The organism is Bradyrhizobium sp. WSM1743 (assembly GCF_000473065.1).
Taxonomy (GTDB): Bacteria; Pseudomonadota; Alphaproteobacteria; order Rhizobiales; family Xanthobacteraceae; genus Bradyrhizobium.
On sequence record NZ_AXAZ01000060.1, the window covers coordinates 1 to 53,660 of the forward strand.

Annotated in this window: 55 protein-coding genes; 25 read left to right on the forward strand and 30 right to left on the reverse strand. The window is 64.3% G+C overall.

The genetic code is table 11. The annotated features are described in order from the left end of the window. Nucleotides 1-198, reverse strand: a 198-nt coding sequence (locus YU9_RS42745) for a helix-turn-helix domain-containing protein (protein ID WP_036018387.1), incomplete at its 3' end; no start/stop codon positions are given. A 317-nt stretch (nt 199-515) separates the two neighbouring features. Between YU9_RS42745 and YU9_RS0128585 the strand changes: the two genes are divergently transcribed. Both YU9_RS0128585 and YU9_RS0128590 read left to right on the forward strand, forming a co-directional pair. Next, nucleotides 516-1,124, forward strand: coding sequence for a hypothetical protein (locus YU9_RS0128585; protein ID WP_027575879.1), 609 nt, complete (start codon nt 516-518; stop codon nt 1,122-1,124). 64 nt (nt 1,125-1,188) lie between these two features. Beyond that, on the forward strand, nt 1,189-1,527 hold the full coding sequence (locus tag YU9_RS0128590) for a hypothetical protein (RefSeq protein ID WP_156952180.1): 339 nt from the start codon (nt 1,189-1,191) through the stop codon (nt 1,525-1,527). Between the two features lie 433 nt (nt 1,528-1,960). Here the strand turns inward: YU9_RS0128590 and YU9_RS0128595 are convergent, their stop codons facing one another. Genes YU9_RS0128595 through YU9_RS0128605 form a run of 3 tightly spaced genes read right to left on the reverse strand, consistent with a single transcriptional unit; the run spans nt 1,961 to nt 3,818 of the window. After that, on the reverse strand, nt 1,961-2,260 hold the full coding sequence (locus tag YU9_RS0128595) for a transcriptional regulator (protein WP_027575881.1): 300 nt from the start codon (nt 2,258-2,260) through the stop codon (nt 1,961-1,963). Beyond that, complete coding sequence (locus YU9_RS0128600) at nt 2,260-2,811, reverse strand: hypothetical protein (protein ID WP_027575882.1); 552 nt, start codon at nt 2,809-2,811, stop codon at nt 2,260-2,262. The genes YU9_RS0128595 and YU9_RS0128600 overlap by 1 nt, the downstream gene beginning before the upstream one ends. Then, nucleotides 2,808-3,818 (reverse strand): alpha/beta hydrolase, encoded by a 1,011-nt coding sequence (locus YU9_RS0128605; RefSeq protein ID WP_027575883.1) that lies wholly within the window; start codon nt 3,816-3,818, stop codon nt 2,808-2,810. The genes YU9_RS0128600 and YU9_RS0128605 overlap by 4 nt, the downstream gene beginning before the upstream one ends. Nucleotides 3,819-3,955: 137 nt before the next feature. Between YU9_RS0128605 and xseA the strand changes: the two genes are divergently transcribed. Further along, nucleotides 3,956-5,575, forward strand: a complete 1,620-nt coding sequence (gene xseA, locus YU9_RS0128610) for an exodeoxyribonuclease VII large subunit (RefSeq protein WP_027575884.1) — start codon at nt 3,956-3,958, stop codon at nt 5,573-5,575. Nucleotides 5,576-5,883: 308 nt separating this feature from the next. Here xseA and YU9_RS48225 read toward each other — a convergent pair whose 3' ends face one another. Beyond that, entirely contained in the window at nt 5,884-6,033 is a 150-nt protein-coding gene (locus YU9_RS48225; RefSeq protein WP_156952181.1) for a hypothetical protein, read from the reverse strand. Nucleotides 6,034-6,296: 263 nt separating this feature from the next. Next, nucleotides 6,297-7,118, reverse strand: a complete 822-nt coding sequence (locus tag YU9_RS0128620; RefSeq protein WP_027575885.1) for a dienelactone hydrolase family protein — start codon at nt 7,116-7,118, stop codon at nt 6,297-6,299. Between the two features lie 194 nt (nt 7,119-7,312). Between YU9_RS0128620 and YU9_RS0128625 the strand changes: the two genes are divergently transcribed. Further along, nucleotides 7,313-7,540: a DUF2093 domain-containing protein gene (locus YU9_RS0128625; protein ID WP_014491939.1), complete on the forward strand. Its 228-nt coding sequence runs from the start codon at nt 7,313-7,315 to the stop codon at nt 7,538-7,540. Nucleotides 7,541-7,556: 16 nt separating this feature from the next. Here YU9_RS0128625 and YU9_RS51185 read toward each other — a convergent pair whose 3' ends face one another. Further along, entirely contained in the window at nt 7,557-8,108 is a 552-nt protein-coding gene (locus tag YU9_RS51185; RefSeq protein WP_371259211.1) for a hypothetical protein, read from the reverse strand. 276 nt (nt 8,109-8,384) lie between these two features. On the opposite strand from YU9_RS51185, the gene YU9_RS46290 reads away from it, so the two are divergent. After that, nucleotides 8,385-8,570, forward strand: coding sequence for a hypothetical protein (locus YU9_RS46290; protein WP_027575887.1), 186 nt, complete (start codon nt 8,385-8,387; stop codon nt 8,568-8,570). Between the two features lie 310 nt (nt 8,571-8,880). On the opposite strand, the gene lpxK is transcribed toward YU9_RS46290, so the two are convergent. From lpxK to YU9_RS0128670, 6 genes are all read right to left on the reverse strand, one after another. Further along, entirely contained in the window at nt 8,881-9,897 is a 1,017-nt protein-coding gene (gene lpxK, locus YU9_RS0128645) for a tetraacyldisaccharide 4'-kinase (protein WP_027575888.1), read from the reverse strand. Then, on the reverse strand, nt 9,890-11,236 hold the full coding sequence (locus YU9_RS0128650) for a 3-deoxy-D-manno-octulosonic acid transferase (RefSeq protein WP_027575889.1): 1,347 nt from the start codon (nt 11,234-11,236) through the stop codon (nt 9,890-9,892). Before YU9_RS0128650 ends, lpxK begins: the two co-directional genes overlap by 8 nt. Then, complete coding sequence (locus YU9_RS0128655; RefSeq protein WP_027575890.1) at nt 11,199-11,912, reverse strand: lysophospholipid acyltransferase family protein; 714 nt, start codon at nt 11,910-11,912, stop codon at nt 11,199-11,201. Before YU9_RS0128655 ends, YU9_RS0128650 begins: the two co-directional genes overlap by 38 nt. Next, the gene (locus YU9_RS0128660) at nt 11,909-12,151 is read right to left on the reverse strand and encodes a DUF4170 domain-containing protein (RefSeq protein WP_027575891.1); all 243 of its coding nucleotides are present in this window, start codon (nt 12,149-12,151) and stop codon (nt 11,909-11,911) included. The genes YU9_RS0128655 and YU9_RS0128660 overlap by 4 nt, the downstream gene beginning before the upstream one ends. 61 nt (nt 12,152-12,212) lie before the next feature. Beyond that, the gene (locus YU9_RS0128665; RefSeq protein ID WP_027575892.1) at nt 12,213-13,031 is read right to left on the reverse strand and encodes a 3'(2'),5'-bisphosphate nucleotidase CysQ; all 819 of its coding nucleotides are present in this window, start codon (nt 13,029-13,031) and stop codon (nt 12,213-12,215) included. Then, a complete protein-coding gene (locus YU9_RS0128670) occupies nt 13,018-14,409 on the reverse strand; it encodes a TldD/PmbA family protein (RefSeq protein ID WP_027575893.1) in 1,392 nt (463 codons plus the stop codon). Before YU9_RS0128670 ends, YU9_RS0128665 begins: the two co-directional genes overlap by 14 nt. 264 nt (nt 14,410-14,673) lie before the next feature. On the opposite strand from YU9_RS0128670, the gene YU9_RS0128675 reads away from it, so the two are divergent. Beyond that, entirely contained in the window at nt 14,674-15,192 is a 519-nt protein-coding gene (locus YU9_RS0128675) for a DUF6101 family protein (RefSeq protein WP_027575894.1), read from the forward strand. Nucleotides 15,193-15,254: 62 nt separating this feature from the next. Here YU9_RS0128675 and YU9_RS0128680 read toward each other — a convergent pair whose 3' ends face one another. Continuing rightward, nucleotides 15,255-17,798 carry an autotransporter domain-containing protein gene (locus tag YU9_RS0128680; protein WP_027575895.1) on the reverse strand — a complete coding sequence of 848 codons (2,544 nt, stop codon included), beginning with the start codon at nt 17,796-17,798 and terminating at the stop codon, nt 15,255-15,257. A 371-nt stretch (nt 17,799-18,169) separates the two neighbouring features. On the opposite strand from YU9_RS0128680, the gene YU9_RS44745 reads away from it, so the two are divergent. Continuing rightward, on the forward strand, nt 18,170-19,135 hold the full coding sequence (locus YU9_RS44745; protein ID WP_051380556.1) for a helix-turn-helix transcriptional regulator: 966 nt from the start codon (nt 18,170-18,172) through the stop codon (nt 19,133-19,135). A 56-nt stretch (nt 19,136-19,191) separates the two neighbouring features. Here YU9_RS44745 and ubiA read toward each other — a convergent pair whose 3' ends face one another. Together ubiA and YU9_RS0128695 are read right to left on the reverse strand one after the other, a co-directional pair. Then, the gene (ubiA, locus tag YU9_RS0128690) at nt 19,192-20,124 is read right to left on the reverse strand and encodes a 4-hydroxybenzoate octaprenyltransferase (protein ID WP_027575896.1); all 933 of its coding nucleotides are present in this window, start codon (nt 20,122-20,124) and stop codon (nt 19,192-19,194) included. Further along, nucleotides 20,121-20,780 (reverse strand): hypothetical protein, encoded by a 660-nt coding sequence (locus YU9_RS0128695; RefSeq protein ID WP_027575897.1) that lies wholly within the window; start codon nt 20,778-20,780, stop codon nt 20,121-20,123. The genes ubiA and YU9_RS0128695 overlap by 4 nt, the downstream gene beginning before the upstream one ends. A gap of 211 nt (nt 20,781-20,991) precedes the next feature. Between YU9_RS0128695 and YU9_RS0128700 the strand changes: the two genes are divergently transcribed. From YU9_RS0128700 to YU9_RS0128725, 6 genes are all read left to right on the forward strand, one after another. After that, nucleotides 20,992-21,747 (forward strand): 16S rRNA (uracil(1498)-N(3))-methyltransferase, encoded by a 756-nt coding sequence (locus YU9_RS0128700; RefSeq protein WP_027575898.1) that lies wholly within the window; start codon nt 20,992-20,994, stop codon nt 21,745-21,747. A gap of 250 nt (nt 21,748-21,997) precedes the next feature. After that, nucleotides 21,998-23,149: an ATP phosphoribosyltransferase regulatory subunit gene (locus tag YU9_RS0128705; RefSeq protein ID WP_027575899.1), complete on the forward strand. Its 1,152-nt coding sequence runs from the start codon at nt 21,998-22,000 to the stop codon at nt 23,147-23,149. Between the two features lie 3 nt (nt 23,150-23,152). Next, a complete protein-coding gene (hisG, locus tag YU9_RS0128710; protein ID WP_027575900.1) occupies nt 23,153-24,130 on the forward strand; it encodes an ATP phosphoribosyltransferase in 978 nt (325 codons plus the stop codon). An 86-nt stretch (nt 24,131-24,216) separates the two neighbouring features. Next, nucleotides 24,217-25,263 carry a glycosyltransferase family 2 protein gene (locus YU9_RS0128715; RefSeq protein WP_027575901.1) on the forward strand — a complete coding sequence of 349 codons (1,047 nt, stop codon included), beginning with the start codon at nt 24,217-24,219 and terminating at the stop codon, nt 25,261-25,263. Further along, nucleotides 25,260-26,105: a ChbG/HpnK family deacetylase gene (locus YU9_RS0128720; protein ID WP_027575902.1), complete on the forward strand. Its 846-nt coding sequence runs from the start codon at nt 25,260-25,262 to the stop codon at nt 26,103-26,105. Before YU9_RS0128715 ends, YU9_RS0128720 begins: the two co-directional genes overlap by 4 nt. 126 nt (nt 26,106-26,231) lie before the next feature. After that, nucleotides 26,232-27,044 (forward strand): DUF2076 domain-containing protein, encoded by an 813-nt coding sequence (locus YU9_RS0128725; protein ID WP_027575903.1) that lies wholly within the window; start codon nt 26,232-26,234, stop codon nt 27,042-27,044. A 634-nt stretch (nt 27,045-27,678) separates the two neighbouring features. Here the strand turns inward: YU9_RS0128725 and YU9_RS0128730 are convergent. Continuing rightward, the gene (locus tag YU9_RS0128730) at nt 27,679-28,494 is read right to left on the reverse strand and encodes a L,D-transpeptidase (protein WP_027575904.1); all 816 of its coding nucleotides are present in this window, start codon (nt 28,492-28,494) and stop codon (nt 27,679-27,681) included. Nucleotides 28,495-28,810: 316 nt separating this feature from the next. Here YU9_RS0128730 and YU9_RS0128735 point away from each other — a divergent pair, with 316 nt between their 5' ends. Then, a complete protein-coding gene (locus tag YU9_RS0128735) occupies nt 28,811-29,596 on the forward strand; it encodes a protein phosphatase CheZ (RefSeq protein WP_027575905.1) in 786 nt (261 codons plus the stop codon). A gap of 155 nt (nt 29,597-29,751) precedes the next feature. Here the strand turns inward: YU9_RS0128735 and YU9_RS0128740 are convergent, their stop codons facing one another. After that, nucleotides 29,752-30,273: a hypothetical protein gene (locus YU9_RS0128740; RefSeq protein WP_027575906.1), complete on the reverse strand. Its 522-nt coding sequence runs from the start codon at nt 30,271-30,273 to the stop codon at nt 29,752-29,754. A 315-nt stretch (nt 30,274-30,588) separates the two neighbouring features. On the opposite strand from YU9_RS0128740, the gene groES reads away from it, so the two are divergent. The 3 genes from groES to YU9_RS0128755 all read left to right on the forward strand — a co-directional run bounded on the left by groES (nt 30,589) and on the right by YU9_RS0128755 (nt 34,047). Further along, on the forward strand, nt 30,589-30,885 hold the full coding sequence (gene groES / locus YU9_RS0128745) for a co-chaperone GroES (protein ID WP_008544107.1): 297 nt from the start codon (nt 30,589-30,591) through the stop codon (nt 30,883-30,885). Between the two features lie 118 nt (nt 30,886-31,003). Continuing rightward, the gene (gene groL, locus YU9_RS0128750; protein WP_027575907.1) at nt 31,004-32,635 is read left to right on the forward strand and encodes a chaperonin GroEL; all 1,632 of its coding nucleotides are present in this window, start codon (nt 31,004-31,006) and stop codon (nt 32,633-32,635) included. 200 nt (nt 32,636-32,835) lie between these two features. Continuing rightward, complete coding sequence (locus tag YU9_RS0128755) at nt 32,836-34,047, forward strand: hypothetical protein (protein WP_027575908.1); 1,212 nt, start codon at nt 32,836-32,838, stop codon at nt 34,045-34,047. Between the two features lie 161 nt (nt 34,048-34,208). Here YU9_RS0128755 and YU9_RS0128760 read toward each other — a convergent pair whose 3' ends face one another. Together YU9_RS0128760 and YU9_RS0128765 are read right to left on the reverse strand one after the other, a co-directional pair. Beyond that, complete coding sequence (locus YU9_RS0128760; protein WP_027575909.1) at nt 34,209-34,607, reverse strand: META domain-containing protein; 399 nt, start codon at nt 34,605-34,607, stop codon at nt 34,209-34,211. A gap of 132 nt (nt 34,608-34,739) precedes the next feature. Beyond that, complete coding sequence (locus tag YU9_RS0128765; protein ID WP_027575910.1) at nt 34,740-36,404, reverse strand: L-lactate permease; 1,665 nt, start codon at nt 36,402-36,404, stop codon at nt 34,740-34,742. Between the two features lie 314 nt (nt 36,405-36,718). Here YU9_RS0128765 and YU9_RS0128770 point away from each other — a divergent pair, with 314 nt between their 5' ends. Further along, nucleotides 36,719-38,482 carry an ABC transporter ATP-binding protein/permease gene (locus tag YU9_RS0128770; protein ID WP_027575911.1) on the forward strand — a complete coding sequence of 588 codons (1,764 nt, stop codon included), beginning with the start codon at nt 36,719-36,721 and terminating at the stop codon, nt 38,480-38,482. 382 nt (nt 38,483-38,864) lie between these two features. Here YU9_RS0128770 and YU9_RS0128775 read toward each other — a convergent pair whose 3' ends face one another. The 4 genes from YU9_RS0128775 to YU9_RS0128790 all read right to left on the reverse strand — a co-directional run bounded on the left by YU9_RS0128775 (nt 38,865) and on the right by YU9_RS0128790 (nt 43,295). Beyond that, nucleotides 38,865-39,875, reverse strand: a complete 1,011-nt coding sequence (locus tag YU9_RS0128775; protein WP_027575912.1) for a TorF family putative porin — start codon at nt 39,873-39,875, stop codon at nt 38,865-38,867. Nucleotides 39,876-40,277: 402 nt separating this feature from the next. Then, a complete protein-coding gene (locus tag YU9_RS42755) occupies nt 40,278-40,652 on the reverse strand; it encodes a hypothetical protein (protein WP_036018384.1) in 375 nt (124 codons plus the stop codon). A gap of 84 nt (nt 40,653-40,736) precedes the next feature. Next, nucleotides 40,737-42,059, reverse strand: a complete 1,323-nt coding sequence (glcF, locus tag YU9_RS42760; protein ID WP_036018385.1) for a glycolate oxidase subunit GlcF — start codon at nt 42,057-42,059, stop codon at nt 40,737-40,739. Beyond that, on the reverse strand, nt 42,060-43,295 hold the full coding sequence (locus YU9_RS0128790) for an FAD-binding protein (protein ID WP_027575913.1): 1,236 nt from the start codon (nt 43,293-43,295) through the stop codon (nt 42,060-42,062). A gap of 322 nt (nt 43,296-43,617) precedes the next feature. On the opposite strand from YU9_RS0128790, the gene YU9_RS0128795 reads away from it, so the two are divergent. Beyond that, nucleotides 43,618-44,523, forward strand: a complete 906-nt coding sequence (locus YU9_RS0128795) for a ferritin-like domain-containing protein (protein WP_027575914.1) — start codon at nt 43,618-43,620, stop codon at nt 44,521-44,523. 358 nt (nt 44,524-44,881) lie between these two features. Next, nucleotides 44,882-45,142: a hypothetical protein gene (locus YU9_RS0128800; RefSeq protein WP_051380557.1), complete on the forward strand. Its 261-nt coding sequence runs from the start codon at nt 44,882-44,884 to the stop codon at nt 45,140-45,142. Between the two features lie 194 nt (nt 45,143-45,336). Here YU9_RS0128800 and YU9_RS0128805 read toward each other — a convergent pair whose 3' ends face one another. Next, the gene (locus tag YU9_RS0128805; RefSeq protein ID WP_027575916.1) at nt 45,337-46,830 is read right to left on the reverse strand and encodes an FAD-linked oxidase C-terminal domain-containing protein; all 1,494 of its coding nucleotides are present in this window, start codon (nt 46,828-46,830) and stop codon (nt 45,337-45,339) included. 275 nt (nt 46,831-47,105) lie between these two features. Between YU9_RS0128805 and cycA the strand changes: the two genes are divergently transcribed. After that, entirely contained in the window at nt 47,106-47,501 is a 396-nt protein-coding gene (gene cycA, locus YU9_RS0128810) for a cytochrome c-550 CycA (RefSeq protein ID WP_027575917.1), read from the forward strand. A 117-nt stretch (nt 47,502-47,618) separates the two neighbouring features. Here the strand turns inward: cycA and YU9_RS0128815 are convergent, their stop codons facing one another. Further along, nucleotides 47,619-48,575 (reverse strand): alpha/beta fold hydrolase, encoded by a 957-nt coding sequence (locus YU9_RS0128815; protein ID WP_027575918.1) that lies wholly within the window; start codon nt 48,573-48,575, stop codon nt 47,619-47,621. Between the two features lie 329 nt (nt 48,576-48,904). Between YU9_RS0128815 and YU9_RS0128820 the strand changes: the two genes are divergently transcribed. Continuing rightward, entirely contained in the window at nt 48,905-49,087 is a 183-nt protein-coding gene (locus YU9_RS0128820) for a hypothetical protein (RefSeq protein WP_027575919.1), read from the forward strand. 7 nt (nt 49,088-49,094) lie between these two features. Here YU9_RS0128820 and YU9_RS0128825 read toward each other — a convergent pair whose 3' ends face one another. The 3 genes from YU9_RS0128825 to ykgO form a co-directional block, all read right to left on the reverse strand. Continuing rightward, nucleotides 49,095-49,355 (reverse strand): hypothetical protein, encoded by a 261-nt coding sequence (locus YU9_RS0128825; RefSeq protein ID WP_027575920.1) that lies wholly within the window; start codon nt 49,353-49,355, stop codon nt 49,095-49,097. A 124-nt stretch (nt 49,356-49,479) separates the two neighbouring features. Continuing rightward, on the reverse strand, nt 49,480-50,112 hold the full coding sequence (locus YU9_RS0128830; RefSeq protein ID WP_027575921.1) for a tetratricopeptide repeat protein: 633 nt from the start codon (nt 50,110-50,112) through the stop codon (nt 49,480-49,482). A 104-nt stretch (nt 50,113-50,216) separates the two neighbouring features. Beyond that, complete coding sequence (gene ykgO, locus YU9_RS0128835; protein ID WP_006611362.1) at nt 50,217-50,342, reverse strand: type B 50S ribosomal protein L36; 126 nt, start codon at nt 50,340-50,342, stop codon at nt 50,217-50,219. Nucleotides 50,343-50,653: 311 nt separating this feature from the next. Between ykgO and YU9_RS0128840 the strand changes: the two genes are divergently transcribed. Further along, nucleotides 50,654-51,538, forward strand: a complete 885-nt coding sequence (locus tag YU9_RS0128840) for an amidohydrolase family protein (protein ID WP_027575922.1) — start codon at nt 50,654-50,656, stop codon at nt 51,536-51,538. Nucleotides 51,539-51,601: 63 nt separating this feature from the next. Here YU9_RS0128840 and YU9_RS0128845 read toward each other — a convergent pair whose 3' ends face one another. After that, nucleotides 51,602-52,336 carry an SDR family NAD(P)-dependent oxidoreductase gene (locus YU9_RS0128845; RefSeq protein ID WP_027575923.1) on the reverse strand — a complete coding sequence of 245 codons (735 nt, stop codon included), beginning with the start codon at nt 52,334-52,336 and terminating at the stop codon, nt 51,602-51,604. Between the two features lie 160 nt (nt 52,337-52,496). Between YU9_RS0128845 and YU9_RS0128850 the strand changes: the two genes are divergently transcribed. Both YU9_RS0128850 and YU9_RS0128860 read left to right on the forward strand, forming a co-directional pair. Next, nucleotides 52,497-52,868: a helix-turn-helix domain-containing protein gene (locus YU9_RS0128850; protein ID WP_027575924.1), complete on the forward strand. Its 372-nt coding sequence runs from the start codon at nt 52,497-52,499 to the stop codon at nt 52,866-52,868. A 371-nt stretch (nt 52,869-53,239) separates the two neighbouring features. Further along, nucleotides 53,240-53,660: transposase (locus tag YU9_RS0128860; RefSeq protein WP_036018393.1), on the forward strand; the 421-nt coding region annotated here is incomplete at its 3' end.

Here is a 53,660-nt window from a genome sequence, read left to right on the forward strand (position 1 = left end):
GCCAGGTTTGGGTCCGGGCTTCCGGTTCAAACCGTCCGGCCCATCGGCGTTCCAGGCTTTGATCCAGTCATGAAGAATCTTGCGGGATATCCCAAGCTCGCGGGCCACAGGAAGGACGCCTTCGCCCCGCTCAACCCGCTTGATCGCCTTCAATTTGTAAGCCGTCGGAAACTGACGCTTCTTTCCTGGTCCTGCCACAGGTCATCCTCGAAATGCCTGTCACTGTAATTATCGTGTCTCACTTCAGGGGTGCAGTCCAGTGCACAAATTCCAAAGCCTAAGCATTAGTTGCCCCCGTTTAGTGCACTGTCACCGTACTTCCAGTTGGAGACGTCGAGCGTCTTTGGTTGCCGCCAGCAATGCGGTGATCTGTGGATACGCCTCAATCGTCTCGTCCTGTGACAGCGCCTTAAAACTTGCTACGATGCTGGCCATACAACCTCAACGAATAATAGCCGAGGCTAGGCTTTGCGCCGAAAAAGGCCAACTTGGCTTGCGGGGTAGAAAGGTGCGTTATGGCGAAGAGGATAAGGGCGCGGGTCCAGGAGACCCGACACGTTCGCCCACACAACGACCTCGACAGCGCGGCCTTCTATTTCCAGAAGATCATCAGGGACAAGCTCGCATCCAACACGCACGATGCGCTGTACTTCGATTGCATGGCCTGCTCGACCATGATGGCTTTCGCGTTCGAGGCTTACCTCAACTTTTTCGGTGCCGAGCTGGTGAAGCCGTGGCAGGAGCGCCAGGGGATCAACGACAAGATCAAGCAGGTCTTTGCGGCCCTGAAACTAGCGCCGGATTGGTCGGCGAGGCCGTTCAGCAGCATGAGGGCGATGAAGGATCTGCGCGACGTTTTCGCCCACGCCAAGCCGCAAACCTTCGAGCTGGACAAGATTGTAGAGGCGGAGGTCGGCGAGTTGGACGGCAAGCGGTATGATATCGGCCCTGAATGGGAGAAGACCTGTACCCCCGATATCGTCCTTGCAGCCTATGAGGACCTGGAAGCGGCATGGAGGGTGATGTTCGAGGCCTCAGGCTTGACCGTCTTTCAGGCTATGGACCACGGCGAAGGCGGATTGACCTTCATCGAGCACGTGGAGGAGAAGGCAAGTCAGGTTTAAAGCGTTCTCCGCTCCGGCTGTATCCCCTACCCTGCGTCAGAATAAGGATTTTGATCGCGGCAACTTGGTCATTGCTGAAAATGCAGTGGCCTTCACTGCACCAGCCAGTCACCCACACATCGCCGAACCCTTCGATATGCTCAAGGGCCTTCTGGAAACCCTCTTCGGAGACATCGACTATGCACCACCGTTCCAGCTTAGTCATGGCTTCACAATCAGGAAGGCGTTAGGTTTCAGCTTCAGCGCCTTCATCTCTTTCCACATCCAGCGCGGCATCGAGCCCCTGCCGGTCCAGCTGAGCTTGATGCTACTTCTGGGCTCCATTGCCATCCACTCCCTCCAGGGCAGCAAAAAGCCCGGTCGGATGCCATCCCGCCGGGCCAGTTGCGCGTCATGCTTATGAGCTAGCGAGCATCATAAGTACCAGCATGATGAGCTGTAGGTCGACTTTCACGTCGATTCTTATGCACATGGCGATCTCCTTTCCGGACGGCGCCGAAGGCGTTCAGCGTGGCGTTTTAACCTCCTGTGGTCTCGCTCTGGCCCGTACCTGCCGAGCGGCCGGTCAAAATATCCTAAAACACGTAGAGCGGGAAAGCCCGTGCTCATCCGCTTCCTGTTCGCCACCTGGGCGAACTTCATGCTGTTCGGCCAGAATTACTGTGACGGTCCGGGACTACTCCCTGAAGTGAGACACGATAATTACAGTGACAGTGGGGTTCTCACGCCGCGCTACCGCGCTTTTTTTGCGTGAAGGCGCTTTCGAACTCAGGGGGCTGGTGGCTGCCCCGGAATGACTGGGGCGAGATGGGCGCCAGTTAGCACGACGGCGGATGCTACCCCTGCCTCCCCGCAATGATCTCCTGCAACGTCGCCACATGCCGCGCGAAGGCGCCGCGGCCCGCAGGCGTCGCCGTCACCGTGGTCTGCGGCTTCTTCCCCACAAAAGCCTTCTCCACCGACACGTAGCCGGCCTTCGCCAACGTCTCGATATGCGCGCCGAGATTGCCGTCGGTGGCGCCGGTCAGCTTCTTCAGCCGCGCGAATTCCAGGCCTGACGCGACCGGCAGCGCGTTCAGGGCCGCCATGATCTTCAGCCGCAATGGCTGATGGATGATGTCGTCGAGCTCGGCCATCAGATTCGCCGCATCCAGAGACCGCCGAGGATGAGGCCGCCGCCGTTGACGAAGGCCATCCAGAGCGGGAAGGCTTCGCCGATGGTGAAGAAGCCGATCAGCGTCAAAGCGGTGATGCCGAGACCGATCGCGATGAAGGCATGGCCGAACCAGAGACCGGCGAGGGTGTAGAACAGCATGAAATAGATCGGCCAGAAGGCGCCGAGCTCGCGCGGGCCGAAATGACCGAGCACGCTGGTGCAGATATAGCCGAACGCGAAGAACAGGACGAAGACCAGCACGAGCCTGATATCGAAAGCGGCAGCCCGGGCTTGCGACGGAGTAAGCAATCGTATCGCAACCAGGCCGCCGACACCCAGAATGTCGACGGCGGGCCACGCATAGACTGCGTAGATCGGCCAAAGCCAGGTCACAAAGTTGCCGGCGAAGACCAGGACGCCCCACCAGAGCGCCGCCAGGCTGGCCAGCTCATAGAGCTGCGACTGCCGCAGGCGCTGGACGATGTCGTCGATATCAGCGAGTGCTTCAGCAGCCTGCTTGCTGTCGATCATGACTGGCCGCTCCCGCGTGTTGCCACGTCCTCCGCAATCGCATTGACCGCCTTCGGATTGGTGACGATGCCCATGTGGTTGACGCCCTCGATCAGCTTGACCTCGACGGACGGCTTTATCGCTTGCACGGCCTCAGCATATTTATCGGAGATCATCATCTCGTCCTCAGTGCCGCCGAAGATCGTCATCGGATGCGTCACGGCCGGCAGATCGAGCCGATAGCCATGCGTCGCAAAGTTGCGCATCAGGCGGTCGGAATAGGTAGAGGTGAGATACTTCGCCGAACTCGGCGGCACCGCGAAGGCGAGCACCGGAAGCTGCGCACAGCAGTCGATGCCAAGCTTGCGCAGCGCGGTGAGTCCCAGGAAGCGCGGAATGTCGGCACTCACCCAACCGCCGTTGCTCGGCCTGTTGGTCGGTGCGTCATAGCCAAGATAGGGCGCGAGCAGCACGGTGCGGATGAACATGTCCTGCATGATCGGTGTCGCGGCAACGCGCAGTGAGAAGCCGGCGCCGGCGGAATGGCCGATCAGGGTCAGCGGCAGATCGGGCGCGCTCTTGCGGACATGCGCGACGAAATCGACGAGGTCGTCCTCGAGCTGGCCAACATAGCCGATATCGCCGCGCGTGCCGGAGCCGCCATGGCCGCGGATGTCCAGCGCCCAGGTCTCCACGCCACGCGCGGCGATCGCATGGGTCAGCGCGTGATTGACGGTGCCGCTGGAGCCGGAAGAGCCATGGATGAAGATCGCGCCGCGGCCTGTCTCCGGGCCGTTCGGCGCATAATGGCGATAGCCGATCCAGGTGCCGTCGCGGGCCTGAAAGCGCTCGAGCGGCGGCAGTGTGGACCAAATGATACCCTTGGCGGAATCCGAAACCGATCGCATCTCGGGCGGTCGCTCCAGCGGCATTGCGATCATGGCGCCCAGAATCAACGCCACAGCGCCGATTGCACACAGGACCCATTTCAGACCGTTCAAAATGCCGCCCAGTAGCCGGATCGCCACGCCATCCCCCTCAAACTCATCAACCAACAGAGAACTCTGTATAACAGAGTATTCTTTTGGTCAATCCCTGGATTGGCGCCGCGCCGCGAAAATCCTTAACGTCGGGTCTGACCCCAAAATGCCGAATCGTTTTTGAGATGCCGCCTGCGGAACAACTGCTCAACGCGCCCGAATTCACCGTCTCCGAACTGTCCCTGTCCCTGAAACGGACGGTCGAGGACGCCTACGGCCATGTCCGGGTCCGCGGCGAGATCTCCGGCTTTCGCGGGCCCCACTCCTCCGGCCATTGCTATTTCGCGCTCAAGGACGAGAGCGCCAAGATCGAGGCGGTGATCTGGAAGGGCGTGCACGGGCGGATGCGGTTCAAGCCCCAGGAGGGGCTCGAGGTGATCGCCACCGGCAAGCTGACCACTTACCCCGGCTCCTCGAAATACCAGATCGTGATCGAGGCGCTGGAGCCGGCCGGCATCGGCGCGCTGATGGCGTTGATGGAGGAGCGCAAGAAGAAACTCGCCGCCGAGGGCCTGTTCGACGAGGCGCGCAAGCAATTGCTGCCCTGGCTGCCGGAGGTGATCGGCGTCGTGACCTCGCCGACCGGCGCGGTCATCCGCGACATCCTGCATCGGCTCGAGGACCGCTTCCCCCGCCGCGTGCTGGTCTGGCCCGTGAAGGTGCAGGGCGACGGCTCGGCCGAGCAGGTCGCGGCCGCGATCCGCGGCTTCAACGCGCTCTCCGAGGGCGGCAGGATCCCGCGGCCTGACGTCTTGATCGTCGCGCGCGGCGGCGGCTCGCTGGAGGACCTCTGGTCGTTCAACGAGGAGATCGTGGTGCGCGCGGCGGCCGACAGCATGATCCCGCTGATCTCCGCGGTCGGGCACGAGACCGACATCACGCTGATCGATTTCGTCGCCGACAAGCGCGCCCCGACGCCGACGGCAGCGGCGGAGATGGCGGTGCCGGTGCGCAGTGACCTGTTCGTCGAGGTCGCCAATCTCGCGCGGCGCACCCGTGCCTGCTGGCAGCGCGGCCACGAGAATCGTCGCAACGAACTGCGCGCCGCCGCGCGCGCACTGCCGGCAGCCGGCGATCTCCTGGCGATCCCGCGGCAACGGCTGGATTCGGCGGGCGCCTCCCTGCCCCGCTGCCTCAAGGCCAACACGCATGCGCATTTCCGCAGATTCACCGCCGCAAGCTCGAAACTGACGCTGCGGGTGCTGCACGGCCAGATATCGCAGGCCGATCACCGTCTCACCGTGTGCGGCGAACGGCTCGGCCTGTCCGCGCGATCGCTGCTGCGGCAGCGGCGCGACCGCTTTGCCGGGCTTGAAGTGCGCTTGCGCGCCTCGAAGCTCTCCAACGCGCAGGCGCAGCGCAACGCGATTGCCCGCCAGCGCGAGCGCACCCATCGTCTGGCCGAGCGTGCCGGCCGCGCGCTCGTCACGCTGCTGCACCGGCTCGATGCCCGTGTCGAGAACAGCGGCAAGCTGCTCTCCGCGCTGTCCTATCGCAGCGTGCTCGCGCGCGGCTTTGCCCTGGTGCGCGACGAGGCCGGCCATCCCGTGCATGCGGCGGAGTCGATCGGTCCCGGCACACGCGTCGAGATCGAGTTCGCCGATGGCCGCGTCGGCGCGACGGCGGATGCGGATCGCCCGCCCCCCGCGGCAAAGCGCGCGCCATCGCAAGCCAAGCCGGCCGCGGAGACAAAGCCGGCGCCGAAGCGGGTGGTCAAGCCTGTGGATCAGGGCAGCTTGTTCTGAGAAGCGATGGCCCGCGCTTCACGTCCGGTGTCATTCCCCGCCATGTGCGCAATTGCGCACTGGAGGCAGCGCGTAGCCGGCCCCCCCCCTAATGTACAGGGCTATCGCATTTGAGCGGTTTTCGCTGCGGCCATCCTTCGAGACGCCCGCTTTTGGCGGGCTCCTCAGGATGAGGACGGAGTGCGCGGCACCAGTTTCAACGAGCAATGACGCCGATTAGCCTCATCCTGAGGAGGCGCGTAAGCGCCGTCTCGAAGGACGAGGCGTGCGCGCAGGCCGCCGCCATCAGTCATATGCCATAGCCCTGCCTACCGGCAGGACAATCCCGCGTCGATCGTGGTCCAGAAGCCGCAATGGTCCGGCGCGCGCTGTGGGGCGCCGGCATGGGCCTCGAACAGGAGGATCGCGACGGTGAAGACGATCAGCGCGGAGGCGAAGAGGGCGATGCGGTTGCGCATGTGAAATGCGTTGAATCGACATCATGGTCGAATGATGGCGCCGCCACAGGCTGAAACCGCATCGAGGCGCGGTCCGTAGATTCCCGGTCGGCCATACTCCGTGCAGGGCGGTGGTCGATGCGGGGCCGTCCGCCTGATGTTGTTCCTCGGGCGGCCCCGCTTGGGAAGCGTAGCCCGGATGGAGCGCAGCGTAATCCGGGTCGTGCCACATACGACGGTCCTCCCGGATTTCGCTGCGCTCCATCCGGGCTACGAGACCTCAATCACCGCGCCAGCCACTCCGCGACGTCCTTCTGCGAGGCCGCGCGCGCCTCGGCGTCTGTGCCTAAATGATCGCGCTCGGGTGCGGCGGCGTCGCTGCCGGCAGCTGCGTGCAGCGGCATGTTGGCGCGGTCGAAATCGTGATCGGCGCCGGGATAGACCACGATGCGCGCGAGCGCGCTGCGGCCGCGCGCGCCGTCCACCATCTGACGGCAGGCCGGCGGCGACGACACGTCGTCATCGGCGCCGATCAGCACCAGCGTCGGCACCCGCGTGCTCCAGCCCAAACCCGCCGAGATCCGGCAGTCCGGATAGAACGCGATCGCGGCGCGGAAATCCGGACTGAGATCGCGCGCCGCGCTCTGCGGGCGCACGGCCCAGAGCAGCGCGCTCGCACCATTCGCCCAGCCGATCAGGCTGACGCGGTCGCGCGCCACCCAGGCCTGCTTCATCAGCCAGGCGCGTGAGGCCGCGATATCGGCGACGCGTTCGCGCCGCGCCTTGACATGACTCTCCTTGATCCGGCATTGCGGCCCGAGCTCGCGCGAGCCGTAGCTGTCGGGCAGCAGCACGGCATTGCCGCCCCTGAGCAGGCGCTCGGCCCAATCGCGATAGCGCGGCAGCACCGGATCGGAATGGCCGCCGAGGCCGCCGCAGCCATGCAGCGCGATCACGGTCGGAAACGGGCCTGCGCCTTCGGGCTTGTAGAGCTGCGCATGGAGGACCCCGGACGCGAGCGGGATCTCGACCAGCTGCGGCGCCGGCGCGGCGGGCGCAGCCGACATCAGCAGCATCAGGAACAGGGCGGTCAGTCGAAGGCGCATCGGACTCTGCCGTAGGAGGTGCCGGAACCAGCGATCCTTCAACCGAAGCATTATCACGCGGAAACGGCGGCAAAACATCACAAGCCGGTGGGTTTTACGGGCGGACAAGCCACCCTATCTATGCTACATCCCGTCCAACATATCGTGCCCTCCAAGGTTCTCCATGGAGAGGCCATCCGCGGAGACTTTCGACCGTGCTGAACAAGTTCGGCCCCTCGGGCCATGGCGAAGCGCAGGTGCAGTATCTCGACGGCGATTTCCGCGTGATCTCGCCGGGGACCTTCGTGCGCTGCGCCATCACCGACACGCGAATCCCGCTCGACGAGCTGAAGTATTGGAGCGTGGATTTGCAGGAGGCCTACGCCACGCCCGCCGCGGTGCTGCAGCGGCACTTTCCCGGAGCGCTGAAGCCGCAGCCGTGAGGCCGTGCCCGCGCGCCTATTGTTGTTCAGCGCCATCTGCGCCATCCGTGCCGACGCAGGTCTTGATGAAGGCCTTCCTGGGCTCGCCGACGACCTTCTGATCAATCGCCTGCTTCAGGCAATCGAACCGCGCCTGCGCCATGCAGAGCTGCAGCTGGTCGCGCTTGTCCTGCCCTTTCAGGCTTTGCGTCGTGGCGAGACACGTCACGCGCTTGGTCGCGGGGACTGGCACCGTCGCAGTTGGAGCTGCGGACGGCGTCGTTTGGGCGAACACCGGCGCAACAATCAGACACAAAAGGCTTGCGGCGATACCTGCGAACGGCGATTTCATCGAACTCTCCTGATCGTCTGAAACTGGTAGGACGGTTGCGATGAATGAGGCGTGAATGGCAAGCTGCTGTCGGTGAGCAAATGGTAGTTGCCCTGCCGCCGTCGTTGCACGAGCTGTGCAGAGGGTCGGCGTCTCGACGATGGCGCGCACCTGAAGTGCGAGTCTCACAGCTGAAATGATCTTCAGTCGTGTCGACCAGCGTGCATTGAATGTTCCTTGCACTTGGAGATCATCCATTTCGCGCTGTGGTTGGATTTTTTTTGCAGTTCCGCGTCCTTAAGTTGTTTGACGAAGTCTTGCTGAAACAGAGAGCTGCTATATTGCACGCTAGGTAACCGGCCCCCGTTCTTTTGTATCGCACAGGCAATCGACCAACCAATCGGCCATTGAGCTCTGGAATTGGAACGGTCTGTGAACGGGCTCATATCGAAGAGCCATTTTAGCGGGCTACGATCACCTCGAAAATCAGCAGTGGAATATCTGTAAATCAAAATCAAACGGTGGGGGTGGATCATGCCCGCCATATTCGACCTGCTCTATCGTGAATATTGCCGCGCCCGGCTCGCTGAAATGCGCAAACAGCTTCTGATCGCAGCTGAACGCTCCGAGACTCTCGAAGCGGATCATCATCCTGCGAATCGGGATGACGGTGAGAGAACGGACGCAGACCGCACGACCGGTCTCGGCATGCCGAATTGAAGCGGCCCCAAGACCGAACGATCACTCCCGCATAGCAATGACCAAGCAATTGGCAACAGTTTGGGAGACAGCAATGAATACACCCGAGTCCTACACCGTCATCGTGGCCTGCATCTCGTGCCTGACCATTGCCGGATTGATCGCCGTCGGGGCGTGGTGAGCATGACCCCCTCGACTCGTTGCAGACGTGGTGCTGCCTTAGACATGAGCGCAGCTGCCGTAGGGTGGACAAAGCGCAAGCGTGCCCACAAGGCCACTCCGGCCGCGATCGTAGATGGTGGCCACGCTGCGCTTTGCCCACCCTACGAGGTCATCGCGCGGAAAACCTTCGCTCGCGCGCCTTGTACAGGTGATAGCTGATCAGTTGCCGCAGCTTTGCCGGCTCATCGAACTCGAGCTGAACGGCGAATGGCACGATGCCATCCGGCACGCCTTCGCGGCCGCGCAGGCGTGCAAGGTCTTTCTCCGTCGTCACCAGCGTGAGCTGCTCGCGCCGGGCGTCCGCTGCGAGCGCTGCGATCTCGTCTTGCGAAAACATGTGGTGGTCGGCGAAGGCGCGCGTGCGCGCGACCTCGATGCCGCTCGCACGCAGCGTGCGGAAGAAGCGGCCGGGATCGCCGATGCCGGCGAAGGCGAAGACCCGCTTGCCGAGCAGCTGCTTAAGCGATGCTGCAACCGGCTTCAGCCGCGCGCGCAGCTCGGGCTTGTCGCGCTTGGCAAGCTCGGCCGCGACATCGTTGGCGGCACGGCCATCGCCGATCAGCACCAGCGCGTCGGTGCGCGCGAGCTGCGCCTGCAGCGGAGCGCGCAAGGGGCCTGCGGGAAACACCTTGCCATTGCCGAGGCCGCGCTCGCTGTCGATCACGATCAGCGAGGCGTCCTTGAGCAGACCAGGATTCTGGAAACCGTCATCCATCAGGATCACGGTAGCGCCCTGCGATTTCGCCAGCGCGACGCCGTCGAGGCGGTCGCGCGCGACTGCGACCGGGACGTCGCGCGCCATCATCAGGGGCTCGTCGCCGACCTCGGTTGCGGTGTGACGTGCGCGGTCGACCATCACCGGGCCCTTCAGGCGTCCGCCATAGCCGCGGCTGAGCACCACCGGCGTCTCGCCGAGCTCGCGCAACAGCTTGGTCAACGCCAGCACGGTCGGCGTCTTGCCGGCGCCGCCGACGTGGTAGTTGCCGACGCAGATCACGGGGATGCCGGCGTCCACGCCCTGGCGCAGCATGCGCCGCGCGGTGATGGCGCCGTAGAGCATACCCAGGGGGCAAAGGACATGCGAAAGCGGGGAACGTGGCCGGTACCAGAAGGCCGGCTCACGCATTGGCGGCCCCCATCTCGATCCGCAACTGCAACAGATACGGCTCGAGCGCGGCCATGGTGCGATCGAGCGCACCGCCAAGCTGCTCGACCACGCCCGAGCCTGCGCGTTGCATCTTGTCGCGCACCGTCGGCTCGGCCAGAAGCTGCCCGAGCTGCTTGACCAACGCTTCCTGCGTGTCGGCCTGCCGTGCCCCGCCGCTCGCATCGAGCGCCTCATAGACGTCGGCGAAGTTGAACACGTGCGGACCATGGACGATCGCGGCGCCAAGCTTGATCGCTTCGATCGGATTCTGGCCGCCATGGTGGATCAATGATCCGCCCATGAACACGATTCCCGAGAGCCTATAGAACAGTCCGAGCTCGCCCATGGTGTCGGCGACATAGACATCGGTCGTCGCCGTCGGCAGGTCCTCGCGCGAGCGCAATGCCGGCTTGAGGCCGGACGCGGTGACGAGGCCCGCGATCGAGGAGCCGCGATCCGGATGCCGCGGCACGATCACGGTGAGAAGCTGCGGGAAGAAACCGACGAGGCTGCGATGCGCCGCCACCAGCATCTCGTCCTCGCCCGGATGGGTCGAGGCAGCGACGATGATCGGACGCCCGCGAGTCATCGCCATCAGCCGTTCGAGCTTGGCGGGGTCGGCCGGCGGCGCCGGCACGTCGAGCTTGAGATTGCCCGTGGTGACGACGTCACGGCCGCCGAGCGCGGAGAAGCGCTCGGCATCAATCTTCGACTGCGCAAGGCAGATGTCGAACCGCGACAGCAGCGCCGAGATGGTGCCATGCATGCGCCGCCAGCGCGGGAAGGAGCGCGGCGACATCCGACCGTTGATCAGCACCATCGGCACCCGGCGCGCCGCGCCGGCGAGGATCAGGTTCGGCCACAGGTCGGATTCGATGAACAGCGCCAGCGATGGCTTCCAATGATCGAGGAAGCGCGCGACATAGCGCGGCGAGTCATACGGCACGTATTGATGGATGACGTCGGGCGGAAAGCGCTTTGCCACCACCGCCGCCGAGGTGACGGTGCCCGAGGTGAGCAGGATGCGCAGATTGAGATCGCGCAGGCGCTCGATCAGCGCCGCCGCGGCGAGCACCTCGCCGACACTGGCGCCGTGGATCCAGACCAGCGGGCCATGCGGCCGCACGTCGCGGGACAGGCCGCGCCGTTCGCCGACCCGCGCGGGGTCTTCCTTGCCCTGCTTCAGCCGCCGCTTGATCAGCGCAGGCGCGAGCGGCACCAGGCCGCTAGCCAGGCGCCGGTACATCCGCAGCGTGATCGGCAGCGCGATGGGCAGCGATTTAGGCATCTTCCGGTCCCGGGCGGCCGAGCTGCGCATAGGCGCGCCGGGTCGCCTCGTTCAGCGTATTCTCCAGCTCCTGCCGCAACGCTTCCATCGTGGCGGCGTCGGCATCTGCGGGAACGTGGATTTCCTTGATGCCGACCAATGCGCCCTGCCCGAATGGCAAATTGATGGTGGTGCGGTCCCAGTTCTTGAGCCGGACGAAGCGGCTGGTCGCCATCGCGAAAGGCATGATCGGCCGCCCCGATTCCCGTGCCAGCATGATGATGCCGAGCCCGGCCACGCGCGAACGCTTGGGGACATCGGCGGTCAGCGCGACATTACAACCGTCCTGGAGCGTCCGCACCATTTCCTTGAAAGCGCCGACCCCGCCCTTGCGGTGGAAAGCCCCGCCATGATCGCCCGAACCTCTGATCGTGCCGATGCCGAGCCGCTCGGCTGCGATGGCATTGAACTCGCCATCGCGATGCCGGGAGATCAGGACCCTGGCCTTGTACCAGTCCTTGTTCTTGATGAACGGGGTGAGGAAGTGCTGGCCGTGCCAGAAGGCGAAGATCGCCGGGATCTGCGGCTCGACGCGTTCATAGACATCAGGCGGATCGAACGTGAATCTGTTGGTCCGCCAGACAAAGCGCAGATATTCGGCCGCCAGGACCCCGACGGCACGCTGAACGAAGCTGCTTCGCAGCGTATTGCGAAGCAGTTTTTTCAACGCGCCGGTTCTTGATTCGGATCGAGCAGCCGGTGGAGATGGACGATGAAATAGCGCATCTGCGCGTTGTCGACCGTGCTCTGCGCCTTGGCGCGCCAGGCCGCGTGGGCGGTGGCATAGTTCGGATAGAGGCCGACGATGTCGACATCGTCCAGGTTCTTGAAGGTGTTGTGCTCGAGATCGACGAGCTCGCCGCCGATGACGAGGTGAAGCAGTTGTTGCGGGGCACTATCTGGCATGAGTTCGGTTCCTAACGGGCTGCCCGGCAAAGCAGTGTTCGAGAAGCACGACGAAAGCGCTTTAGGCTAAGGGACGGTTGCGAAAATGCGCGACAATGCCCGCATGACGATCGCGTCCCGCTGCCACCAGCACCCCGTGCGCCACTTCCCGGCGGTTATAGAGGATGGGTTCTCCGGAGAGGTCGCTCATCCTACCATCCGCTTCCTGCACGATCAAATCGGCTGCCGCAAGGTCCCAATCATGGCTGTTGCCCCCCGCAAAAGCCGCATCCAGCGCGCCGTGGGCGACCCGGCACAGCCGCAGCGCCAGCGAGCCGATTCGCCGGTGCAGCTTGATCTCGCCGAGTGACGGCTTCAGCCGCTCAACCAGCGGCTTCGGGCCGGCGACGCGGGCGAAGTCGAGCTCGGATCCTGGGGTTGCCCGCACCGGCCTGTCGTTGAGCGTCGTGCCCTGGCCGCGCACCGCGAAGAAGAACTCGTCGCTCGCCGGCGCGAACACCGCGGCCAGCACCGGCGCAGCATCCTCGACCAGCGCGACGCTGACGCACCATTCGTCATGCCCGCCGAGATAATTGCGCGTGCCGTCGATGGGATCGACGATCCAGGTCAGCCGCCGCGACAGCCGCGCCGCATCGTCGGCGCTCTCCTCGGACAGCCAGCCATAGCCGGGGGTCGCAGCGCGCAGGCGCGTTTCGAGCAGATCGTTGACGGCGATGTCGGCCTCAGACACCGGCGAGGACGCGCCCTTGATCCACTTCCGCAGCTCGGTGCGGAACATCGACTGCGCCAGCGCGCCCGCCTCCCGCACCGTGTCCTTCAGCAGCGCCGCGTCGCGGGTCAGGATGGTCTCGTCCAGCGAGGTCGCGTCAGCGTCCGCCAAGCGTCAAACCCTCGATGCGCACCGTCGGCGCATTGATGCCGTAGCGGAACTCGAGATTGTTCGCCGGCTGCATCGACTTGAAGATCTCGAACAGATGGCCGGCGATCGTCACCTCGCTGACGGGATAGGTGATCTCGCCGTTCTCGATCCAGAAGCCGGAGGCGCCGCGGCTGTAATCGCCGGTGACGCCGTTGACGCCGGAGCCGATCAGATCGGTGACATAGAAGCCCTGCTTGATGTCGGAGATCAGCTCGGCCGGCGTCGGCGTGCCGGGCTCGAGATGCAGATTGTACGGTCCGGGCGAGGGCGAGGAGGAGACGCCACGATGGGCGTGGCCGGTCGTGGTGAGGCCGAGCTCGCGCGCAGTCGCGCAGTCGAGCAGCCAGGTCGTCAGCACGCCCTCGTCGACCAGCGCGAATCTTTTCACCGCGACGCCTTCGGCGTCAAAGGTCTGCGAGCGCAGGCCGCGCTTGCGCAAGGGATCGTCGATGATGCGGATGTTGTTCGCAAACAGCTGCTGGCCAAGCTTGTCCTTGAGGAAGCTGGTCTTGCGCGCGATCGAGGCGCCGTTGATGGCGCCGACGAGATGGCCGACCAGCGAGCCGGCAACGCGCGGATCGAACACGACCGGCACCTTGCAGGTCTCGACCTTGCGCGGATTGTAGCGCGCCACGGTGCGCTCGCCGGCGGAACGGCCGACAGCTTCAGGCGGCAACAGATCGGCGCCATGCGGCGCCGAGGTGAAGTCGTAGTCGCGCTCCATGCTGGTGCCTTCGCCCGCTATGGCGGTCGCGGAAATGCCCTGGCTGGAGCGGAGGTAAGAGCCGTGGAAGCCGGTCGAGGTGACGAGCACCATGCCGCCGATGCCGGCCGAGGCCGAGGCGCCGCCGGATTTGGTCACGCCCTTGACGGCGAGCGCCGCAGCTTCGGCCGCGAGTGCGCGGCGCTCGAGCTCGGCCGTCGTGGGCACGTCGGGATCGAGCAGGTCGAGTTCGGGGAAGTCGCGCGCGAGCAGCGCGGGATCGGCGAGGCCGACAAATTTGTCGTCGGGCGCGACACGCGCCATCGCCACCGCGCGTTCGGCGAGCTTGGTGACGGCATCGCCGCTGACGTCGTTGGTCGAGACCACCGCCTGGCGCTGGCCGACCAGAACGCGCAGGCCGACATCGTCGCCCTCGGACCGCTCGGATTCCTCGACGCGACCGTCGCGGACCTCGACGCCCTGCGAGACCCCGCGCACCGCGACCGCATCGGCCGCATCCGCGCCGGCGCGCCTGGCCGCCTCGACCAGCCGCTGCGCGAGATCGGAGAGCGCGGACTGATCGAACAAATCGCGATTGGCTGAAGTCGAAAGCGTCGAGCTTGGTGAAGAGTTCACGAACGAAATCCTGTTGGGGCGGGGTTCGGGACCGGAACCCACAGATGTGCCCTGATAGCGCGGACTTCAAGCATTTTCAGCCCGCCAAAAGTTCAGATTCGCGACTTCGGCGCAACGTCTCGTCAATCATGCGCGCCAAGGTCTTGTCAATCATGAGCAGCAGTGACGGTGGGTTAACCAGCCTTTTTAAGCGGTTTCGGACAGGCGCGCGCTAAGGTCCTCGCATCGACCGGGAACATAATCCCGGCGGGGAGAACTAGAGCCGTGAGGCGTCAAACAGCAACATGCGGGGCCAACCCCGCCGGGTCGAGCCGCTCCTTGCGGCTCGACCCTCTTTCCCTTCCGGTCCGCTTCGATGCGCACGATCCGCGCGCCGACGGACATGTCAGGCAGATCGAGCTGCATCGCGAGCGTGTCGTGCTGCGCCGTGCCGTCCGCGGCATGCAGATGGCGATCAACGTGCGCGTTGCCGACTTCACCGGTGTCGCGTTGCGCGGCAACGACGAAGCGCAGACGCTCGTCCTCGTGCATCGCGATCCCTCGCTGTCCATTCCGCTGCTGGTCGGCGCCGATGCGGACGAGATCGCGCAAGCCTGGGCGACCTGGAGCGAGCTCTTCGCGCTGCCGCAGCTCGACGAGGGCGCCCGCAAGCCCGCGCCACGCCGTCGCCGCGCCAACGCGATCCGCGCCCGCCGTCCGAAATTTTTGATGCGCCGGCGCGCCGGCATGGCGCGCGAGCTGCCGGTTCATCAGGGCGAACGCGAGATCATCGCGAGGAATTGAGCCGGGTCAGGCCGTCGGCCGCGCACCCGCCTCAGCGAGCCCTGGGCTTGCGGAAACGCTGCTTAAAACCCCACCTTCAGGCCCAGTCGCACGTTGTAGGTAACGGCAGGGTCACTGGTGAATTGGGCATCCGCCGAGCCAAACAGTGCGGTGTTGCGAGCCACGATCGTGTCGAAGCCGAGGCCGACCGTGCCTCCAAACACGCTGGCAGCGCTGGTGTAGTTCACGGTGAAATCGGTCCCAGAGAAGCTGGCGCCAAATCGCTGCGGACCGACGCGCTGTTGGCCGAGCACCGAAGCGGTGAGCGAGAGTTTGGTAAGGGGGCTGGCTCCGCCGGTGAAGAATTCACGCGAGAACACCGCACCGACCCGCTCTTCGAAGAGATGGACTTGGCGCGCCTGGTAGGCCAGGTTCTGAGAGGAACCGGTTTCCGAATAACCCTCGTTGAAGGTGCCGCTGTAGCCAACCCGGACGAAGGGCGTGACGGTGACGGCAGGGCTGATTGTGTAGCGATAGCCGAGAGCGGCCTGCGGTGCGATGAAGTAGCCGCCGAAAGTTCCGACCGCAGTTTCCGTGGTGGCGGAATAGACCGTGCGCGTGCTTCTGGAATCGAGCCCACCCGTCGCAAGGGCCAGGTCGAACACCAGCGGCCCCCATTCCCGGCGACCGTAAACGCCGCCGAAATAGACGTCCGATTTCAGCGTGCCGGAGCCGTCCGCCATCCAGCCGGACAGGCTGCCCGCGCCGGCAAAGCCGCCGACCCGCCAATTCTCGAGCCTGCGATCGAAGCCGATCAGGCCACCATACTGGTTCGTGGTCGATCCGGCAGCCGATGGCGTCGATAGCTGGTTGCGAAGGCCCGCGAAGCTGCGCGCCCAGAACAGGTTGCCATAGGCGTCCATGCTGGTGCCTTGTGGCATGGACGCCATGGCAAGCCTGTTGCCGGAGCCGCGAAGCTGGTCGGGGAGCTGCGGCGCCAGGCTGCCGGAAGCACCATCCGCGTAGCCGATGGCGGGGCTGGAGGCCACGGTTTGCGGATAGTCGATGTTGTTGTCGAGGATGCCCGAGATGATGTTGAACAGCGAGCGGGTGAAATCCGGCACCATCGTCGGCGTGCTCGCCACGTTCGAAACGTTGGTCACGACGATATTGCCGGTGCCAGCGCCGTTCAGGCCCGACGTGATCAGCGTCTGCGAGCTGCTGGAGAGATTGATCGTGTTGGACGCGACCAGATATTGGTCGACCGGAAGGGTGTAGCTGCCGGTGCCGAAGTTGATCGTATTGCCGATGTTGTTGAAGTAGTAGATTGCGCCGTTGAAGACCGCACCCGGAAGCACGTTCAGCACATGGCCGGTGCTGCCCGCCACGGCATAGGTGATGGAACCTGCTGCGCCGGAGATCGTGCCGGCATTGGTGATGGTGCTGTTGTTGCGGGTGATGGCGATGCCGGAAAGGCCCGAGATCGTGCCCGAAGCACTGTTGGTGATATTGGAGCCCGCGCCTGCGAACACAGCGGTGCCGACCGCGCCCGATGTGATGCTGCCGCTATTGGTGAGCGTCAGCGCCCCCACAGCACGGATGCCGACGCCAGTGACGTTAGTGACGCCGCCTGAAATGCTGCCGGTGTTGATGACAGTCAGCGCCGAGCCGCCGGCGGGACTGAAGATGCCGCCACCATCGGACGTGATCGTGCCCGAATTGGTCACCGTGCCGCCGCCTGAGGCATACAGCGCCCAGCCGTTGTTGAAGCCGCTGGCGGTGATGGTTCCCTGATTGTTCAGGGTGACCGAGCCGACGACGTTGGCGATGCCATTGAGGCCCGAGATGCTGCCTCCGACATCGTTATGAACCTGGAAATTCAAACCGTCGACAGAGACGCCGGTGCCGTTACTGGCGGAGATGGTCCCTCTGTTGTCGACGAACGCATTGTCACCGCTGCCGCTGATGCCGTTCTGAAAGCCGGCGATGGTGCCGCCCGCGTTGTTGTGGATGGTAGAGCTCCCGCCACCCGCTGTCGGTCCGAACACGACGCCGGATAGTCCGGCTCCGGTGATCGTTCCGTAATTTGTGAGATCCAGGTCGTGTGCGACGTTGAGGCCGTTGGCGGCGCCGCTGATCGTCGCTCCACCATAGTTCTTCACGTTCGAAGCGCCGAGCTGGCCGCCGAGCTGGACGGCGTCGCCGCCGGTGCCCGTGATCTGGCCAAAGTTGTATATATTGGCGCCGCCGACGTTCGAGATGCCAAGGTTGCCGGAAATCACGCCGGTTGAGCTATTTATGATCGAGCCGAAGCCGCCGGCAGACACGCCAACTCCGTTGATGCTGGTGATCGTGCCGCTGTTATCGGTGATGATTATATCGTTGCCGGTTGCAACACCGGCGCTGGAGACTCCGGAAATCGATCCATCGTTGAGCGTGAGATGGAGGGTTCCTGTGTCCTGGATACCGTAGCTCGCGCCGGAAATCGTTGCGGAGTTCGAGCAGGTCTGATTGGCACCGGTGACCGTGCAGGCGGCCAAGGCGGGGGCGAGCTCTCCCGAGCCCAGGACGAGGGCAAAGGACCACGCGCTCGCGCAACAGGCCTTCCGGATCAAACTGGACGTCATGCAACCATTCCCCGCACTTGCAGAATCTCGCGGGGACTATGTCGGGCGGCGGGACGAACTTCTCGGCAGCCCTGACACTGCGTTATGTGAAAAAATGACGGTGTCGCATTTCGGAAACGTTCGCGGCGCGGCGACTGTCAAATCTGCCTGTCGTGGCTGTCAAATATGCGTAGACAGCACGCCGAAGGTGCGAGATCGATGAACGCGACGGCGTAGGGCTGCGACAGACCATCTAAGGCGCGCACCGGCGGCCCTCGCACCGGCACGGCAATTGCAGAATTCGAGTGATTGCCTGAGGCGCACGGGGGCCGCAAAGTTGCAAGTTGGTTCGCGCCGTCGCAATCTCCTTTCCTTTTTATCCACGAGCCCTGATGATTGTTTCCCGCGCCAGGCTGACGACTTCCGATATTCCGGAAGCCACCGCCGAGGACATGGTCGCGCTTTGGTCCAGCCGTCATCTCTACCGCCTCGCCATCCGTCCCGTTGACGACGTGCCGCTCGAACTGACGAGCGATCTCATGGTGTTTCCCGACTTTACTTTTGCCCTCGGCGAAAACTCTCCGATCGCGGTCAGGGTCAGCGCGGAGATCGGCCACGAGGATGCCGTCTACCTGAGCCTGGTGCTAACGGGCGGAGGAGCAGTCAGCGGCCGCAATTGGGAGCACGAGAACAAACCGGGCGACGGCTTGTTTCACTGGTGCGACGAGGGCTTCCACGTGCATCAGCCGCAGCGCTCGCGCATCATAAATCTGCGACTATCGGTCGATGCCATCCGGCGTCGCGCCGATCTGCGGAACGATCCTCCCTTGCGCCGCGTCGCGGCCGGTCATCCGGCCATGGCGCTGTTGCGCAACTATGTCGAGACGCTGCAATCAGCCGATCTGAGCCACGTCACTCCGGCGTTTGCCGAAGCCACCAGCAGCCATCTTCACGACCTGGCCGGGCTTGCCCTCGGCGCGAACCGCGACGGAATACACAGCGCTCAAACCATGGGGGTTCCGGCCGTCCGCTTGGCGCTCGCCAAGGAACTGGTCGCCCGACATCTCGACAATCCCAGGCTCAACGACGATTTTCTGTCCAGGCAAATGGGCCTGTCGCGCAGCTACATCCGCAAGCTCTTCGCGGGCGAGGACTATGCTGTTGCGGCCTATATCCGTCGCGAGCGGCTGCTCAAAGCCCGCCGCTTCCTGTCGGACCCCACCGCAGCGCGGATCAAGATTCTCGACATTGCGAGCCTGCACGGTTTCGACGACGTCTCGACCTTCAACCGCGCCTTCCGCCGCATGTTCGACATCTCGCCCAGCGAAGCCCGGGATGAGGCGAAGCGCGAGGACTGAGACCGGTCAGCTCTTGGCTTGCTCTCGGAGCGCAACACAGTGGGCCGACGTCCGAGCTAACCCGCCCGCATCACCGCATCCACCAGCAATCCCGCGAACAGCAGCAAGCCCGCATCCCTGTTCGACTTGAACAGGCGGAGGCACAGCTCGGGATCGTCGATCTTCAAGCGCAGGATCTGCGCGGCGAGATGCGCGGCAAAAGCGGCGAGCCCGAGCCAGGCCGGCCAGCGCGCCTCGCCGGACGCCAGCGCGACGCCGATCAGCATCACCGCGAGCCCGTAGAACAGGACCAGCGCCTGGCGCGTATGCGCGCCGAACAGGCGCGCGGTCGACTTGATGCCGATCAGCGCGTCATCCTCGGCATCCTGATGCGCGTAGATCGTGTCATAGCCGATCACCCATGAAATCGCGCCGGCATAGAGCACGAGCGCGGTGACGTCGATGCGTCCGAAGGTGACGGCAAATCCCATCAAGGCGCCCCAGGAGAAGGCAAGCCCGAGCACGATCTGCGGCCACCAGGTAATGCGCTTCATGAATGGATAGATCGCGACGATCACGAGCGAGGCGATGCCGGTCAAGATCGCGAAGCGGTTGAATTGCAGGAGCACCACGAGGCCGATCAGCGCCTGCGCGACCATGAAGAGCAGCGCCTGCTTGGTGGTCACCTGCCCTGACGGCAGTGGCCGCGAGCGCGTGCGCTCGACCTTGTCGTCGAGATCGCGGTCGGTGATGTCATTCCACGTGCAGCCCGCGCCGCGCATCACGAAGGCGCCGATGAAGAACAGCACGATGGTGAGCGGCAGGCCGCGGACGTCGTGCGCCATGCCGGCGGCCAGCGCCGCCGACCACCAGCACGGCATCAAGAGCAGCCAGGAGCCGATCGGACGGTCGAAGCGGGACAGGCGCAAATAGGGTCGCGCCCAGAGCGGCGCGCGCGTATCGACCCAGTTGCCAGTGGAATCGGCAACGCGGGCGGATGAGTCGCTCATCGGGTCAGGACGTTGCCGTTGAGCGTATCGAAGGTGCTGCCGCCTTTCTTGCCGGCGTTGGCTTCCGGCGCCGAACCCGAACCCAATACCTCGCTCAGCGAGGGACCGGCCGGACGCGCCTGTTGCTGCTGCATCTGCTGCGCAACGTTGCAGACCTTCGCCGCCATGGCCTCGGTATTCTTGTGCCCGTCCTTCATCTGCGCGCCGACCTGCGGCGGGATTCCGCATTTGGCGGCGTTGGCCTCGATGTACTTGATCATCTTGGTCTCAGCCTGGCTGAAATTGCGGATCAGCTTGCAGGCCTCGTCCGGCGGTGCATGACGGTCGCTCGCGGCCTTGATCGCCTTGCCGCGCTTCTCGGCTTCCTCGCGCAGGGGCATGAACGCCTTCATGCAGTCCTCACCCGGAGCTTGCGTCGGCGGGGCGGCACTGAAAGCGCCGGCGCCGCCGATCGGCGCCGCACCGTTCACGGGAAAGGACGATTGCGGCGCCGTGCCGACGGAGGCGACGGGCGCCGAGCCGTTCACGGGCGGAAAGGCGGAGCTGCTCGCGGCCTGGTTCGGCAGCGGTGCCGGGAAGGCGCTCTGCGCATAAGCGCCCGCGGCACCCATGACGACCATGGCGGCAGTGATCGGAACCATCAGATGACGGATCATGAAGGCAGTCTCTCCGGCAGGAGCTTACGGGGTTCGGCGTCTTCCCAATTGAAGCGCAACCAGCGTGTTCGCGTTTTTACGATTCCCGCCGGTGCTTAACAACCCGTCGAATAGGGCAAGAGCGCGGCGCGGAGACGCACCAATTCGGCGATATTTACCCCCAAAAGTGCTGGTTTCGGTTAAGAACGGCGGCAAATCGGACCCTTGAACGATGCCCTCCCACGATTTTCGCGCCCCCCGCCTGTTCGTTGACGCCCCCCTCGCCCAGGACGCCAGGGTGCCGCTCGACCGCGACCAGGGCAATTATCTGGGCAATGTGCTGCGGCTGGCCGCCGGGGCCGAGGTCCTGGCCTTCAACGGCCGCGATGGCGAGTGGCAGGCCGCCATCGAAGGCCGCAAGCGGCCGGATGGCCTCGTGGTCCTCCAGCAGACCCGGCCCCAGGATCGGCTGGCCGACCTCACTTACGTCTTCGCGCCGCTCAAGCATGCCCGGCTGGACTACATGGTGCAGAAGGCCATCGAGATGGGCGCCGCCGCCCTGCAACCGGTCCTGACCCGGTACACCCAGGCCTCCCGCGTCAACACCGAGCGGATGCGCGCCAATGTGGTCGAGGCGGCCGAGCAATGCGGCATCCTCAGCATTGCCACCGTGGCCGAGCCGGTGCCGCTGGAGCGCTTCTTGAGCCAGCGCGCCGCCGGCCGCCTGCTGATCTTCTGCGACGAGGCGGCGGAGGTCGAAGACCCCGTTCAGAGCCTGCAAAGCGCCCGCGAGGCCGCTCAAGGTATCGACGTGCTGATCGGCCCCGAGGGCGGCTTCGCCGAGGAGGAGCGGGCGCTGCTGCTGCGGCAGCCCAGGATCCTGCGGCTGGCGCTCGGCCCGCGGATCGTGCGGGCCGATACGGCCGCTGTTGCCGCCCTGGCGCTGGTGCAGGCGGTGCTGGGTGATTGGGGCGGCAAGTCTGCCTAGCCCTGTCGGCGATGCAAACGCAGGAAGCCGTCATGCCCGGGCTTGTCCCGGGCATCCACGTTGTTGTGCCCGTGGCCAGGCGTGGATGGCCGGGACAAGCCCGGGCATGACGACGGAAAGATGAATTGCCCGGCTGTTAAGCGATTGATCCTTTGGAGGTCGAAACCGCTGTCGGGCCATGCTAAGGGCTGCGGCAATTCCCTTGCTTCCCCTTGCCCTGCCCGGTTCCACCGGGACCATGGACCCTGTGATGACCGCGACTGCCACCTCAAATGCTGCCGGCTCCGCCGCCTGGGCGGATACGCTGCTCTTGTCGTTCGCGCAGGCCGGCTATGTCAGGGCCGAGCCTGCCATCCTGCAGCCGGCCGAGCCGTTCCTGGACCTCTCCGGCGAGGACATCCGCAGGAGCCTGTACCTGACCACGGACCTCTCCGGCGAGGAGCTGTGCCTGCGTCCGGACCTGACCATTCCCGTCGCCCGCGATTACCTCGCATCTAGCCGGGCCGGCCAGCCAGCCGGGTTCAGCTATCTGGGTCCGGTGTTCCGCTACCGTAGCGGCCGGGCCAGCGAATTCCTGCAAGCCGGCATCGAATCATTCGGCCGCCAGGACCGCGCCGCGGCTGACGCCGAGATGCTGGCCCTGGCGCTGGAGGCGACCGCCGCCTTCGGGGTCCGCGATGTCGAGATCCGCACCGGCGACGTCGCGCTGTTCAATGCGCTGCTCGACGCGCTCAACCTTTATCCGGTCTGGCGCCGCCGCCTGGTCAAGGATTTCAACCGCAAGATCAGCCTCGAGCAGGATCTGGAGCGGCTGGCGGCCGCAGCCACCGCGACGCGCAGCGAATATGAGGGCGTGCTGGCTGCGCTGGCCGGCTCCGACCGCAAGGCGGCGCTCGCCTTCGTTACTGATCTGATGTCGATCGCCGGCACCACCAATGTCGGCGGCCGCACCACGGCCGAGATCGCCGATCGCTTCCTCGAGCAATCGACGCTGAAGGGCGGCGCGCTGCCGCGCGAGGCGATCGCCGTGCTCAAGCGCTTCCTGTCGATATCAGGCAACCCCGACGATGCCATCGCCGAGCTGCGCGCGCTCACGACCGACGCGAAGCTCGATCTCACGACGGCGATCGATCAGTTCGAGAGCCGGGTCGGCTTCATGGCCGCGCGTGGCATCGACGTGAAGCAGACGCGCTTTTCGACCGCGTTCGGGCGCGGGCTCGACTATTACACCGGCTTCGAATTCGAGCTGCATCACAGGGGCAACGGCGCCGAGCCGCTGGTCGCCGGCGGCCGCTATGACGGGCTGATGACCCAGCTCGGCTCGGCCGCGCCGATTCCCGCGGTCGGCTTCTCGGTCTGGGTGGACGCGCTGACGAAGATCGGCCGCAAGGTGGGAGCTTAAGTCATGAGCGCGCCATTCGTTCTGGCCGTTCCATCCAAGGGCCGCCTGCAGGAGAATACCGAGGCCTTCTTCGCCCGCGCCGGGCTCAAGTTGTCGAAAGCCGGCGGCGCCCGCGACTATCGCGGCACCATCGCCGGGCTCGACAATGTCGAGGTCGCCTATCTCTCGGCGAGCGAGATCGCCGCGCAGCTGTCGCGGGGCTTCGCCCATCTCGGCGTCACCGGTGAGGACCTGGTGCGCGAGAACATTGCCGATGCCGATAAGCGCGTGTCGCTGATCGACGGGCTCGGCTTCGGCTATGCCGACGTCGTGGTCGCGGTGCCGCAGGCCTGGATCGACGTCCGCACCATGGCCGACCTCGACGACGTCACCACCGGCTTCCGCGAGCAGCATCATAGGCGGATGCGGGTCGCGACCAAGTTCGTCAACCTTACCCGCACCTTCTTCCAGAGCCACGGCATCACCGATTACCGCATCGTCGAAAGCGCGGGCGCCACCGAGGGCGCGCCAGCGGCCGGCAGCGCCGAGCTGATCGTCGACATCACCACGACCGGCGCAACGCTCGCCGCCAATGGCCTGCGGGTGCTCGACGACGGCGTGATCCTGCGCAGCCAGGCCAATCTGGTGGCATCCAAAGAGGCCGACTGGTCGCCGCAAGCGCGGGAGACCGCGCGTGTCATCCTCGATCACATCGCAGCGCGGGCGCGGGCCAACAAATACCGCGAGGTCCGCACCCGCTTCCGGCAATGCGACGCCGCCCTGCTCGGCGAGGCCCACAGCCGATACGGCGTCGAGGCCCCGTTCGGCGGTCCGACTTCGTCAGGCATGCTGACGCTGCACTGCCCGCCCGGGCAGCTCTATGCGCTGGCGAGCTTCCTGCGCGAGCATGGCGCCGAGACCGTCTCGGTGGTCTCGCTCGACTACGTGTTCGACCGGGAGAACCCGCTATTCGCCAAGCTTGAGGCGTTCCTGGGACGGTAAGCCCCGGGTTCGTTCAGCTTACCGACAGCAAACGGCAGCTATCATATGCGGTTGAGAAGACCAAAACGCCTCTGGAACCTTGATCGATGACGCTGGGCTCTGACGTATCAGGCATGACGACCACCGCAGCTAACGCCGCGGCGAAGGGGCTGTCGATCGTCATTCCCGTCTACAACGAGGCGGCCGGCCTCGCCGCACTGCATCAGCGCATCTGCGATCTCGCCAAGACCTTGCGGCAGCGCTACCGCCTCGGTTGCGAGGTCGTTTATGTCGACGACGGCAGCGCGGACGCGACGCTGTCGATCGCCCGCTCGCTTCCGGCCGACGCAATCGATGTCCAGGTGGTGTCGCTGTCGCGCAATTTCGGCAAGGAGGCCGCGCTGATGGCTGGCCTCGACCATGCCCGACTCGGCGCCGTGATGTTCATGGACGGCGATGGCCAGCATCCGCCGGCGCTCATCGAACAGCTGGTGCGGCACTGGATCGATGACGGCTATGACGTCGTCTACACCGCCAAGGCGCATCGCGATAACGAGCCCTTCTTGCGCCGGGTCGCAGTGCACGGCTTCTACGCGCTGATCAATTGGGGCGCACGCCAGAAGATCCCGGAGGACGCCGGCGACTTCCGCCTGCTGTCGCCGCGCGCGGTCGCCGCACTCAGGCAGCTGCCGGAACGCAACCGCTTCTTCAAGGGCCTCGCCAGCTGGATCGGCTTCCGTCAGATCCGCGTCGATTATGAACCCGCCGCGCGCGCCCATGGCGTCACCACCTTCAACGCCGCAAGCCTGCTCGGTCTCTCGATCGAAGGCCTGACCTCGTTCTCGGTGGCCCCGTTGCGCTTCGCCAGCCTGCTCGGCGTTATTCTCGCCGGAGGTGCCTTCCTGTTCGGCCTGTCGATCCTCTGGGAGGTGTTCACGACCGGCAAGCAGGTCCCCGGCTATCCCTCGCTCGTGGTCGGCCTGATGACGATCGGCGGCGTGCAGCTCATCATGATCGGCATCGTCGGCGAATATATCGGCAAGATTCTCTCCGAGCTGAAGGCACGCCCGATCTACTTCGTCGCCGAGCATAGCGAGAAGCATTTCGAAGCCGGCAGGGCCGACGATGCCGCGAGCAGGACGGCAGCCGAATGAGCACCGCCGCGAGCCCGCGGCGGATCTGGCTCTGCGCCGACGATTACGGCATCAGCCCGGCCGTCAACCGCGCCATCCGCGACCTGATCGAACGCGGCCGCCTCAACGCCACCTCGGTGATGATGGTGGGTCCCGCGATCGCGCGCGGCGAGGTCGAGGCGCTTCAGGATTCGGCACAGCAAAGCCCGCGCTGCGCGATCGGATTGCATGTGACGCTGTCGGCGCCGTTCCGGCCCCTCACCATGCACTTCCGTCCGCTGGACGGCGACATGTTCATGCCGTTCCCAAAACTGCTGCGCGCGGGACTTTTGCGGCGGCTCGACCGCGAATTCATCCGCAACGAGGTGAAGGCGCAGCTGGCGGCCTTCATGGAAGCGTTCGGACGCGCCCCCGATTTCGTCGACGGCCACCAGCATGTGCAGCTCTACCCGCAGGTGCGCGACGGCTTTGTCGATGCGGTTGCTGAAGCTGCGCCACAGGCCTGGGTGCGCCAGGGCGGCCGCGACCTGCCGCTGGCGCAGCGGCTTACCTCACCGAAAGCCATGGTGCTCGATATCCTCAGCGCGCAATTCCGCCGCCGCGCCGCCAGTGCCGGCCTCAGCTTCAACCCCGCCTTCGCCGGCGCCTATGATTTCACGCGCGCCGCCGATTTCGGCGCGCTGATGCGGCAATTCCTTGAAGGGCTCCCCGATGGCGGCCTCGTGATGTGCCATCCCGGCTTCGTCGACGACATCCTCGCCGGGCTCGACCCCATGACCGACGTGCGTGAACGCGAACACGCATATCTGAAGAGCGAGGCCTTCGCGCGCCTGCTGGCGGATAGCAACGTGACTCTGGGATGAAACCGGCGAAAAGCGGGCCGGGAGGCAGCTTGTCGCATACGGAAATTTAATCCGGCCGGCACTGTTGGGGCCACAATGGAACCCTACATCTCCTGCGCGCTTGGTTTTGCGCGAAGGAGACAGATCATGACGCCGCAGGAACGCCAGCTCGTCGACGACCTTTTCGACCGGCTTTCAAAGCTGGAAAATGCACCGCGCGATCCCGATGCGACCGCCGCGATCTCCGAGGGCTTGCGCAAGGCGCCCGGCGCCGTCTATGCGCTGGTGCAGACCACGCTGTTGCAGGACGAAGCGCTGAAGCGCGCTCATAACCGCATCCAGGAGCTGGAAGCCGCCCAAGCGCCCGAGCCCGCCCACTCCGGCGGCTTCCTCGACACCATGCGCGACACGCTGTTCGGCGGGAGCTCCTCGCGCGGCTCGGTTCCGAACGTGCCGCCGCGTGAGCAGCGACCGGTCTGGAATAGCGGACAGGCAATGCAGCAGGGCCAGCCGGGTTATGGCGCGCCGCCTTACGGACAGGCTTACGGCCAAGGCCCAGGACAAGGTTATGGTACCCCGCCGGTTGGTGGCGGTGGCGGCTCGTTCCTGGGCACGGCGGCGGCAGCGGCGGCTGGCGTCGTCGGCGGCTCGCTGCTGCTCTCCAGCATCCGCGGCATGATGGGCGGACCGCACCAACAGGCTTTTGGCGATACCAATGCCCTGGGCGACCGCAGCCCCTGGAGCGGCAGCGATCAGTCCGGCGGTTCGCTCGCGCGCGACGCCGGCCTCGATGACATCGGCTCGAACCGCGACTCCCGCCAGGGCTTCTTCGATCAGGCGTCGAACGACGATCGAAGCAACAACGACCAGAACTACGACGATGATCGCGGCGGCAATTTCGACTCGGCTGACGACAGCGATTTCGATGGCGGAGACGACGGCGGCAGCGATTACGCGTGAGCAATTCGCCCGCTAGATGTGGAACGGCCGCCTGCAGGCGGCCGTTTTCTTTTTGAGGCAATGCTCAAGCGCCTACTGTGCCGCTGCCCGCAGAGAAGCTGTTCGATATAGTATGACTAATGCACATCGTTGCTGGAGAGCACCGAGCTGAACGTCATCAGCGCGCATGACTTCACCATAGAAGTTGAAAAGGCGCTTCTGACACGTGCTGCCGTAGACTCCCGGATTTCCAAATACGGACATGGGTGTTCAACTGAAAGAACACGTTGCTTATGCCACACGCCGTGGCTGCCTCTCTTGGCTATAGTCGGGGGTTTTAAGAATGAGTCCACTTCAGCAGCGCATTGCAACCTTGAGCGACGTCACAACTCATCTCATCACCGAATTGTACGAGTTGGAGGGACTGCACGAGCGCGTCAGGAAGGCAGAGCTGAACCGCTCGGCTCGCGCACCGCATTCGGCTGCATCAACTCGTCGTCGCCGCTCCGTCGCCCCTCGTCTCGGGTCGAGGCGGCACTGTCAGCAGGCATAGACCATCCAGGCAGGCGTTCGGCGGCGGCACGCTCCCCTTCGATGCCGCCATGCCGAGCCGGCGCGGCACGCGGGTTGATCGCTCCATCGAGCGCATCACGCTTCACATCACGACGACCTTGGTGCCGACATTGACGCGGCCGTAGAGATCGATGACGTCCTCGTTGCGCATGCGGATGCAGCCGGAGGAGACGTTGGTGCCGATGGTCCAGGGCTCGTTGGAGCCGTGGATGCGATAGAGCGTCGAGCCGAGATACATCGCGCGAGCGCCGAGCGGATTTTCCGGGCCGCCTTCCATGTGCCGCGGCAAATCGGGCCGGCGCGCGAGCATCTCGGCCGGCGGCGTCCAGTCCGGCCATTCACGCTTGGCCGTGATCGACTTCACGCCGGACCAGGTGAAGCCGGGACGGCCGACGCCGATGCCGTAGCGCATCGCCCTGCCGTTGCCCTCGACAAGATAGAGGAACTTGTTCGGCGTATCGACCACGATGGTGCCGGGACTTTCCTTGCCGTTATAGTCAACAAGCTGTTTCTCGAATTTCGGATCGAACGGGCGCTGCCTCGGGTCGACCATCTCCTGCTGCAGACCTGCGTCTTGCTGATATCCACCCTGCATCTGCGGTTCGCCCATCGGCGGCAGGCGGCGCTGGTCGTAGTAAGCCGGCTGCTGCTGATACACCGGCTGCTGCGGTGCGTAAGCCGGACCGCGGCCGGGACCGTCGCCGAACAGGAACTCGATGAAGCCGCCACCCATGTTCGAATTCGACGCGACGCGCACCGGCGCCGGCGGCACCTGCGGCGCGTAGAGCACCGCGGGTGGATCGTTCGGCACGCTGTTGTCGAAGGCGCTGGCGTCGTTCGCGCCGGCAATGAAGGTGCAAGCGCTGCCGAGCAGCGCGACAGACATTTTCTTGAACATCGACGTACTCTGTACTGTTTCGTCTAGATCACATGCGTCGTCGCGAGCCGGTGGCTGATCCGCGCTCCTCGACGTGGTCAATAAAAAGCAAAAGCCGTTTTGTTTGGTAAACGTATCAGGCGTTTGGATTCACCACGTCGCGAATGGCGGCGCAATTTCGCGATCAGCGTTTATTTTCGATGAACGCAGCGCGGCCATGGTTAATCGCTTCTTTGCGCAGCGTCGCGCGCGTCCGATCGGCAGTTCCGGCTGTGAACTTCGTGTTAAATCGGTTCTGCCTACAAAGACGCGTGAGTGAGGTGGGGGGAGTAACCTGATGGCTGTTCACCGCAAACGTTTTCGCGTCGAGGATATCATCAGCGGCGAGATGCCGATTCTGGACGAAACCGAAGAGGCAATCCCGATGCATAGCGAGATCATGGCCGAGCTGCGCGCGATCCGCGCCCAGATGGCGAAGGGCGTCATCGCGGCCCCGCTGTCCGGCAGCGCTGCCATGGCGGCGATCGATGCCTCCACGGCGCACGAGCTTGCCGAAGCGCGCACCATGCTCGAGACCTACCGGGCGCAGATCGAGCAGTGCGAGAAGCTGAAGGTCGAGCTCGACCTCATCCACGACGCCATCGATCGCACCAAGCGCGAGATCGCGACGCTGCACGGCAAGAGCTTCGACGGCGGCGAAATGGCCAAGGTCAATGGCGAGCTCGGCGCGGTGGTCGGCGGCACCGAGCAGGCGACCCAGCAGATCCTCGAAGCCGCGGAATCGATCGACCAGGCCGCCAGCGCAATGTCCAAGGTGGACTCGGCCGATCAGCAGAAGCGCCTTGCCGACGACATCCAGGAACGCGTCATCTCGATCTTCGAAGCCTGCAACTTCCAGGACCTGACCGGCCAGCGCATCAGCAAGGTCATGACCACGATGAAGTTCATCGAGCAGCACATCAATGCGATGATGGACATCTGGGGTGGCGTCGACGCGATCAAGGCCCATGTGCCGGCGCAGGCCGACAACCGCAGCGACGACCAGAAGCTCCTCAACGGCCCCAAGCTCGCCGGCGACGTCGGCCACGCCTCGCAGGACGACATCGACGCGCTGTTCGACTGAGCGCGCGAGACAGAGAGAAAAACAAAAACGCCGGCGCAAGCCGGCGTTTTTTGTTTTTGCCTCTCTCAGTCATTCCGGGGCGGTCCGCAGGACCGAACCCGGAATCTCGAGATTCCGGGTTCACGCTTCGCGTGCCCCGGAATGACAGCGGGAAGTTAAGCCCTTGGCGCGCAGCGGACGTAGACCATGTTGCCGTAGCGGGTGGCGGCGTCCTTGTCGATGAAGCGGGTGATCATGACCCGACCGTCGAAGGAGACGATCTCGCGGTCCTGCTCGCCAGGGGTCGGACCGGCCGGTCCGATGTAGTTCTTGCCGCTCGGCGAGCCCTTCAGCCGCAATTCCTGCGGCGTCGCCTGGTCGGCCAGATGCATGATCACGCCGCCGGAGGAGCCGGCGGTGATCACGTAGGGATTCTTGCATTGCTCGCGCGCCATCTTCTCGGTGCGGGCGCGGTCGGCCGGGTTCTGGAACGAGGCGAGGCCCCAGCGGCCGACGATCTCGTCGGCGCGGATGGTGGCGGGCATTTCGGGAGCGACGCCCGGTTCGGCTTCGGGCGGCGGCGCGGAGGAGGAGAAGGGCGGCAGGCTCATGCCGCCGCCGCAGGCGCCCAGCAACAGCGCCAGACAACAGGCGGCGGCCAGATTGGCAACCGTGCGCGCGTGAGCCGAACAGATCATGGCATTCCCCCGAACAAGACCATGGCCGCACCCCTCCCGCAGCCAAGCGCAAAACCGCTGCCGGAGCAATGACGTCCTTCTGTACGCCGGCGCCCCGAACGAGTTTCCAATGCCACCATCCTATATCCGCCTCAACAACCGCTTAACCACCTTTGCTTGACAGGATCGCGGCCAAGCCATATTTCCGGGCCCACTATTAGCACTCGGAAAGCCCGATTGCTAAGCGCGCCGTTCGATCCTCGAGGAGAGGGTGGACGGAAGCGCCGCCCCACCGACTTCCACTACTTCCGAAGCGAGCCTCCAAAGGGAAACGTCATGGCTAAATCCAAATTTCGTCCGCTGCATGACCGTGTCGTGGTCAAACGTATCGACGCCGAGGAAAAGACCAAGGGCGGCATCATCATTCCCGACACCGCCAAGGAAAAGCCGTCGCAGGGCGAGATCGTCGCCGTCGGTCCCGGCGGCCGCGATGAGACCGGCAAGCTGATCCCGATCGACCTCAAGGTCGGCGACCGCGTGTTGTTCGGCAAGTGGTCGGGCACCGAGGTCAAGATCGACAACGAAGAGCTCCTGATCATGAAGGAGTCGGACATCATGGGCGTGCTGGCCTAGGGCCATCCGCCTGAACGGCCGCTGAATATCATGCCCGGATCCAGGCGATCCGGGCATCCATCGTTCCGCCGCACGGCACAAGACAAGACACATCACGAAACACGAGGGATTGCAGACCATGGCTGCCAAAGACGTCAAGTTCTCCGGAGACGCGCGCGATCGCATGCTGCGCGGCGTCGACGTTCTCGCCAACGCCGTCAAGGTGACGCTCGGCCCGAAGGGCCGCAACGTCGTCATCGAGAAGAGCTTCGGCGCGCCCCGCATCACCAAGGACGGCGTCACCGTCGCCAAGGAGATCGAGCTCGAGGACAAGTTCGAGAACATGGGCGCCCAGATGGTGCGTGAGGTCGCCTCCAAGACCAACGACCTCGCCGGCGACGGCACCACCACCGCGACCGTGCTGGCGCAGGCCATCGTGCGCGAAGGCGCCAAGGCGGTTGCCGCCGGCATGAACCCGATGGACCTCAAGCGCGGCATCGACACCGCGGTTGCCGCGGTCGTCAAGGATATCGAGAAGCGCGCCAAGCCGGTCGCCGCCTCCTCCGAGGTCGCCCAGGTCGGCACCATCTCGGCCAACGGCGATGCCGCCATCGGCAAGATGATCGCCCAGGCGATGCAGAAGGTCGGCAACGAAGGCGTCATCACCGTCGAGGAAAACAAGTCGCTCGACACCGAGGTCGACATCGTCGAGGGCATGAAGTTCGACCGCGGCTATCTCAGCCCCTACTTTGTCACCAATGCCGAGAAGATGACCGCCGAGCTCGAGGACGCCTACATCCTCCTGCACGAGAAGAAGCTCTCGGGCCTGCAGGCCATGCTGCCGGTGCTGGAAGCCGTGGTGCAGTCGGGCAAGCCGCTCGTCATCATCGCCGAGGACGTCGAGGGCGAGGCGCTGGCCACCCTGGTCGTCAACCGGCTCCGTGGCGGCCTGAAGGTGGCCGCGGTGAAGGCGCCGGGCTTCGGTGATCGCCGCAAGGCCATGCTCGAGGACATCGCGATCCTCACCGGCGGCCAGCTGATCTCCGAGGAGCTCGGCATCAAGCTCGAGAACGTCACGGTGAAGATGCTCGGCCGCGCCAAGAAGGTGGTGATCGACAAGGAGAACACCACGATCGTCAACGGTGCCGGCAAGAAGCCCGACATCGAGGCCCGCGTCGGCCAGATCAAGGCCCAGATCGAGGAGACCACCTCGGACTACGACCGCGAGAAGCTCCAGGAGCGCCTCGCCAAGCTTGCCGGCGGCGTTGCGGTGATCCGCGTCGGCGGCGCCACCGAGATCGAGGTCAAGGAGAAGAAGGACCGCGTCGAGGACGCGCTCAACGCCACCCGCGCCGCGGTGCAGGAAGGCATCGTCCCCGGCGGCGGCGTCGCGCTGCTCCGCGCCAAGAAGGCCGTCGGCCGTCTCACCAACGCCAATGACGACGTTCAGGCCGGCATCAACATCGTGCTGAAGGCCCTGGAAGCCCCGATCCGCCAGATCTCCGAGAACGCGGGCGTGGAAGGCTCGATCGTGGTCGGCAAGATCCTGGAGAACAAGTCCGAGACCTTCGGCTTCGACGCCCAGAACGAGGACTATGTCGACATGGTCGAGAAGGGCATCATCGATCCCGCCAAGGTGGTGCGCACCGCGCTGCAGGACGCCTCCTCCGTGGCCGGCCTTCTGGTGACCACCGAAGCCATGGTCGCCGAGCTGCCGAAGAAGGAAGCTCCGCCCGCCATGCCCGCCGGCGGCGGTATGGGCGGCTTCTAAGCCTCCGTCCCCACGACAGTGTTGCGAAGGCCGCCTCCAGGCGGCCTTCTTTTTTGCCGACCCTGCCTCCTCGCTTTCCGATTCAACCAGCGGCCAAAACCCACTACGGTGGCGCGCCGATTCGATTGTTTGGGCATGATCCTCTCGGAAAACCGCTTCACACTTTTCCGGACCATGCCCGTTGCGCGAGGATGTCATCAATGCGAGCGCTTCTGGTTTGTTCGACGGCCGTTTTGGCGGCCCTGCTCACCGTTTCGCCGCATCCGGCCTCCGCCCAGATGAAGCTGTCGCCGAAAGCGACAGTGCCGGGCGGAACCGAGACGCGCTATTTCACCTCGATCGACGGGCTGATGGACGGCAATGCCGACGTGATCCTGAAGGAGACGCGCCAGGGCAAGACGGTCACCGCGGCGGTGCTCGACGTCTGCTACCCGATCGCGAAAAACTCCGAGCGCAAGGACCGCTTCGTCGTCAATCTCCAGGTCGCCGGCCAGACGCTGACGGGAACGACGCAGAGCCTTGGCGAGAAGTCGCCGGTCAGCGTCAAGCTCACGCGCAAGCAGTCCGGCGACACATTCGAATTCCGCGGCCAGATCGCGATCGGCCAGGCGGTGACCGAGGTCACCTCGCCCGACAATTCCGATCTGAGTGAAAAGGAATTTCTGGACAACCAGACCTCCGACGACGGCATCACGCCGCAGCCGAAGGATTTCACCGACGTCTCGCCGGAAGCGATCGCGGTCAAGGTCAAGCTCGACGCGGCGACCGACTTCCTGAAGAGCCTGAAGGGCCAGGAGGTCGAGGTGACGCTGGCGAGCCTCAATGTCGGCTGCGATGCGCTGCGCGCGGGCGAGCAGACCATCAACATGTCGGTCGATCCGGAGCGCGCGGGCGCGCTGCTGGCGAAATTCAAGGCGATGCCCGGCGTCACGGCGGCAGGCTGGACCGCGGGCATGACCGAGATGGACCGCACCATCCGCTTCCCTGCGGCCGACTGGCGCGAGGGCGACAAGATCAACAAGGGCAAGCTTGCGACTGCGGTGGCGAACGTGCTGAGCCGGACGCTCGCGGCAAAGCCGGTCTCGCAGAACTTCAACCCGGCCACCGGCAAGCTCAAGCTGGTGTTCAAGCGGCCGAACCAGGATTTTCCGGCGCTCGAGCTCACCGACACGATCGAGGTCGCAGGGCTCGTATCGCCCGACAAGCCCGGTACCACCGACAAGCTCATGCTCTGGATCGGCAGCCCTGCGACCACGACCGCCGACGAGAGCAGCGGGGCCAGGCTCAATCTGTCCGATGACGCGAGCCCGGACGAAGAAGGCGATCTGCCCGACGACAACGGGTCGATCGAGGCGCTTGCCAAGGAGCTGAAGGGCCAGCGCTGGGACGCCGACAAGTCGGTGTGGAAGTGACGCGCTGAACTATCGTGCCCCGGACGCAGCGCGAATGCGCTGCAGAGCCGGGGCCCAGAAGCCACAAGCGAAGTGCTGGATCGATAGGCTGGATCCCGGCTCTGCGTCGCATCGCTCAGGCGATGCGCCTTGTCCGGGACACGAGATTGCCGCGAGCGAAGCTAATTCCCGTTGACGCGAAAGCGCAGCGGCTTGGGACCGACCAGCGTCAGCACCTCGCCCTGGCGCTTCCAGGTCTCGACGCTGCCGAGTGCGGCGACGAGCTCGTCGTCGGCTTGCGCCTTCGCAGGCGGGCAGGAACGGTCCTGGATCTGGCCGGGGACGAAGATCACGGTGTTGCCGGCAACCGAGAACTGGCCCTTGCCGCCCTTGCACCAGAGCTCCAGCACGACCTCGCCATTGTCGCCGATCTCGATGTTCGGAATCCGCTTCGAGCCTGCTTGCGGCAGCGCTTCCAGCGTCATCTCGGTGCCGAAGGGAAACCCCTCCTCGGCACGCGCGAGCGTGGACATCGCGAGCATTGCAACCGCTGCACATACCAATCGCTTGAGCGAAACCATGAGACCTCTCGACCGACCTGATTTGCGGCACCTTCTACAAGACGGCTGCGCTATTGAGAAGGTTCGCAGGAGACGCAAAAATCCCCGCGGGGATGCGCCTCGCGGGGATTTGTCCAAGCGCGGCGCTGACGGCTACTTCAGCACCAGCGCCGTGAACGGCCAGACATAGGCCTGCAACGTCACGAGCACACCGACGAGGCACGCCAGCACGATCGAATGCCAGAACACGAAACGCAGGATCGTGCCCTCATGGCCGTACCAGTTGGTGGCGGTGGAGGCGACCACGATCGACTGCGCGTCGATCATCTTGCCCATCACGCCGCCGGAGGAATTCGCTGCGCCCATCAGGACCGGCGACAGGCCGAGCTGCTCGGAGGTGATCTTCTGCAGGTTTCCGAACAGCACGTTGGAGGCGGTGTCCGATCCCGTCAGCGCCACGCCCAGCCAGCCGAGCAGCGTACCGAAGAAGGGATAGAGCACGCCGGTTGCGGCGAAGGCGAGGCCGAGCGTCGCATCGACGCCGGACAGGCGCGTCAGCGTGCCGATCGCGAGCATCGCCGAGATGGTGATCAGCGAGATCGCGCAGAGCCGGATGGTGCGGCCATACTCCGTCACGAGCTTGCCGGGACCGACGCCCATCAGGAGGCCGGAGATGATCGCCGCGATCAGCATGCCCGTGCCGGTGAAGGACAGGTAGGTGAAGGCGAACACCGCGCTTTCCTTGGTCGGCCCAGGCGCGACCGGCGGCATCTTGTTGATCATCTGGTGCAGCTCGGGAACGGGATAATTCCAGACGAAGATCGAGTTCGCCCAGGCCTTGAAGGCACCGTTGCCCCAAACCAGCATCACGACGCAGACGATGATCCACGGCAGCAGCGCGTTGAACAGCTCGCTCTGCGTCAGCGGCGTCTTGTCCAGCGGCTTTGCCGCTGCCATCGTGGCGGCCGACTCGTCGTGGCCGCGAAGCTCCGGCGACAGCCAGAGCTGCCTCGGTTGCCAGACCTTCAGGAACAGGATCAGCGCTCCCATCGAGATCAGCGACGCACCGATGTCGACGATCCAGGGATTGATGTGGTTCGAGATCACATATTGCGGGATCGCGAACGACACGCCGGTGACGAGGATCGCCGGCCAGACGTCCTTCATGCCCCTCCAGCCCGCGAACGCCCACACCACCCAGAACGGCACGATCAGCGAGAAGAACGGCAATTGCCGGCCGACCATCGCACCCAGGATGTAGGGATCGAGCCCGGTGACGGAGGCAAGGCCCTGGATCGGCGTGCCCAGCGCGCCATAGGCGACCGGCGCGGTGTTGGCGATCAGCGACAGGCCGGAAGCTGCGAGCGGCGAGAAGCCGAGCCCGATCAGCACCGCGCCTGTGATCGCCACCGGCGTGCCGAAGCCCGAGGCGCCCTCGAAGAACGCGCCGAACGAGAACGCGATCAGCAGCAATTGCAGCCGCCGGTCCTCGGTGACGCCGCCGACCGCGCGTTTCAAGAGCTCGAAACGCCCGGTGGTCACCGTCACCTGGTAGAGGAAGATGACGTTGAGAACGATCCAGCCGATGGGGAAGAACCCGGTGACGACCCCCAGCACCGAGGCGCGGATCGACATGTTCGCCGGCATGGTGAAGACGAAGATCGTGATCAGATTGGTCACGATCACGGCGATCACGGCCGCGATATGCGCCTGGACCCGGCCGCTCGCGATCAGGACCAGCAGCGTGACGACGGGCACCGCCGCCGCAATCGTCGACAGCACCGGGCTGTGCAGCGGATCATAGATTTGATTCCACATCGTCTTCCTCCCCACGCATGTTTGCGGCAGGCGACCCGCGTGGAGAGCCGGTCCTGCTTGACGCTGGAAGCGATAACCCCCGAGTTGGACGCGAATCCCTCGCGAATGCAGCGGTTCCCGTCCGCTCACAAGCTCGCGAAATCCCTGAGCACCCCGCCCCGCGCCGTCGAGCCCCATGCTAGGGTTGCAAGCTGCGACAATCCAACGCAATTTGCAGGTCTTGCGACTTTAGTCTAAGCGCGCCCGTTTTCGCCATTGCCTCAAGGCTTTGGCTCAGGGCATTTGTGCACATCCCCTCGAGGAGACAGAGCTCTGTGAACAACATCCGCGCCACGCTCGCGATCGTCTGGCGAATCGCCGCCCCCTATTTCCGATCCGAGGACAAATGGGCCGGCCGCGGCCTACTCGGCGCCGTCATTGCCATGGAGCTGGCACTGGTCGCGATCGACGTGCTGGTGAACCAGTGGCAGAACCGGTTCTACAGCGCGCTCCAGACCAGCGACTGGGACACCTTCGTGCGGGAGATCTGGATCTTCGTCGCGCTCGCCTTCACCTATATCGCGCTGGCCGTCTACAAGCTGTACCTGAACCAGTGGCTGCAGATTCGCTGGCGGCAATGGCTCACCCGGCATTATCTCGGTGAATGGCTCGGGGGCGCCACGCATTATCGCATGCAGCTGAAGGGCGATGCGGCCGACAACCCGGACCAGCGCATTACCGAGGACGTCAAGAACTTCGTCGAGCAGACCCTGACCATCGGGCTCGGCCTGCTCTCGTCGATCGTGACGCTGTTCTCCTTCGTGATCATCCTCTGGGGCCTTTCCAACGCCGCGCCGCTGCGCCTGTTCGGCACAGATCTCATGATCCCCGGCTATCTGTGCTGGGGCGCGCTGATCTACGCGATCTTCGGCACCGCGCTGACGCACTGGATCGGCGCGCCGCTGGTCAACCTCAATTTCGAGCAGCAACGTTACGAAGCCGACTTCCGCTTCAACCTCGTCCGCGTCCGCGAGAATTCCGAGCAGATCGCGCTGCTCAGGGGTGAAGGCGCCGAACGCGCCCGCCTGCTCGATCGCTTCGGTTTCGTGATCGCCAACTGGTACGGCATCATGAGCCGGACCAAACGCCTCACCGCGTTCACGGCCAGCTACCAGCAGGCCGCCGTGATCTTTCCCTACGTGCTGGTGGCGCCGGCCTTCTTCGCCAAGAAGATCCAGCTCGGCGACATGATGCAGACCGCATCCGCCTTCTCCAGCGTGCAGGGCGCACTGTCGTTCTTCGTCACGGCCTACCGGTCGCTGGCGGAGTGGCGCTCGATCGTTGCGCGCCTCGGTGGATTCGAGATGTCGGTCGAATCGGCCGCGAACCTGCCGGCACATGAGCCTGCGATCGCCCTGGAGGTCGCCAGTGGCGGCCGCCATATCGACCTCGAGCAGCTCTGCGTCAACCTGCCCAACGGCACACCGCTGGTGGCCGCTAAGGCCTTCACCATTCAGACGTCGGAGCGCGTGTTGGTGACTGGACCGTCGGGCTCCGGCAAGTCCACGCTGTTCCGGGCCATCGCCGGCATTTGGCCGTTCGGTACCGGCACGGTTGTGATCCCCGCGAAGGCAAAGCTGATGATGCTGCCGCAGCGGCCGTATTTTCCGGTCGGCGTGCTGCGCGATGCCGTTGTCTATCCGGCAGCGCCCGGCGCGTTCGCCGCCGCGCAAGTCCGCGACGCGCTGATCGCGGTCGGGCTGCCTGACCTCGCCGAGCGGCTCGAGGAGGACGGCCATTGGAACCGGATGCTCTCGCTCGGCGAGCAGCAGCGCCTGGGACTTGCACGCGCGCTGCTGCATGTGCCGGACTATCTGTTCCTGGACGAGGCGACTGCCTCGCTGGACGAGCCGTCGGAAGCCCGGCTTTACCGGCTCCTGGCGGAGAAGCTGCCGCAGGCCACCATCGTCTCGATCGGCCACCGCTCGACGCTCGACGCCTTCCACACGCGGAAGGTGGCGCTGGTGAAGGACGGCGCGATCCACGTTGTCGGCAGGGGCCGTGAACCGGTCGAGGCGGAGCCGACCGCCGCGCCCTGAGACGCAAAGGGACGTGGCGCCCCGCCGGTCAGCGCCTCCGAAGAGACCAGCTGCCTTCTCGCGTCCCGGACAAGCCGCAACGCCCTTTGGCGTTGCGGCGCAGAGCCGGGACCCGGGTGTCGTACTCCAGAAGGATGGGCCCCGGCTCTGCAGCGCACCACTGAAGGAGTGCTGCGCTGCGTCCGGGGCACGAGAACGAGACGCGGTTCACATCCACAAATCGACACTGCAAACGCAATCACGGAGTGTGAGGCGTCAGCGCCGGTCTTCAGCCCCACACTTCGTACGCTCGCCTCGCGGCCGAGCATCCTTCTCACCAGCCCCAAAGCAAAAGGGCGGCAGATCGCTCTGCCGCCCCCGTCAAGTCGTCTCGGTTAGAAGCTTACTTCAGATTGCTCATCGCCGTCAGGTCGAACGAGAGCTTGGCGACGCCGGCCGCGCTGCACCAGTTGGAGCCGAAGCCGCCCGGATTGATGGGAGTGAAGCTGCCGTCGAACTTCGCGGTGTAGTCGCTGGTGAAGGCGTTGCAGTCGCCCTTCTTCAGATCGGTGTCGTAGTAGCGCAGATCGAGCGTGAACACCTTGTAGGTGAAGCCAACGCCGACGTTCCAGGTGTTGTAGCTCGGCTCCTTGATGCCGTTCGCGTACACCGGATCGCCCGCGATGCCGTAGAAGATGTCGGAGGTGCCGAGCCACTGCCGGCCGAACTCACCCGACACGTACATGCCGACGCCGCTGGCGCCGAAGATCGTGCTCGGCGCGGTCCACTTGGCGGTGATCGAGGCATAGTTGCCCCAGGCGCCGAGGTTGAGGAAGTTCGGCGAGTAGTACTCGTTGAAGCCGACTGTCCACTGGTCGTTGATGGCGATGTTCAGCTTGGCATAGGCTTCGAAGAAGCTCGCGTCCTTCTTGGCGAAGTTGCCGTTGATGGGAAGGCCGATGGCGCCCTGGGAATAATCGATGTCGGTGCCGCAATTGCCCTGGGCGAGGGTGCCCTGCGAGCCGAAGCAGCTTCCGCCCGGATAGAGGTAACCCCAGACACCGAAGTCGAAGGCGAACATGCCGAAGGTCGGGCGGATACCGCCGTAGATGTCGACTTCCGCCGCAGCGCGGTTCGGGAACGAGATGCTTGAGGCGGACGTACCGATGTAGAGCTGGAGGTCTTTGTTGACGTTGTAGCGCGGCTCGAAATAGGCCGTGACCGACGGGTTATGGTTGGACTGGGTGACACCGCGGAAGATGTAATCGCTCATGATGCCGGCGCCGAAGGCGACATCCCACGGATCGAAGGCCGGCGGCGGCGGGGCTTTCAGGGCCTTCACGCGCAAGTCCGCCGCGAATGCCGAGCCCGTTACCATTGCCAGCGCCGTTGCCAACAAAGCCACTTTTTTCATTTCGATCCCCATCGTCAGTTCTTAGACCCCAGTCGGATCCCGGAAGCCCCCCGGGGCGCTCGACCTGATTGCAAATCTCATCACTGCGGCAATCTGGATTGGGGGATAGGAACCGTGAAGCAAAAAGCGCGGGCATCTGCCGACTTTTTAGGCGTTTTGACGATTCCACGAAAGGTTGTCAGCCTGTGTGGCTTCTCGATCACATTATTTGCATTCCAAAGTGCCCAGAAGGCCGGGTAAGTCCGGGGGATCGTCGGACAGCGTGATACCGAGGCCACGAATCGGACTGCCGCCGGGAACGGTGTGACCAAACCCGCTTGCGACGATGCAAAAAGGCCGCAGCGCCTGGCGCCGCGGCCCTTCTGTTTGCAGATCCTTCCAAGGGACGGGAGGCCGGGAGGCCTACCCCTGTCCCTCGGCCGGCGCCGATTCCGCAGAAGACGAAGGCATCGCCCAGCTAGTCTCGGCGGCGGGCTCGGGAGCCGGAGCCTCTGCCGGTGCTGACGGCTTCGGAGCAGGCGCTGCCTTCGCCTTCTTCGGTGCCGCTTTCTTCGCGGCCTTCTTGGGGGCGGCCTTCTTGGCCGACTTTGCCGCAGCCTTCTTGGCGGCTTTCTTCGGGGCTGCCTTCTTGGCAACTTTCTTGGCAGTTTTCTTCGCAGTCTTCTTGGCAGACTTTTTCGCGGACTTCTTGGCTGCCTTCTTCGCGGACTTCTTCGCTGCTACAACCTTTTTGGCCTTTTTGGCCTTCTTGCTTTTCTTCTTCTTCGCTTTCGCCATCGTGGTCCTCCTGTTGCCGCCGAACAATGGTCGATCGGGCGTCGTTCCGCCGTCACCTCCGGACGAAAGCTCAGCCTTTGAAGCTCAAGCTTGCGCGTTCAATGCCGGCCGCGACCCGCCCGTAGCCCAATCGAGAAGCTCAATCGTGTGTACGACCGGAACTGACGTGCCACTGGCAATCTGCACCATGCAGCCGATATTGCCCGCGGCAATCATGTCCGGCTTGACGCTCGCGATGTTGGCGACCTTGCGATCGCGCAACCGATCCGCAAGCTCGGGCTGGAGAATGTTGTAGGTCCCCGCCGAGCCGCAACACAAATGGCTCTCGGGCACATCTTTCACCACGAATCCATTCTTGGAAAGCAATTCTTTCGGAAGGCCTGTGATTTTCTGCCCGTGCTGCAACGAACACGCGGAGTGATAGGCGACGACGATGTTGTCCTGTCTCGCAGTTGTCGCGAGTCCGAGGCCGGCGACGTATTCGGTGATGTCCTTGGCGAGCGCCGACACCTTCGCCGCATCGGCAGCGAACGCGGCGTCCTCGCGCAGGAGATAGCCATAGTCCTTGATGACCGTGCCGCAGCCGGAGGTCGTCACCAGGATGGCATCGAGCCCCTCGCCGGCCGCTTCCTTGCCCCACGCCGCGATGTTGGCGCGCGCTCGCGCCAACGCATCCTGGTCGTTGCCGAGGTGATGGGTCAGCGCGCCACAGCACTGCTCGTCCCGGACCAGGACGACCTCGATGCCATGGCGGGTCAGGAGACTGATGGCAGCCTGGTTGATGCGCGGGGCCAGCACCTGCTGGGCGCAGCCCTGGAGCAGCGCCACACGTCCGCGCTTCCTGCCGAGCGCCGCGAACACGCTGCCCGCGGCAGGCCCCGCGGGCGGCAGCCGGTTCGGGGCCAGCGCCAGCATCGCCTTGACGCGCTGGATCAATCCGGGCGTGGCCGAAGGCCGGGGCGTCGGCAGCAGGACGCTGAGCGGACGGGCCAGCCGCGCCAACCACATGCTGATGCGGAAGCGCTGCGGGTCCGGCAGGACGAAGGCGAGCACCTTGCGCAGCAGCCGCTCGGTCAGCGGCCGCTGGTAACGCTCTTCGATCCGGACCCGGGCCTGGTCGACGAGATGCATGTAGTTCACGCCGGAAGGGCAGGTCGTCATGCAGGCAAGGCACGACAGGCAGCGGTCGATATGCTTGACCACCTCGGCCGTCGGCGCCTGGTCCTTCTCCAGCATCTCCTTGATCAGGTAGATGCGGCCGCGCGGACTATCGAGCTCGTCGCCGAGCAGCACATAGGTCGGACAGGTTGCGGTGCAGAAGCCGCAATGGACGCAGGCGCGCAGGATCTTGTCGGCTTCCGCGATGTCGGGGTCGGCGAGCTGCGCGAGTGAGAATTCGGTCTTCATTCAGCCAGCGCTCCGCGTGAGCCGCCCCCGGTTGAGAATGGTCTTCGGATCGAAGCTGGCGCGCACCCGCTCGCTCAGCGCGGCAATGCCCGGCGCCTGTGGATGGAACACATCGACATCGCGCCTGACCTCCTCGGCCGCCCGGATCAGCGTGGCGTGCCCACCAACCGCATTCGCGCAAGCACGCACGACCGGGGCATGCGCGTCGCCCTTCGGCGGCAATGCGGCCCAGATCAATCCGCCGCCCCAATCATAGATCATGTCGCCGCCGGTCTCGCGCGCCAATTGCGTTCCGAGCGCCGCACCCGATGCTGGCGGGCAGACGATCCGCCAGACCGGCCAGGCCCCCAGCGCGCCGCCGGCCGCGAACGGCAGCACGTCGCGCAGCGTCGCCCATAGCGCGGACGACGCCGCGTCCTCGATCAGGGTTGCGGTTCCGAACGGCGCCAGCAATTCACGCAGCGAGCCAGCGCGGTGGGCGGCGGAGGCGGTGATGCCCTCGAGCCGCAGTGCGGTCAGCGCCTCGCCCTCGCCTGCAATGTCGCCAAGCCCGTCGGTCTTGGCCCGAAACGCGGATTTCGGCAGGTGCGCGGCACCGGAGACGTCGAAGGGTGAGCCGAGCGCCGCGGTCATCGCCTTGTTGGCGGCGGCATCCTCTAACCCGCGCAGCAGCAGCGTCCGCTCGGCCTCCGGCTTCGGCATCACCTTGAGCGTGACCTCCGTCATCACCGACAGCGTGCCCCAGGACCCCGCGAGCAACTTGCAGAGATCGTAGCCGGTGACGTTCTTCACCACCTTGCCGCCGGTCTTGAAGCTGTCGCCGAAACCGGAGACGGCGTGTGCGCCGAGCAGATGATCGCGCGCCCCTCCCGCCCGGATCCGCCGCGGCCCGGCGAGCCCGGCCCCGATCATGCCGCCGATGGTGCCCGATACCGGCGTGCCGAGCAGCGGGGCGGTGTTCATCGGCTCGAAGGCGAATTGCTGGTTCTTGGCATCGATCAGCGACAGCACGTCGTTAAGCGGCGCCCCGGCCTGGAGCGTGACGATCAGCTCATTGGGCTCGTAGGAGGTGACGGCATTGAGCGCGGAGACGTCGAGCACAGCGTTGGTCGCCATCGCATGTCCAATGCCGCGCTTGGAGCCATGGCCGATGATCTCGAGCGGCTGCTCATTGGCGATTGCCGCGCGCACCACCTCTTCGACGTCTTTGGCGTCTCTGACCTTGAGCGTATCCACGGGAAAAGGCGGTAGCGAAATTCGCGCAGGAAATCAAATCTGTCTGACGCCGCGATCGCCCAGGTCGGGATCTCTGGTGCAACGCGAAACAGCGGTGGCCGGGCGCTCCCTTTGGCGGGCCAGCGTTAGCGCACGCACAGGGCGGATGTCAGGCGGACAATCAGGAGTGTCTGCTCTCTGAGTGAGGGCCTTAGTAGGAACGGACGCAAGCTCTCGCGTTTGTCATGCGTTCGGCGCGCCAGCGCGAAGCGGGCGAAAATGGGCAGGGCGATCTGCTGCTCTTGTAAGGCGCGTCACAATCACCACGAAGAGGAGGTTTGCCATGAACGTGGAGCGAGTTCGTATCTCCCGACGGCAATCCGTTGCCGGTTTATCTGTCCTTGGCCTGAGCGGGCTGTTGATCCCGACTGCCCATGCGCAGCATAAAGCACAACAGAAGCACCAGGAAACGACCGGCGTGGGAATACACGCCGCTGAAGTGAAGGATGAGGACATCTTTCAGTTCGCGCTGAACCTGGAATACATGGAGGCTGAGTTTTATCTGCGTGCCACGACCGGCAAGGGGATTGACGATTCTGACGCTGGACCCGACGCCGCGAGGGTCGCTGGCGGACACGAAGCCAAATTCGACAGGAAGGAAATCCGCGAATTTGTCGAGGAGCTGGCCGAAAACGAGCTTGCCCACGTGCGCTTCTATCGCAAGACGCTGGGCAGGATGGCAGTATCGCGCCCAGCCATCGATTTCGATGCGGGTTTCAAGGCAGCCGCCCAGGCAGCCGGTCTCCCCGCCGATTTCGATCCGTTTGCCGATGACATGAGTGTCTTGCTGGGCGGCATGCTGTTTGAGGACGTCGGCGTGACGGCCTATGCCGGGGCAGCGCCGCTGATCAAGAGCAAGGGGTTCGTCGAGGCTGCGGCGGGCATTCTGGCCGTCGAGGCGTACCACATGGGGATGGCGCGCTCGCAGCTCTATTTGATGGGTGAAAAGGCCTGGAATGCGGCCAACGCCATCTCCGACGCCCGGGACAAGCTCGACGGTGGTCAGGACAAGGACCAGGGCATCCGGATGAACGGCAAAGCCAATGTCGTTCCATCAACGCCCGATGCCATTGCGTTCCGCCGCACGCCGCAGGAGGTGCTGCATATCGTCTATCTGACCGACAAGCAGGGTATGAGCAAAGGCGGGTTCTACCCGAACGGAATGAACGGCGTTATCAAGTCCACCTGAGCTCTCGGCCGAATGGGGAGCCGGATCGGCCGTCGTGCCGGCGGCCGAAACGCGCCTGCGCACGGTCGTTGGGCAGGTCGCTTTTGGTGCTGTGGTGATCTTGTTTGGATAGCTTGCCTGTCCTGAACAGGATCATCCTCGGCACGCCGAAGCGAGCAAGAACGGGCGGCGCCATCTCTCGGCGCCCGCAACTGGACTGCGCGCTCTGCATCAATCCCCGGCATCATCGGCACTGCTTCGGCCGGGACGACGCGCAGCGGCATTTGCTGAACCTTGCGATGATAGATTGATGAACAGGCGTTCATGGAACGGCGCAGTTGCTAACCCGTTGATCACCGGGCTTGTTTGAGGAGGAGGAATGAAGATGAAGAAAATGATTGTTGCACTTTCTGCCATCGCCCTCATCGGCACTGCGCCGGCCGTCTTTGCCCAAGGCGTCTCGAGCAAGACGCCGGGCCACGAGATGCAAACCAAGGGCTCCAAGGCAGGCCATCCGGGAGCGTCCGGGTACACTCCGGGACATAAGAAGCACGCCATGGGTTCTAAGAAAGGTCATCCCGGCGCTTCTGGCTACGCTCCAGGTCAAACCACTGGCGCGAGCTCGAAGAGCGGCTATTGACGATCGACTCGCAAATGCCGAAAGGGCAATGACAAGAGCCGCCGCGGTCTCAACCCGGCGGCTCTTTGTGTGAGCGACCCGCATGCGACAACGAGCGTTGCGAGAGGACGCAGTACGCACTGCTGTGAAATTCGTCTTTCTTCCTTCTCCCCTCGGGAGAAGGTGGCATAGCCATCACGCTTCACAGCGCACTTCTAAAACCGCGGGATGTCCGGAAACGCCAACTTGCCGGCATGCACATGCATGCGGCCGAGCTCGGCGCAGCGGTGCAGGGTCGGAAACACCTTTCCCGGATTGAGCAGGCCCTGCGCGTCGAAGGCGCATTTCAAGCGCTGCTGCTGGTTGAGGTCGATCTCGCTGAACATGTCGCCCATCAGATCGCGCTTCTCGATGCCGACGCCGTGCTCGCCGGTGAGCACGCCGCCGAACTCGACGCAGGCGCGCAGGATGTCGGCACCAAAAGCTTCGGCACGCTCGATCTCGCCGGGCTTGTTGGCATCGTAGAGGATCAGCGGATGCAGATTGCCGTCGCCGGCGTGGAACACGTTGGCGCAGCCGAGCTGGTATTTTTCCGAGAGCTCGCGGATGCGGGCGAGCGCCTTCGGCAGCGCGCCGCGGGGAATCGTGCCGTCCATGCAGAGATAGTCGGGCGAGATGCGGCCGACAGCGGGGAACGCGGCCTTGCGGCCGGCCCAGAACAGATTGCGCTCGACCTCCGAATTGGAGATCTGCAGCGTCACCGAGCCGCAGCCTCTTGCGATGCTCTCGACGCGCGTGATCAGCTCGTCGACCTCGATCTTGGGACCGTCGAGCTCGATGATGAGGAGCGCTTCGACGTCGAGGGGGTAACCGGCATGGACGAAGGCCTCCGCGGCGTGGATCGCGGGCTTGTCCATCATCTCCATGCCGCCGGGAATGATGCCGGCACCGATGACGCGCGCCACGCACTCGCCGGCCGCCTCGACTTGCGCAAAGCCGACCATCAGCGCGCGCGCCGTCTCCGGCTTTTGCAGGATGCGCACGGTGATCTCGGTGATGACGCCGAGCAGGCCTTCCGACCCGGTGATGACGCCCATGAGGTCATAGCCTGCGCTCTCGGCCGACTTGCCGCCGATGCGCAGGATCTCGCCGCTCATCAGCACGATCTCGCAACCGAGCACGTTGTTGGTGGTCATGCCGTATTTCAGGCAATGCACCCCGCCGGAATTCTCGGCGACATTGCCGCCGATCGAGCAGGCGATCTGGGAGGACGGATCGGGCGCGTAATAGAAGCCGGCATGCGCGACCGCTTGGCTGATGGCGAGGTTGGTGACGCCGGGCTCGGTGACGACGACGCGGTTGTCGAAATCGATCTCGCGGATGCGCTTGAACTTGCCAAGCCCGAGCAGCACGCCATCCTCGAGCGGCAGCGCGCCGCCGGACAGCGAGGTGCCGGAGCCGCGCGGCACCACCTTGATACCCTGCGCCGCACAATATTTCAGGACGAGCGAGACCTGCTCGGTCGTATCCGGCAGCACCACGACCATCGGCGGCTGCCGATAGGCGGTTAGCCCGTCGGACTCATAGGCCCGCATCTCGAAAGGCGTATCGATCACGCCCTCGCCAGGCACGATTGCGCGCAATGCAGCAATGATCTCCGCGCGGCGCGCGAGCACCGCCTGGTCGCTCGCCGGCATCATGATGGCCATATCAAATCCTTCATGACATATCCTTCCGACTGGTAGCCTACGATCAGATTTGTCGCGGCAAATCAACCACGTCCGCGCCGGTTTGGGTAGGCCATCCGAAAGTCGGATCGACGATCCGAGGCGAGTTCGCTCTGGGACAAGTCGGAAACCGTGAAACCTGTCATGGTTTGGCGGCTTGTCCTGACCGAGCAGGCCTGCCAAAAGCGGCGGGTCGGCGACTGTCGATCAGGCACGAGACTGACCAGACCCACCAGGGAAGAGACGAAGAGCACCCGATGACAAAACTGACTTTTGGCGCACTGACGATCCTCACCGTGATTGCCACCGCACCCGCCGCGATGGCGCAGGATGTCGCGGCCGGCAAGACATCGTTCAACAAGTGCCTGGCCTGCCACGCGATCGGCGAAGGCGCCAAGAACAAGGTCGGCCCCGAGCTCAACGGCCTCAACGGCCGCAAGTCGGGCACCGCTCCGGACTACAATTACTCGGATGCGAACAAGAACTCCGGCATCACCTGGGACGAGGCCACGTTCAAGGAATACATCAAGGACCCCAAGGCCAAGATCCCCGGCACCAAGATGGCGTTCGCCGGCATCAAGAACGAGACCGAGATCAACAATCTCTGGGCCTTCATTTCCCAATACGACAAGGACGGGAAGATCAAGCAGTAAGCGCGCATAAGGCGGCCGCTAGAGCTTCGGTCTGATTGAATCAGGACCGAAGCTCTAGCTTCTTGTTCTGACGCGTTTTCTTCACGCGAACCGGTATCCACTTCGCTCGAAAACGCTTTAATCGGCGGCCGCCTGCGCTGGGGCGATGTTGCCGATCATCGTCTCGATCTCCGCCTTCACGAGATCCGGCACGGCGTTCTGCACCATGTGACCGAGATCCGGCAGCACGATCAGCTTTGCATTCCGCACGGTCGCGGCAAAAGGGCGCGCGTGGACGTCGGTCCTCACGGTCTTGTCCGGCTCGCCGGCGATGACCGTCACCGGCACGGAAATCTCGCCATAGCGCGCGACTTGCGCGGCGACCGACTCCTTCAGCGTCACCAGATCATAGGCATTGGCGATGAACTCGCGCGGGCGCAGCAGCAGCGGCGTCGCGGAGTCCTTGACGAAGCCGTCCGGCATGGTTTGCGGCAGGAAGACGTTGCGCGCGCCGGATTCAGCGAGGACATAGCCGAGCGGCAGCGTGATCGTGTAGGCGAGCAGCGGGCCGATCACGGGCATTGCGATGAGCTCGTTGTAGCGGCCGACACCGCCGCGCCAGGGATGCGTGACGGGCGCGAGCATCACGAGACCGGCAACGCGGTGCGGGTGATCGAGCGCGATCCGCGCGCCGAGGGCGCCGCTCCAGGAATGCACCACCAAGATCGCGCGATCGATCCCGAGCTTGTGAAGCGCCTCATCGATCATTCGCGCCTGGATCTGCGGCGTCGAATCCTGGCGGCTCGCGCGCGTGCTCCAGCCATGTCCGGGACGGTCAATCAGAATCACGCGACGGTCCCCGGCGAGGATGTCACCGAGGGGCCGGCGCATCGCTTCGAGATTGGAGCTCGCGCCGTGCAGCATCACGATCGGAGGACCCGAATCGCGTGAGCCGATATCGACGACATGAAGCGTCGCGCCCTCGACCTCGATCATCCGGCCCTGGGGTGGAAAGGCGCGTTGCACGGCGACGATTCCCATCTGCGTGACCAGCGCCAGCAGAACCAGCGCCGTCAGGACTGACATCACGATCATGGAGAGAATCCGGGTGATCCTGGGCACTGGGCAGTTACGGGTCCGATTGGCGGCAGTTTCGCCGCCGGCTTTCCGCGCTTCCACCGAAAATGCCGGGGCTGTGGATATGTGCACAATTGCAGGACGAAAAAGCCCAATAGAATCAACATCACAGGAAGAGGGCACGCAAGCCCCAGAGCGGCTTCATGCAGGCGTCATCGCGGCTTCCATATAATCGCCATGGTCGGTTCCGCCATCTAGGCGCGGGTGGGCGCCGATCCTCCTCGCAACTTCGGGCGATGCGGGAAAGACCGGCAGGATTTGTCCTGGTTTGAACCGGAGAGTTTTCAATGAGCTTCAGATCGAACGACACTGCGATCGACGAAATCGTCGCGAGCTGCAACGGTGACCTGCGCGGTGCGGTGCGGGCGCTGCTCCTGATCAACGAGCATCTCGAGACCGAGCTTGCAAAGGCCTACGCCGCAGCCGCCGACCGCGGCCTCGCCGAGCGCGGCAGCAGCGCCCTGCATTGAGTGCAGGCTAGTTCGTCCCGTCCTCTTCCTTTTCTTCCTCGGGCGTGGCTGCGGGGCAGACGCGGATCGTCGAACGGGCAAGCTTGGCATCGGCCCTCGACTTGTAGGGACCGTCGCCGAACCAGATGTCGCCGATGATCACGGGATTGCTGGTCACGATGGTGCATTTGCCGGTGGCACGGTTGCCGACCACCCAAAACAGTCCGTCGGCGAAGCTCACGGTCCCCGACGCGAGCAGCAATACAGCTGCGACCACCAAACGCTTCATGGCTTTCGCTCCTGCCATGCAGGTAGGCCTGTAACAGGCCCCGCAATAGTCCTCGCGACGCCTTGGCTCGGATCGTGGTTAATCCGCGCCGGCTTCGACCGCTCAAGAAATGATCGAGTTGTAGCTAGATGTCGCGGCCTTCGACCTTCTCGGTCAGCGCCTTGACCTGATCGGGAATCTTTTCGAGGTGCGGATTGACGGCGAGCGCCTTGCGATAGGCATCAAGCGCGCGCTTCTCGTCGCCGACTTCCTGCATGATCATGCCGAGGCCGGCGAGCGCGCCGAAATGGCGCGGCTCCCGGATCAGCACTTGCTGGATGTCCGCTAGAGAGCGGCCATAGTCGTTCTGCATGTAATAGAGCGTCGCACGCCGATTCCAGGCCTCGATGTAGTCGGGCCTGAGCTTGATGATCGAATCCAAGAGCTTGATCGCGACGTCGATCTTCTTCGCTTCGACCGCAGTCTTGGCGCGTGACATCAGAAGCGCCGCGGTGTCGCTCGGGGTCTGGAGCCAGATCGCCCAGATCCGCGCCTCGACATGCTTGGCGCTGGCCTCGTCGGGGGCCGCCTTCAGCGCGCCGAACAGGAAATCGAGATTCTTGCTGCGATCGACCTTGGGCAGCTTGGCCGGCGCTTCAGGCAGCTTCTTCTGCTTGCCGGGTGGCTCAACCTGCTGCGCCTGGGCCGGGGCCAGACCGGCGGCTCCCAGCACAAGGGCCAGACATAGGGTGCGCGCGAAAAGGAATCTCACTGCCATGGTGAAAGTCTAAACGCGCAAAGCCGCCCTTGCAAAGCAAAGGCGGCGTCAAACTCGTGTGAGACCGTGGTCGGGGCGCGCGAAAGGCGTCCGCGAGGGCAATATCAGCCCTGGCGAGCCTTGAAGCGGCGCTGCACCTTGTTGATCACATAGACCCGGCCCTTGCGGCGGACCAGGCGGTTGGCGCGATGGCGACCGCGCAGCGATTTCAGCGAGTTACGGACCTTCATGGCAGAATCCTGAACGTTCGAAAGGCCGTGTTCGGCACTACCGTTTCGGCACGCGCGAATGTGGCAAAATGAGTTTTTTCCCGCCGGCGGACCAACCGCCCGGGACGCGGCGGTTCTTAAGGCATGGCGGGAGGTCATGTCAATGTTAACTGCCCGGTTCCGAACCAGCAAAATCGTGAAAACAACCCCATGCACAGTAGAAGCGGCCGAGTAGGCCCAATTTTATCGCCATGATCTCAAGGACCTTCGACGACGCCTTGCCAAATTCGTTATATCATATAATCAATTTGGCAACCCGTCGGGAGGACCCCATGCCGAAGCTGAAGCTGCCCAACATCGACGACGTCGTCGCCATCGACATCCACACCCATGCCGAGGAGCCCTGCGGCTGCCATCCCGACGACGGCTATGACGACTTTCAGGCGCAGATGGCGGAATACTTCAAGTCGCCGAACAAGCACCCGCCGACCGTGCCGGAGACCGCGGCCTACTACCGCTCCAAGAACATCGCCGCGGTGATCTTCCCTGTGGACGCCGAGCGCGAGACCGGCTTCCGCCGCTACAATAATTACGAGATGCTGGAGGTCGCCTCCGATCATCTCGACATCCTCATTCCCTTCGTCTCGATCGATCCGCACAAGGGCAAGTTAGGGGCCCGCGAGGCGCGCAAGCTGATCGAGGAGTACGGCGTGCGCGGCTTCAAATTCCATCCGACCATGCAGGGCTTCTACGCCAACGACCGCATGGCCTATCCGCTCTACGAAGAGATCAACAATGGCGGCGCGATCGCGCTGTTCCACACCGGCCAGACCGGCGTCGGCTCCGGCATGCCCGGCGGCATGGGCATGCGGCTGAAATATTCCAACCCGATGTACATGGACGACGTCGCGGCCGACTTCCCCGACCTCAAAATCATCCTCGCCCACCCCTCCTTCCCCTGGCAGGAAGAGGCGCTGTCGGTCGCGACCCACAAGCCGAACGTTTACATCGATCTCTCGGGCTGGTCGCCAAAGTACTTCCCGCCGATCCTGGTGCGCTACATCAACTCGATTCTCCAGGACAAGATGCTGTTCGGCTCGGATTGGCCGGTGATCACGCCGGACCGCTGGCTGTCGGATTTTGCCAAGATCGACATCCGCGACGAGATCCGGCCGAAGGTGTTGAAGGCGAACGCGCGCAAGCTGTTGGGAATCTAGGCGCTCCTCGTCACCACAGCGCATCGAGGGCTTCGTGTGACCGAAGCCCTCATGCTCAAAATCTCAGACCTGTGCGAGGCCGCCGTCGACGAAAACCTCACCGCCGGTCATGTAGCTGCTGTCCGCAGAAGCCAGGAACGCGGCCACCGCTCCCGTCTCGGAGGGATCGCCGACACGCCCGATCGGTGTGGCGCTGCCGAGTGCATCGAATGCTTCCTCGCCTACGACCTCCAGCGCCAGCTCCGTCTTGGTCGGCCCCGGCGACAGCACGTTGACGCGGATGCCGGTGCCGCGCAGATCCAGCGCCCATCTGCGCGCCAGATTGCGGATCGCCGCCTTGGTCGCGCTGTAGATGCTGAATTGCGGCGTCCCCATCACGCCCGTGCTCGAGCCGGTCAGGATGATCGACGATCCCTTGCGCATCAGCGGCAGCGCTTTCTGCACGGTGAACACCAACCCCCTCACATTGACGTCGAAGATCTGTTCGTAATGCTCCACCGTGATCTGGCCGAGCGGCGCAAATGCCCCGGTCCCGGCATTGGCGAACAGGACGTCGAGGTTGCCGCGTTCGGCTTTCACCGTCGCATACAGTCGGTCGAGGTCGGACAGATCCGTCACCGATCCCCTGACTGCGCGCGCCGAGGACCCCAGCTGCGCCACGGCCGCGTCGAGCGGCTCCTGCCGTCGCCCGAAGAGATAGACGAATGCGCCCTCCTCCACGAACCGTGTAGCGGCTCCCAATCCGATCCCGGTTCCACCGCCCGTCACCACTGCCGTCTTGCCTTGTAGTCTGCTCATGATGTGCTCCTTCATTGAGGTTGCACTGAGCTGGCGGCCTGCCTACCTATCGACAAGTATGCACCTTTTGGTAAGTACCCAAAAAATGTCGTCAGATCGTTCAGACCCCATCGCTCCGCCGGCGCAAGCTCAAGCAGACGTCCAAGGTTGCACGCCGAATTTGCCCGGCTTCACGTGCGGCCTGGATGCGACCCTGCGGGTCGTCTCCGGCAAGTGGAAGCCGCTGATCCTGTACTTCCTTGCCCAGGACGGCCCGACCCGCTACGGCGAGCTCCGGCGAGCCATACGCGACGTCAGCGACAAGGTGCTGATCCAGCAGCTCAAAGAGCTCGAGGCCGACGGTCTGGTGAAGCGGACCGACTACAAGGAGGTGCCTCCGCGCGTGGACTATAGCCTCACGCCCTTGGGCCGCAGCCTGGCTGAAGCCCTGGTGCCGCTCTGTTCCTGGGGCACCGAGCACATGGCGGAGGTCAGCCGGGTGTTCGCCGAGCGGGAGACCTGGACGCGGCGAGGACGTCCACCGACTGTCTAGCTCGCGCTGCTCTTCGTCCGATGTCTGCTCCGCCCCTGATTGCAGCACGTTGGTACAGCTCGCCCTGAGTCCGGCTTGGCCATAAGCGGAAGCGAGATTCTCCCCAGCTCTACGCTTGCCGACCACAAGTTTAGACAAGGAAGATCCGATCAGCTTTTTCTCTTACGGTGACTTCGATCTGACTGGTGATAAGAGGGTTGTTCTCGAGCAGTTCGAACGCATACCCGTCTATAGCCAGCGAAGGAGCTTCTGAAACTAGTGCGGACGGGTGGAGAGAACCTTCCGAGTGCCGCTAATGGAATGGTCCGGCCGTGCTCCGGCCCTGCCAGTGCGAGAAGCTGGCAAGGGGCGCTCAAGACAAGGAGCACACCATGTCTCGGAAACTCAATGCAGCGATCGCCGTGATCGGCATCGATATCGGCAAGAACTCGTTCCACCTCGTGGGTCATGATCACCGCGGTGCCATCGTGCTCCGGCAGAANTGGTCACGCGGCCAGGTGGAAACGCGGCTCGCCAACCTGCCGCCGTGCNTGATCGGTATGGAGGCNTGCGTCGGTGCGCATCATCTCAGCCGCAAGCTCCAAATGCTTGGCCACGACGCCCGCCTGATGCCGGCGAAATACGTGCGCCCGTATTCGAAGGGACAGAAGAACGACTTCCGAGATGCGGAAGCCATCGCCGAGGCTGTTCAACGCCCGACCATGAAGTTCGTCGCAACCAAGACGGCCGATCAGCTCGACCTTCAGGCGCTGCACCGCGTCCGCGATCGATTGGTCGGTCAGCGTACCGGGG

Bases quoted from the DNA above. Each gene is read 5' to 3' on its own strand.
- glcF (WP_036018385.1), bottom strand. From the start codon at position 42,059: ATGAAGACCGAATTCTCACTCGCGCAGCTCGCCGACCCCGACATCGCG.
- YU9_RS0128585 (WP_027575879.1), top strand. From the start codon at position 516: ATGGCGAAGAGGATAAGGGCGCGGGTCCAGGAGACCCGACACGTTCGC.
- YU9_RS0128705 (WP_027575899.1), top strand. From the start codon at position 21,998: ATGACCGCGACTGCCACCTCAAATGCTGCCGGCTCCGCCGCCTGGGCG.
- YU9_RS0128775 (WP_027575912.1), bottom strand. From the start codon at position 39,875: ATGAAAAAAGTGGCTTTGTTGGCAACGGCGCTGGCAATGGTAACGGGC.
- YU9_RS0128740 (WP_027575906.1), bottom strand. From the start codon at position 30,273: ATGATCTGTTCGGCTCACGCGCGCACGGTTGCCAATCTGGCCGCCGCC.
- YU9_RS0128840 (WP_027575922.1), top strand. From the start codon at position 50,654: ATGCCGAAGCTGAAGCTGCCCAACATCGACGACGTCGTCGCCATCGAC.
- YU9_RS0128730 (WP_027575904.1), bottom strand. From the start codon at position 28,494: ATGTTCAAGAAAATGTCTGTCGCGCTGCTCGGCAGCGCTTGCACCTTC.
- YU9_RS0128830 (WP_027575921.1), bottom strand. From the start codon at position 50,112: ATGGCAGTGAGATTCCTTTTCGCGCGCACCCTATGTCTGGCCCTTGTG.
- YU9_RS0128650 (WP_027575889.1), bottom strand. From the start codon at position 11,236: ATGCGCAGCTCGGCCGCCCGGGACCGGAAGATGCCTAAATCGCTGCCC.
- xseA (WP_027575884.1), top strand. From the start codon at position 3,956: ATGCCGCCTGCGGAACAACTGCTCAACGCGCCCGAATTCACCGTCTCC.
- YU9_RS0128720 (WP_027575902.1), top strand. From the start codon at position 25,260: ATGAGCACCGCCGCGAGCCCGCGGCGGATCTGGCTCTGCGCCGACGAT.
- YU9_RS0128700 (WP_027575898.1), top strand. From the start codon at position 20,992: ATGCCCTCCCACGATTTTCGCGCCCCCCGCCTGTTCGTTGACGCCCCC.
- YU9_RS46290 (WP_027575887.1), top strand. From the start codon at position 8,385: ATGCCCGCCATATTCGACCTGCTCTATCGTGAATATTGCCGCGCCCGG.
- YU9_RS0128825 (WP_027575920.1), bottom strand. From the start codon at position 49,355: ATGAAGCGTTTGGTGGTCGCAGCTGTATTGCTGCTCGCGTCGGGGACC.
- YU9_RS0128755 (WP_027575908.1), top strand. From the start codon at position 32,836: ATGCGAGCGCTTCTGGTTTGTTCGACGGCCGTTTTGGCGGCCCTGCTC.
- YU9_RS51185 (WP_371259211.1), bottom strand. From the start codon at position 8,108: ATGGATGATCTCCAAGTGCAAGGAACATTCAATGCACGCTGGTCGACA.
- lpxK (WP_027575888.1), bottom strand. From the start codon at position 9,897: ATGCGTGAGCCGGCCTTCTGGTACCGGCCACGTTCCCCGCTTTCGCAT.
- YU9_RS0128805 (WP_027575916.1), bottom strand. From the start codon at position 46,830: ATGGCCATCATGATGCCGGCGAGCGACCAGGCGGTGCTCGCGCGCCGC.
- YU9_RS0128765 (WP_027575910.1), bottom strand. From the start codon at position 36,404: ATGTGGAATCAAATCTATGATCCGCTGCACAGCCCGGTGCTGTCGACG.
- YU9_RS0128735 (WP_027575905.1), top strand. From the start codon at position 28,811: ATGGCTGTTCACCGCAAACGTTTTCGCGTCGAGGATATCATCAGCGGC.
- ubiA (WP_027575896.1), bottom strand. From the start codon at position 20,124: ATGAGCGACTCATCCGCCCGCGTTGCCGATTCCACTGGCAACTGGGTC.
- YU9_RS0128845 (WP_027575923.1), bottom strand. From the start codon at position 52,336: ATGAGCAGACTACAAGGCAAGACGGCAGTGGTGACGGGCGGTGGAACC.
- YU9_RS0128660 (WP_027575891.1), bottom strand. From the start codon at position 12,151: ATGCCAGATAGTGCCCCGCAACAACTGCTTCACCTCGTCATCGGCGGC.
- YU9_RS0128600 (WP_027575882.1), bottom strand. From the start codon at position 2,811: ATGATCGACAGCAAGCAGGCTGCTGAAGCACTCGCTGATATCGACGAC.
- YU9_RS0128815 (WP_027575918.1), bottom strand. From the start codon at position 48,575: ATGATCGTGATGTCAGTCCTGACGGCGCTGGTTCTGCTGGCGCTGGTC.
- YU9_RS44745 (WP_051380556.1), top strand. From the start codon at position 18,170: ATGATTGTTTCCCGCGCCAGGCTGACGACTTCCGATATTCCGGAAGCC.
- YU9_RS0128715 (WP_027575901.1), top strand. From the start codon at position 24,217: ATGACGCTGGGCTCTGACGTATCAGGCATGACGACCACCGCAGCTAAC.
- hisG (WP_027575900.1), top strand. From the start codon at position 23,153: ATGAGCGCGCCATTCGTTCTGGCCGTTCCATCCAAGGGCCGCCTGCAG.
- YU9_RS0128680 (WP_027575895.1), bottom strand. From the start codon at position 17,798: ATGACGTCCAGTTTGATCCGGAAGGCCTGTTGCGCGAGCGCGTGGTCC.
- YU9_RS0128620 (WP_027575885.1), bottom strand. From the start codon at position 7,118: ATGCGCCTTCGACTGACCGCCCTGTTCCTGATGCTGCTGATGTCGGCT.
- cycA (WP_027575917.1), top strand. From the start codon at position 47,106: ATGACAAAACTGACTTTTGGCGCACTGACGATCCTCACCGTGATTGCC.
- YU9_RS48225 (WP_156952181.1), bottom strand. From the start codon at position 6,033: ATGCGCAACCGCATCGCCCTCTTCGCCTCCGCGCTGATCGTCTTCACC.
- YU9_RS0128800 (WP_051380557.1), top strand. From the start codon at position 44,882: ATGAAGATGAAGAAAATGATTGTTGCACTTTCTGCCATCGCCCTCATC.
- YU9_RS0128725 (WP_027575903.1), top strand. From the start codon at position 26,232: ATGACGCCGCAGGAACGCCAGCTCGTCGACGACCTTTTCGACCGGCTT.
- YU9_RS0128760 (WP_027575909.1), bottom strand. From the start codon at position 34,607: ATGGTTTCGCTCAAGCGATTGGTATGTGCAGCGGTTGCAATGCTCGCG.
- YU9_RS0128695 (WP_027575897.1), bottom strand. From the start codon at position 20,780: ATGATCCGTCATCTGATGGTTCCGATCACTGCCGCCATGGTCGTCATG.
- YU9_RS0128595 (WP_027575881.1), bottom strand. From the start codon at position 2,260: ATGGCCGAGCTCGACGACATCATCCATCAGCCATTGCGGCTGAAGATC.
- ykgO (WP_006611362.1), bottom strand. From the start codon at position 50,342: ATGAAGGTCCGTAACTCGCTGAAATCGCTGCGCGGTCGCCATCGCGCC.
- groES (WP_008544107.1), top strand. From the start codon at position 30,589: ATGGCTAAATCCAAATTTCGTCCGCTGCATGACCGTGTCGTGGTCAAA.
- YU9_RS42755 (WP_036018384.1), bottom strand. From the start codon at position 40,652: ATGGCGAAAGCGAAGAAGAAGAAAAGCAAGAAGGCCAAAAAGGCCAAA.
- YU9_RS0128820 (WP_027575919.1), top strand. From the start codon at position 48,905: ATGAGCTTCAGATCGAACGACACTGCGATCGACGAAATCGTCGCGAGC.
- YU9_RS0128795 (WP_027575914.1), top strand. From the start codon at position 43,618: ATGAACGTGGAGCGAGTTCGTATCTCCCGACGGCAATCCGTTGCCGGT.
- groL (WP_027575907.1), top strand. From the start codon at position 31,004: ATGGCTGCCAAAGACGTCAAGTTCTCCGGAGACGCGCGCGATCGCATG.